The sequence below is a fragment of the Verrucomicrobiia bacterium genome (assembly GCA_035489575.1).
GTDB lineage: Bacteria > Patescibacteriota > Saccharimonadia > Saccharimonadales > JAGQNK01 > DATHJY01.
Map to the genome: position 1 here is coordinate 111,698 of DATHJY010000004.1, position 44,610 is coordinate 156,307.

The window sequence follows — 44,610 nt, forward strand, 5'->3', positions numbered from 1 at the left end:
CCTACTCCTGAATATGCGGTCCAAGATTGAAGCGACCTTCGACTACCTCAAGGAGCACATGCACCTGGTTAGCTCGTTCCCGAGGAGCGTGAACGGCTACGCCGTTCACTACCTACGGACGCTGCTCGGTTACCAGATGGGGAGGGTTTCGTGATTCACGGATAACCAGATTGACAAACGTTGTAATTTTTGTTATAATTACAACATGAAAGTTAGTACAAAAACAAGGGTAACTAGCCGCCAACATACCCCTGGTATAACAGGGTAAAACGGTATACACTAGGTAGCGCATATGGCTAAAAAAAGACAGACCAGAAAGAAAAAAATCGAACCAGAGGTAGCAGAGAAGTCTCCCTTTTTGCCGTTGGCCGGGGCTATCTTGTTATTCATCGCTGCTTTCTTCTTGCTGCTGGGTGGCTTTGGTAGTGGTGGTCCACTGCCTATTGGCATGTTCCACGGAGCCTACTGGGCACTGGGGTGGGGAGCCTACCTGACACCACTCGCACTTATATTCTTTGGACTTTGGAAGTTCACCAGCGAAGGCCACCGTATTCCAGTGCAGAAGCTTATCGGCATGGTGACGCTACTGATCTTTCTGGCCGCTTGGTTGCACGTAGCCTTTGTTACTAAGCATGCCGCCGAGGCATTTGTTGGTGGCCACGGCGGGGCCGCCGGACTTGGGCTGGGTGGTCTGGTACTGAACGCACTAGACAAGGTGCCAGCCTCTATCCTGTTCTTGGTGTTGGCAACTCTTATGTTTTTCCTGACCTTTGGCATCTCGCCCAAGGTGCTGATGAACTTGCTCAACATCTTTAAGCGTCCAGAATCTGATGACACTGACCTGGCTGAGCTGAAGGCTCGGGCCGCCGACAATGGCTTTAAACTGAACGAAGGGGTGCCGGTAGAACACCACAACGCTCGCGACCGAGCGCGCATGAGTAGCCTTAAGAATACTGCCGCCAAACTGTCCCCGCCCGAAGACCACGCTGCTCTGACGGCCGCCAGCGATCCAAACTGGCAGTTTCCACCTATGAGCTTGCTAAATCAAAAGCAGGACAAGGCCGACGCCGGCGACGTAGAAGGCAACGCCGAGGCTATCAAAGAAACCTTTGCCAACTTCAATATAGATGTCGAGATGGAAGGTGCCAATATTGGCCCGCGGGTAACCCAGTTCACTCTCAAGCCGCCTAATGGCGTCAAGCTGACCAAGATGACCGCCCTAGAGAACAACCTAGCTCTGGACTTGGCAGCACATTCTATCCGCATGGAAGCACCTATCCCCGGCAAACGTGCTGTGGGTGTAGAAGTGCCCAATGTTAAATCTGCCACTGTACGAATCAGCAGCCTGTTGCAATCCAACGAATGGAGCTCGGTGGATAGCCCCTTGGGCTTTGTGATCGGTAAGGATATCGCCGGTCAGCCTGTAGTGGGCAATTTGGGTAAGATGCCCCACTTATTGGTTGCTGGTCAGACGGGTTCCGGTAAGTCGGTCATGATCAACGCCATTCTGACGAGCTTGCTGTACCGCAACAGTCCCTCGGACCTCAAACTGATTCTGGTGGACCCCAAACAGGTAGAACTGAAGCCTTATGATGACATCCCACACTTGCTGACACCGGTCATAACTGAACCAGAAAAGTGCATCAGCGCCCTCAAGTGGACGGTGGCCGAGATGGAACGCCGCTACAAAGCCCTCAGCGATGTACACCGTCGCAATATCGTAGAATACAACGCACTCAAAAAAGAAGAGGGCATGCCTTACATTGTGGTGGTTATAGACGAATTAGCCGACCTTATGATGATGGCCGCCCGTGATGTCGAGGCTCTAGTAGTGCGTATTGCCCAGAAGGCTCGGGCCGTGGGCATCCACCTGGTGCTGGCCACGCAGCGTCCGTCTGTCGATGTTATCACCGGACTTATCAAGGCTAATGTACCAGCTCGTATCGCCTTTACCACAGCCAGCCAGGTAGATTCACGCACTATCATAGACCAAATGGGTGCCGAGAAGCTGCTGGGCATGGGTGACATGCTACTGCTGACTGCCGACATGCCCAAACCCAAGCGCGTTCAGGGTGCTCTGATAGACGACAACGAAACTCTGAAAGTTACTGACTTTATTCGCCAGCAGCGTCCACCACAGTACGACGAAGAGATCATCAGCCAACCCGTCCAGCTGAACGGCAAAGGTGGTATCGTGGCTGATCCGAGTGCTGGTGACGACACCAACGATCCCCTGTATAAAGACGCCGTCCAGGCTGTTATAGACGGTCGCAAAGCTAGTACCAGTCTGTTGCAGCGTCGCCTGCGCATAGGCTACGGCAAGGCTGCACGATTTATCGAAACCATGGAAGAGCAGGGTATTATCAGCTCCGCAGATGGCAATCGTCCCCGCGAAGTGCTGGTGACTTCACTAGACGAAGTCTTTGGCGGTGGTGCAGCGGCACCCATTCAGGCACTTGCTACAGATGCCGTCCTAGACGAAAACTTCCCCGAAGAGGCGTAAAGCCCTCCACCCCATCCCCAATCTGCGCGTGTTCGACCCTATCACACCGAATAGTTTATGGCTAGGCAGCGATAGTGGGAATGAGGTTGAGGGCTCGGGGTCCTACAAACTTGCCCAGGGGTTGTGCTAGTTCTTCGGGTCGGCCCTCCAGGCCTGTTAATCTAAAGCCAGGTGGCAGTTTTTCGTGGCGGGCCAGCTGGCGCTCCCAGCCTTCAAAGTTCTTAGCAAACTCTTCCTGGATATATTCTTCGCCGATAACGTCTATACCCTCATGATCTTCGGGGATTTCTACAGCACATCCAGAAATATTCTGGCGGCGTTTGTGGGCTAGGCGTTCGTGCGCCGAAGCTTTGCGGGCTGCAACGAACAAGCCGTTGGCTACGCGCCACGATTCTACTCGTAGTGCCATAATTTCTGGGCCAGGAAGTTCCGGCGGGCGACTGACCTTGTGCAGCCAGTTATGAAAAATCCGTGGTACCAGGGCTATATTAATAGGCAGATTACGAAAAGCTGCTGGGTCACCAATGCCCAAAGGGGATTCCCAGCGAGCATACTCGGCTCCGGGCCAGTACAGGTGATGGCGATCATGAGGGGTACCACTCCACTCGTAAGTAGGGTCGATGGTTTCCTTTACTGCTTGTATAAGTTCAGGAACAATCACAAACCCACGATCGTCTACCGGGGTATCTAGTTTGTACTTGAGGGGGTCTATCTGCCATGCGTCTCTGGGTGGCAGCCACAGCGAGTCCTGTATGCCATCCATAGCTTCAATCTCGTATTCATTCCCGCGTGGCTTCATCTAGTAAGGTAATTTAACCATATGCACATAAAGTAAGAAACCCCGGCCACCGACCGGGCTCTTTACGATACCGGTGGTTGACCAACAGGGGTAATTAGGGTAGAATACACGTATTATTAGCTCAGCTTACATCCTTGAGAGTGTAGGCTTTAACCAAAGGAGACGTCTTATGGCACAGTATGAAATTGCTGTACTGTATCACCCCGACCTCGAAGTAGACCTGAGTAAGGCCGAGGAAAAGGTGAACAAGATTATCGCCGACAACGGTGGCAAGGTGACTGCTACTGATAACTGGGGCAAGCGCAAGCTGGCCTACGCTATCAATAAGCAGGAACACGCTATCTACGTGTTTTACACCGTAGAAATGCCGGGCGAAGGTGTCAAAAAGGTAGAAAGTATCCTCAACATTACTGATGAGGTTATCCGCTATCTGATCACCAAGCCTGATCTGAAGGCCATTGCCAAGGCAGAAGCCGCCAAGGCCGAAAAGGCCAAGAAGGCAGCCGAGCGCGGTGACCGCGGCGATGACGACGAGTCAGACAAAACGGAAGAAGAATAGACTTGACGACCACTTGTGGTCGGCATAGGGTATGAGTAGTTAACAACACTTGCAGAATCTACGCACTTGAGCTGATGACTTTCGGTGCGGCCGCGAGGAACGCAAGCGAGGCGTACAAGATTGTACGGTGAGCGCGTACCGGAGGGGCCAAGCCGAAAAGCAGCCAAGAAGCCCTTTAGGGCTGGTGCGTGATTCTGAAGACATAGTTCTTATAAGGAGGGAAATATGGCACGTTCATTCAACCAAGTTATCTTGATGGGAAACCTAACCCGTGACCCAGAACTTCGGCAAACGCCGAACGGTACTAGCGTTACCAGCTTTAGCCTGGCACTCAACCGTAGCTACAAAGGCTCGGACGGCAATTGGCAAGAAGCTACCGACTACATAGACGTAGTGGCCTGGGGACCTTTAGGCGAACGCGTTTCGCAGTACCTGACCAAAGGTCGCCCATGCCTGGTCAACGGACGCATGCAGTCGCGCAGCTGGGACGACAAAGAAACTGGTGCCAAGCGCAGCAAGGTAGAAGTCGTTGCTCAGGATGTAACCTTCCTAGGTGGTCCTGGTGGCGGAGATGGCGGTGGCGGTGGTAATCCCGGTGGTGCAGCAAGCAACGCATCTGGCCCAGCCCGACCCAGCCAGCCACCCAAAAAAGATGACGTTGTCATAGAGGACATTGGCGACGAGCCAATAAACCTCGACGACATCCCATTTTAAGGAAAAGCATATGTCTCATAACTCTCAGGTCCAACTAGTCTGGCACATCGTCTATGACTTGTTACGTGGCCCAGGCAGCGCAAAGACATACAGCTCATACCTCAGCCTAGAGCCCCGCTTTGAAGAGGATTTGCTGGGCGACATTGCAGCTCTGCAAGAAGTTACCCCAGAGGACCGGGCTCAAACGGTGGAAGCCGTCCGGGCAAAGGTTTTTGTGGCACATGCTACAGGACTCTTTGGGGATACGGATTTAGAAAGAATCAATACCGAGCTTGATAAGCTCATCGAAGGAGAATAATTATGGCTAAGATTTTTAAGCACCGGACAGACGTAGCTTATTTTGACTACAAAGACTTCAAGACTTTGCAGCGCTACGTGAATCAGTTTGGTCAGATCGAGTCTCGCAAAAAGACTGGTCTGAAAGAGCACGAACAGCGTCGCCTAAGCGTCGCCATTAAGCGTGCCCGCCACATTGCTTTGCTGCCATTTGTAGCAAGCAGCTAAACGGGTATAGTAAATACTATGGATCAACGCTACAAAGAGCTACACAAAGAAGTGCAAAAGCTGCGCAGTAAAGTGCAGGGCCTGCTTGACGCGCCTGCCCACCGCCTGGCCCAAACACTCAAGACCGAAGTTCAGCGCCTCGAAGATGAAGTAGAAATGAGCAGGGCGCCCCGTGCACTCGAAGACCGCGTTAAGCTCATTCAGCGTCACCTGGCAGTGGCATCAGAAGGTGGCGACAATCTCATCATGAATGTTGAGCATGCCGATGACCTGCATAACATCTTTGAAGATCTGCGCGGGAAACTTCGCCGAATAGCATAAAGATAAGGAGGGCTTATGGAGGATATATATCGCCGTAACTTAAATGAGCAGCTTCGCCATATGCGCGAACATGCACATGACTCCTTTGAAAACCCCAATGATCCCAGGGCGCGTGCTATCTTTAACGAACTGCATAAAGCAGAAGAGCTGAACCAAGAAGGGCGTGGTCTGCGCGATGTACATAACTCGCTGGAAGCCGCCCAGCGACTTATGCGTGAGACTCACAATTTGCCACAGAATCAGTGGGTGATGAACCCCGCGCATCTGAATGACTTCGATCACAGGATTGAGCATCTGCGTGTTGATATACGCAGCCAAGACCATTACCAGTAGAAACATACCGAAGGAGAACACCAGTTATGGCTTTAGGAGTAACAGACCTCAAAAAAGGGCAAGTGTTTCAGCTGGACGGCACGCCGTACCGGGTGGTTGAGTATGCCCAAAAGGTGATGGGACGCGGCGGGTCTATTGTGAACGTAAAGATCAAAAGTCTTATCGATGGCAAAGTGCTGGACAAGACCTTCAAGGGCAACGAAGGCATAGAGGCGGCCGATATCACCAATAAGAATGTGCAGTATTTGTACAACGACGGTAGCAACTTTTTCTTCATGGACGAAGCCACATACGAACAGTTTGAACTGCCGGCAGCCGATATGGAGGGCCAAGGCGGCTTTATGAAAGAAGGCGACAAGGTGCAGGCTCAGCTGTTCGACGGCCGGGTCATAAACATCGAGCTGCCCAAGAACGTACCACTCAAGGTGACGTATGCTGAGGACGTGGTCAAGGGCGACACTACCAGCAGTGTGCTCAAGGAGGCTACGGTAGAGACGGGTATTACCGTAAAAGTGCCGGCGTTTGTAAAAGTGGGCGATCTTATCAGTGTAGACACTAGCACAGGAGCCTATCGTGAGAGAGTTAAAGACTAATCCACAATCAATTGCCTACGGCATTCCGTCCTTCCAAAAAGGCCAGGTTTTCGACAGCGAATGGCCACTCCATATCACCTTGGTGCCTCGGTTTCATGATGCCCGGCCCCGAAGGTTGTTACGTGAGTTAGATGGTCTGGCTCAGCGTACTCGTTCTATCGAAGTCAAAGTGGGCGAACATGCCTTGCTTGGGCCAGAGGGGAACGTTCCAGTCGAGCTGGTCGAGACGGGCAAGGATTTGCGCACTTTCCATACAAATCTGATGGCTTGTGTGGTAAGAGCTAGTGGCGTGCTCGATGACGTCAGCTACGTGGGCTACAAATATAATGCCCATATTTCCAACCGCCAAGATCTGGAGGTGGACGATCTGTACATTATCGACGGCTTTGCACTCATGGCCGAAACCACTCCAGAACGCTACGAAGTGCAGGAAGTATTCAAGCTACATGACTAAGTCTCGCCTTGACCATGCGCTGGTGGCCCGAGGTTTGGTACCAACGCGCAGTCAGGCAGAGAGCTACATACGTCTGGGCAAAGTGGTAGTAAATAAAAAGATTATCACCAAGCCCGGCACCATGGTGTATGACGAAGATGTCATGAGGCTCACTACCAAAGAGCAGTATGTCAGCCGGGCGGGCCTAAAACTGTCCAGTGTTAGCAAGGCGTTGGGTCTGGATTTTCGGGACAAGGTCGTGCTGGACGTGGGCAGCAGTACTGGCGGCTTCACGGACTATGCATTGCAGCATGGCGCCCGGAAGGTGATTGCGATCGAGGTGGGCACCGACCAGCTGCACCACACCCTGCGCGGTGATGATCGGATTGAGCTGCATGAAAAGACCGATATCCGTGATGTGCGCGAACTATCTGACGCGCCAGACGTAGTGGTTATAGATGTCTCGTTTATATCGTTGCGCGATATACTGCCCACGGTTGCAGCCCTGGGCACCAATAAAACAGAGGTGATTGCTATGGTAAAGCCGCAGTTTGAAGCCACCGAAAGCAGTCTGAAGCACAAGGGTGTGATCAAGAATGATGCAATGCGTCGCAAGATCCTGCAAGACTTTGAGACATGGGCAAAAAGCGTGTTTGTTATTACCAACAAAGCCGATTCGGAAGTAGCTGGCGAGAAGGGGAACAAAGAGCGATTCTACCTGCTCAAGAAGTCCCGCTGATAGATAGTTGCCGATTGTGTGTCGGTCGCTTGACAGCGGCCGGCCCTTTTTATTACCGTAGAGTGACATCTAAAGAGAAGGGGTGAGACGAGTATGCACGAGCAAGAGGGGGTCTTGACGGCAATAGTAGGGAGTTATCCAAAACCGGAATACGTGTACGCCAACTCCGGCCGGGAGTTGCTGGACAGATTTGGGGGCGGCGCGTTCGCCGAGCGGAGGCAGGAAGTTGGTGATAAAGCGTTCGACGCGCTTTTGGACGAAGCGGCAGTCCAAGCGATTTCAGACCAAAACCAGGCAGGCATAGATATTATCACTGACGGTGAGGAACGGCGTGATCACTATGTGATGCACGTTGTCGATCGGATGGGGGGCGTTGACGCCGAAAATCGCGCAAATACCTCGATACGCGGTGGCACGGCACATCGTCAGGCGCCGCGGGTGGTTGGGAGGCTGGCCCACCCGAGTGATCTGGTGGTGGACGAGTTCTTGTTCACTCAAGAAAGAGCCAAGGGCACGGCCAAGATTGGGCTACCCGGTCCCTCTACTGTTGCCGATTGTGTGGCAGACGAATTCTATGGCGACAAAGAGCAGCTAGCCTACGACTATGCTGCCGCTATCCGACACGAAGTCAAGGCTCTCATAGACGTTGGCTGCACTGCGATTCAGTTCGACGACCCAGTGCTACTACGGTACCCAAACGAAGCCAAGGCGTGGGGGTTAGACGCCCTCGAGCAGTGTTTTGCTGGGTACGAACACATGGCGTCGTTCATTGTCCATATATGTTGCGGCTATCCGGACAGGCCGCTGGAAGCCCAAGGCGTTGCCTACAAGGCCGATTCTGGGTACTACCGCGACGTTTTGTCCTGGCTATCGGCCTCTACGCTGCATGCCGTATCTATAGAGGGCGCCCAAAGTAATTTGGACGCATCAGTTCTTGACGCTATTGGCCAAAAAACGGTCATGCTTGGGGTGCTAGACGTCGGAGACAATACCGTCGAGAGCGTAGACAATCTGGTGGCTCGCGGCCGCGAAGCGTTGGAATACTTGCCAAAAGAGCAACTTATCCTGGCGCCGGATTGCGGCATGGTACAAATCACTCAAGAGGCTGCCAAGGCCAAGTTGACCAACCTAGCTCTTGCGGCCAGGCAGTTGAACGAGGACTAATTCCGATATATTTCATACTCTAATATTGACAAATAATAAAGCTTATGCTAAATTATCTATAGCAAGAGTAGATTGCTAAAACAAAAATAAAAAACATTTTATCAGGGATGGGGAACCTGTCCCTGATTTTAATGTACCCAAAAAATGGCACACACAAACACCCTCCAGCAGCAACCTCTCCTAACCAGACAGCGTCTGGCTACTATCCGGCTCTGGACACTACGCGCTCTGCGTACCATGGCGCTGGGTGTGATCCTGGCGACGGTCAGCAGCGTTGTGCTACAGCTGGCCTACCCCCGTTTTATGACTTTGCCCCAGACTCGTATTGGGGGCGAGGCAGTGGGTTTCAGGAATCGTCAGCAGCTATTTATAACGCTGGCCCACAAAGAGCAGGGAAACCTAAAAATTCAGAGCGGCGACCTAACGCTTCAGCAAAAGCCCGCTGACGTAGGGCTTGGCTTTGATATCAACAAGGATATTCAGACTGCTACTCAGTACAGTTGGAAACAGCGGCTGGTACCGTTTTCTTTCTTTACCCAAGTACGCGATATTCCTCACTACAGTCTTAGGGTGGACGAGGCCAAGGCGCGTGCCTATGCACTCAGCCTAGCTGCCCATGACAGGGCACCCATAAATGCTGCCGTGAAGCTAGAGGGTACAAAGGTAACAATAGAGAAGGGGCAGGCCGGCTACAGCTTTGTCGAGAAAGACATGATGGCCGCCATCCATGCCACAAAGCTGGATCGCGTCATGACGACGACTATTATTCCTCGGGTGGTCGAGCCGGAAATTCCAGAGTCTGTAGCAGTCGAGGCAGCCGGTATTTTGCAGCAACGTTTGTCTAAGCCACTGACTGTCAAGGCTGCCGACAAGGAAGCTATCTTTGATGTGGCTACTATCGCCACCTGGACCAAGCTGACACCAGATCCTGCCAACAAGAAGTTGGTAGTCAGCTATGACCGCGAAAAAGTAAAAGCCGCACTGGCACCATTGGCTGCCAAAGTATATGTAGCCTCGGCCCCTCAGACGGCTACTTTGGTCGACGGAGCCATTGCTTCGCACAGTGGCGGTCAAGATGGTCGAGCCCTGAGCACAGATGCTACGGCCGATGCCATGGTAAAAGCCCTCAGCGAAAACAAGGAGAGCATTGAAGGTTCCGTACAGCCAGTGGTATTTGTGCAACGCGCTACCCGTACCTATACCCGCAGCAGCCGTGGTGTGCAGGCGCTTTTGGACTATTGGTCCCAGAGCAATGGCGGTCAGTGGGGCGTGGTGGTGCGCAATTTTGGGGGCGACATTTCGGCCAGCCACAATGGTAATAAACAGTTTACAAGCGCCAGCGTATACAAAATTTATATCGCCTACGTGGTGTATACCAAGGTAAATGGCGGCCAGATGAGCATGGACAGTGCGACTGGCAACGGTCAGTCGGTGGCTAGTTGTATGGAGCTCATGATCGTTCGCTCGGACAATGGCTGCGCAACTGCACTGGGCGACATGATTGGGTGGGGTGCCAGCAACGGCATGTTGTATGCCAAAGGCTTTAATTCGACCACTATTGCCTACGGCGGGCAAGTTACCACGCCTAACGATGTCGCCAACTATTTGTTTGCGCTAGAATCTGGCGGTCTGCTCAGTGGTGCGCACCGAAGCGATATGTTGTCTAAGATGGGGCGGGGTATTTACCGCTACGCCATTCCGGCTGGCTCGCCTGGCATGCATGTTGCCAATAAGCTGGGAGCACTCGGCGCCTATAACCATGATGTTGCGATTGTGTACCATCCCAAAGGTGCCTATGTATTGTCGGTATTTACGACTGGGTCTAGCCATGCAAAGATCCGTGAACTCGCCGCCCAAATAAACGCTCTGCTCAATCAATAATTTTGTGTAATAGACAACAGAGAATATTCCCCTCTCAAATATGCTAAACTTCAAGAAATGTACTTCAAGAGTAGAGCAGAGGCCGGGCGTATGCTGGCCGCCAAACTAACCGCGTATAGCAACTCCAATACGGTGGTGATCGCACTGACACCTGGTGCAGTTATCGTTGGCGCCCAGATAGCTATGGAGATACACGCCACGCTCATGATGCTCTTGACCGAGAACATCACCCTACCGGGCGAGAACGACCCGCTGGCGGCGATATCATCTGATAATACCTTTACCTACAACAACAAGTTTTCTACCGGCGAGATAGAGGAAATGCATGACGAGTACCTGGGCTTTATCGAGAGCCAGCGGCTGGAACATTTGCACCACCTGCATGCTTTGTTGGGCCATGGTGGTGAGATCCATCGTGAACTGCTACGGCATAAAGTAGTTATCTTGGTGTCCGATGGTCTGAGCAGTGGCTTTTCGTTGGATATTGCATCTGATTACCTAAAGGCCATACACATCAAGAAATTGATCGTTGTAACCCCCATAGCCAGCGTGGCTGCGGTGGACAAAATGCACCTGGTTGGTGACGAGTTGATCTGCCTAAGCGTTATAGAGAACTACATGGAGACCAACCACTACTATGACGACAACACCATTCCCGACACCCAAGGGCTGGTGAAGATCCTCATGACCACCCCGGTCAACTGGGTACAGCGAACAGATCCGCCCAAACCGCCTACGAAGACTTCTTGATTCCTATAGGACCTAGGTGAGTTACATGGAATCTCTCGTGCTTCAGGCCGAATCCCAGTGCTCGGTCCAGGCTAATATGAGCGTTCCAGGCTAGCATGGCGAGGGTAAGTTCTGTAAATCCACCGAACAATCCAATGATCAGTAGGACACGGGGAACGATATAGCTATGTCCCAGGTTATACGCCAGCCCGCCGATGTGATTGTTGACTAGGTAGCCCAGCATAAACAGGTCAATGCTCACAAATATAGCCGCAAAAAGCCACCAGTTGCCACCCAGCGTGCGAAAGGCATATGTGGTGATAATGAGCACCAAAAAACATTCCGCGCGGAGCACCAGACTACTTCTCTTTGTCGCCCAAGGTTTTTTGGCTAGTGCTTGGTCCATCATTACTATCTTACACGTCATAGAGCAGATCTTGGGGTATATTGTTGGTTGCACTATATTGCAATTAATACAATATTATGTTATATTAATACAGTGCAAGATGAAACAGAAACAACTGCAAAAACACCGCAGCATGAAATTTTTGCTTCTCCCGATAGAGACCTGACACTATATCTTACGGTTAGCGAAGAGCTAGGTTCGGTGGCCCTGAAGAATGAAGCCGCAGAGCACGCGCTAGACATTTGGCGGGCCAACACTAACGAAATCTTAGAATTTCCTTCTGTAGAAGAAGGTTTGGATATGGACGGCATTCGTGCTGCCCGTGAGCGCATGGGTGTTACCGAGAGACCACTGCGATTTCTTTCGCCAGAAGATTACCAGAGCGTTCTTACTCTCCTTGAGGATTCGGAGGATCATAGTAGTGGACGATATCTTTATAATCAAGACGTACTTCTTGTGAAGCGCGACCCATCGCTAGAGGCGCTTAACGGCCCTGGGTATACCGAGAGTCTGGCTGTTCATGAAATGGCCCATAGTGGGATGTCCATTAGTTTGACTGCGAATGTCGACATTAAGCGCGGCATCGTTGACGGCATCGAGCAGCAATACGTCACTGGTGGTATCGAGCAGCATCCGACTCGTGCCGGCTTTATCGTTAAGGGCCCTGAGACACAAGAGGGGAAAGAGAGAAAAATACATGGGAGTGCCCTGGAAGAAGGGTATGCAGAGTTAGAGCGAGGCATCTTTAACATAAGCATAGGCAGGCCCAACGGTTTCGGGGTTGCCGGACAAGAAGATGGTTATGACCCTTACGCCAAATACTCAGTGCTATCCAAAACGGAAAAAGGGGAAGTGCAGTCTAGTGACACACCTGGCGCCTCCGTCGCGGTGATATTAGAGGTATTGATAGAAAAAGATCCAGAAATACTGGATGCGCTTAGGCGTCGTAACTTAGGCGGTCGTGATTCGGTTGACGGCCATAGAGAGTTTATACAGAGGGTCAATCATCTTGTGCCTGGACTATATAAAAAGCTGAGACAGCTTAACCATCATGATAAATATTTCAGCACACGAGCAAGGGAATTGTATGATGACACGTTGGTTGATCTGGACCTCGACCTCGATCCAAAGTACAAAAATAGACCTATACGTTAAACCGAAACTCCACAACATCATCAGGTTGCATGATATAGGTTTTGCCCTCGGTACGGACCTTGCCCGCGGCCTTGGCGGCAGCTTCCGAGCCAGCAGCTAGTAGGTCGTGATAGTCGACAATCTGGGCGGCGATAAACCCACGCTCGAAATCGCCGTGAATAACACCGGCGGCTTGCGGGGCGGTAGCGCCTTTGCGTACGGTCCAGGCCCGTACCTCTTGCTCGCCTGCGGTCAGGTAGCTTTGCAGACCCAGTGTGTCATAGGCGGTATGGGTCAGCTGTACCAGACCGGACTGGTGTACGCCGTAACTCTCTAGCAGTTCGCTGCGGTCTGTGTCGTCCAGGCCCTTTAGCTCAGATTCTAATTTGGCACATACAAAGACTGCCTGCGCGGGCTTTACCATATCAGACAGCTGCTGCTTCTTGGATTCATCTGCCAGCGCTTCTTCGTCGACGTTGAACAAGTAAATAATCGGCTTGGCTGTCAGAAGCTGCAGGTCTGCAATGTGCTCCATGTCCAGGCCGTCTAGGGCAGACAGGGGCGTCCCTTCATTAAGCGTGTCGTGAACCATCTGCAGCGTTTCGGCCAGGGGCCGTAGCTTGGGGTTGGCCCGGGCTTCTTTGTCTACGCGGGGCAGGCGCTTCTGGACGGTTTGCAGGTCTGCTAGCACCAGTTCGGTGTTGATGACGTCTATGTCTTTCTGGGGGTCATGCTGGTCGTCCACATGTTGCACGTTGGGGTCGCTAAAGGCCCGCACCACATGACAAATAGCATTGCAGCTCCGGATATTGGCCAGGAACTGGTTGCCCAGGCCCTCGCCCTGAGAGGCGCCAGCCACCAGACCGGCTATGTCAACAAAGGTAACCGTTGCGGGCACTATTTTTTTGCTGTTATACAGGTCGGCTAATTTCTGCAGCCTGTTGTCTGGCAAGGGGACAATGCCAGTGTTGGGTTCTATGGTGGCAAAAGGATAATTGGCTGCCAAAATGTCGTTGTCAGTCAGGGCGTTGAACAGCGTAGACTTGCCAACATTTGGCAGACCCACAATTCCAATTTGAAGTGAACTCATATGTAGCTATTCTAACAGAGGTAGCGCTAGTTGACAAATAAGCATAAGTGTGATAATATGAAATTGTTAATCCAAAACAAAAAATGGCAGAACCTGTACCGCATTCATTAACTCCTCCCGAAGCCCTAACTCTTAGGGTAGATAGTCTTGATACTCAACAGGGTATTGGGGGTGGTGACTTGGATAATGAAGCTAACCGCACAGCAGAATCTATCCTCGGTGCACATATGCCAGCGTATGACCACTATGTAGGTGCTGCTCGTGATTTTGTAGCAGATAAGCTAGGGATGACAGACGTGTCTTCCGTGGATCGTACGGCAGTGTTACCTGCCGAAACTGCCGAAGCCTGGGGTGTTGGAAGCAGTGGCGGGCACTATTTACCAGAACTTGAAGTGGCATATGTTTTTGAACAATCAAGCGGAAGGCCCAAAACTGACAAACTGATTTTAGCATCTAGTCTTGTGCACGAACTTGCTCACTCGGCTACGGTTACGCCAGAAAATGCTAGAAGCGAAAATCCTTTTTATCACGAAGCCCTTGCGGGAATGGCTGAATACTTTGCCCTGCAAAATCTGGCAGAAGCGGGAGAGTTTGATCCAGCACCTGATACAACCGTTACCAGGACAGTCGGCGGGGAAGACATTACAATAGTTGTTCCAGGAAGTTTCCGTAGAGTTGATGCTTCGGAAGTGAAGGATGGACAGGCAGATAGTACACAAGCACTCATCGCAGCAATGGTTGTGGGTATGGGATTAAAAATAAACGGACAGTCAGCCAAAGAACTTCTAGGTTTAGCCAGAAGGGGTGATAACGCAGCGTACGATGCAATGCGGAATGCTATGGCAAGTATTGACCCAACACTCGTAGAAGACATATTACAGACATCAGGTTCAACGGATGAAATTATCAAGGTTGCTCATAAAGCCCAAAAAATTGTTGAAATGATTTAGAATAGCCGCGCTTGTTTTGTAGTTTGGGCATACGGAGTTTTAGCTCAAAAGGCAATTGGGTTAAAGCTTTAGTATGCCTATAGATAAACTCATACAATGTCTATTCTAACAGAGGTAGCGCTAAAGAACAAAAAAGACATTCCACTGCAAAATCCCATTCAGCGGGGTGAAACCTCTATACCTATACCCTAAACTTCACTTCAGTTATTGATATGTATGTATACATAATATACAATGTATACATGTCTAAAATTCAGTATACTATTAGGAATATCCCGCCTGCAGTCGATACTGTTATCCGGAAACGATCCCAGCAAAGCGGAAAGTCGTTTAACCAGACTGTGGTAGATTTATTGTCTTTGCAGACATTTGGGACTACAGAGATACCCCTCGACAACAATTTTGATTGGCTCTACAACAAAAATACTCTTGATGAGTCATTCGATGAAGCAATTGAAGATCTATCTCAAGTAGATGAGAAGCTCTGGCAATGACAGGTGCTCAGTTCGTGCTTGATACCAGTGCATATTCTGGCTTTAACCGTGGTGACAAGCGACTCAAGACTTGGCTCCATGCCGACAATCAAATAGTCGTGCCCTTAGTGGTGATAGGTGAGTTGCGTGCTGGGTTTTCTCTGGGGACTAAACGCAAGGAGAACGAAGAACTACTACAAAAACTCCTGGATAGTCCAAATGTCATTACAGCCACAATAACTGACAAAACAACTATATTATTCGCGGAAATATATCGCCGGCTTCGACAAGCCGGGACGCCAATCGGCACTAACGATATGTGGATAGCGGCGCTCGCATTGGAGCATGACAGTCTGCTCTTGACGCTCGACTCGGATTTTTATCGAGTCCCAGATCTTTTGGTAGCAAAGCTTTAACTTATTGTATACACTGTTTGAGCCCAGAAGGCAGTTGGGTTAAAACTTTAGCATGCCTATAGATAAACTCATACGATGTCTATTCTAATAGAGATATATACAGCAATGGGACGTAAGGGGCGACTTAGGCTTGTTTATCGTAAATCACGATCCGAGTTCCGGATTGTCCGAATAGATCGTAGAAACGAGAAAACTTATAAAGACCTGTAACCCTCTACGAATTGCTTGGAGTAGCCGCGGCTGCTGCCTGGCTTGGGTAGTTTAATCAATTCGAAAAACTAAAGAGTAAATGCTCTACATAGTAAGGTAAAGTTTGGGTAGTTAAGGAAAAACATGCGTATAAATGTCAGCGTGATCGTAACCCACAATAAACAAGTCCTGCTGATGCAGCGCAGCCTAACGGACGATTATTTTGCTGGCGCGTGGGGCATCCCTGGTGGCTATATGGAACCGGACGAGATGTACCTGGAAGAAACAGCTATCCGCGAGACCATGGAAGAAATGGGCGTAAGGATTAAGCCCACGGGTGTAATTGCAAATAACAGGAACAACGACACCGATACCTTCTACCTCGTTGTGTCCGCCGAGCTAGAAAATCCTGACGACTATCCCAAGAACATCAAGCTATCCGAAGAGGCCAATGATTTCAAATGGGTTGGCAAGGATGAGATTGATAATCTGGAATTTACACCCTACACCATCGATCGTGTACGCAAGGCGTTAGCGGAGGCGTAGCGGGACAACGGGTTAATATCCTGACCCCGTCTAAAAAGCTTACAAGCCTCTCACTCCCGAAGATCGAGGTCCTTATTATATTGTTTGATGCCGGTAGCTTGGTCGGCTTTTGGCTGCGTGGTTACTCTCTGTCGGTGGTCTACTGTATGACGGCTTGCATAGCGGCCTGATGGCTTGCGTATTCATTGCCGGTTTTGGTCCACAGTTCTATGAGCAGGGCAGGTATGCCGCGCTTGTCGTGTAGCCAGTCTTCAAGGGCACCGGTGGTGTCGTATTCAAACAGTTCGCCCGTGGCACTGCTGGCGGCGTATCCGACATTGGACTTCTGGTCGTACAGATGTGCCAAAGAATCACTGTTGACCGAGCCATTGGGCATAACCACACCAGCTACGGCGTGATAGGTGAGCACCAGGCTGGCACCAGTGACATAACTAGCTAGGGCAGCAGACTCTGGCTCTGACAGCGGAGCTGAGCCACCGCCAGACGGGTTGAAGGACTTGTCTGGCATGGCCACGCCGGACTTCCAGTTGTTGGCAGGGAAGTTGCGGTTGAGGTCTACGTTATGGGCATTGGTGCGACGGTTGACTGCATAGCCGTCGGGGTTGAGTGTAGGAACGATAACGATTGTTCGGCCACCGGGGATAGCGCCACTGGCCTCCAGGTAATCTACCCAGCGACTGAGGATGATACTAGAGCTTTTCTCGTCCCCATGCGTACCGCCTACAAACACCACCTTGCTGGGGCCGCTGCCAAAACTGTAGGCAGTTATGCCACGGCCCTGGACCGAGGTGCCAATACTAAAGACCGACTGGCAGATGGTGCGTGACTTGAACTGCCAGGCTGATCCGCCAGAGATACCGTAGGAGTTTTGCAGGCCATCTACTACTTTGATAGTTAGCGCAGCGCAGCGTGGCAGCGGCGTGTCGGGGGTGATGACTGCGGTGTTGCCACGTACTTGTACGCCTGCTGCAACCGCGGTGCCGCCGGCTTCCAGCCGAATAAAGTTGTTCGTTGCTTGGGTTGCGGATAGGGCAGAGTCAAAAGTGAGGGTTATGCTGCCACTGGTTGAAACTTTATAGCTTCCGATATTGGTGCCCAAAACCTTCGGGCCACCGGATGTCTTAAAGTCTTGGGTGAATGGTGCAGTGAGCGATCCGCCGTCTTCGGCCTTGATGGTGTCAATTGATACTGTGAACTGCGCGCTGCGAGCCAAAGGTTGCCCAAAGCGAACGGTTAGTGTGGTGCCGCTAACTGACGCTGTGGTAGGTATCTCTTGTCTTTGGCCAGCCACCTGATATAGATGGACACCTTGCACCGATACAGCAGGGCGATTCAGGGTCAGCACCAGCTCGATTGGTGCGTGATACACAATATATGTATGAGGAATGCTTGATCCAACGACAATGACACTCTGCACCGTAGACAAGGTACGTGTGAACAGGGTGCCCGCTGCTTGACCCTTGTATTGTCGCTCCAGGGTGAAGTCGTATTTGGCTGACTGACTCAAGCCCATCTGAGTGACATCACACTTGAGTGAGGTGTCTTGCTTGTTGCAGGCTACCTTGCGGTCGCCGGCCTGCAATTGGTAATCAAAGATACGGTCATACTCTGTAAGCTGCAGATCCAGCGGTTCCTGCACAGGAATGGGTTTTTCCAGTGCCGCCTGATTCATGACAGCTGGAAAAGTGTTGGTGGTTACGCGTATTTGTTTTTTGAACGCCGCAGCATGCAGCGTGACGGTGTTGGTATGGTTTTCCTGGGGAGCAGCTAGGGGGCTAAAGCAAGTACTATGGGAATAGAGGGGATACCCAGCAACCGACAGACTAGGCTGGGCAGCTGCAGAATAATGCGCGTTCTTTGTCTGTGAAACGAGCCGAGGAAATAGTACGGGTTGTGCCAGGCAGGTGTCAGTGGCATACGAGAAGACGACACTGCGAGGCCACAGAAAGGCAGCGGCATAGAATAAGGTTGCCGCAGTTACGCACAACCCCGTCACCAGGGCTAGATTATTGAAGGTGACCCACCTCTTTGCAACAGCCACTAGCTTGCCCATGCCCCGAGCGATACGGCTTTTTGTCGATCCCGTACGAGTCAGCAATAACAGGGGTGTTTTGGTAACGTTCGTGTGCATTTTTGTATTCTTTTTGTCTATATAAACATTAGCATAATTATGCACTGAAGTCAATATAATGATATTGCAAACACATCCTGCTAGGGCAGTATCGCCAAGTTACTCTCTTGGAGTGGGTTCTTTTATGTTTTGCCAGAGAGTTTGTTATACTTGCAGGTAAAGGATAAGCATTTGCGGGAAGGGTTTCGCTCGATATCAGCGATGTGGGGACGCAAAAAGAATAAAACTAGTGATGTAACTGCAAGTACGTCGCCTACGCAGGCGACTGCTAAGCTGGACCATACCATTGTGTCGTCTGGTAAATCAAAGCGCTCTTTTTCTTGGAGCAAGTTGTCTAAGAAGCGCAAGATTATTTTGCTGGCAGTGGTAGTACTGGCTGCGGCGTTGCTGGTAACGGCTGTGATTGTATTGGTGGAAATCCTACGCAAAGATCCGGTCGAGCCTCTGCCCACGACCGAGCAAGCTACAACTGAAATGCTAGCCGACTTTTATAAGCGACGAGACGAACAGGCGCAGCAAGCCTCACCCGAGGTTCAGATAGGCGGCCAGTTCAAAACCTACGAAGATAAAATTACCAACAACCAAGCCGGCAACGATGACAATGAGCGGTTCACTACCTATAGCCAAGCAGCCTTCTTGGGCGCCCGCCTGAACAAGTCACAGGCTGCCGAGTATGCCAAGAAGGCCTTAGGGTACAGCAACACTATGGATAAGGCATCTAAAGAAGCCAGTGCCGGACTTATCAAAAGCTTAGAGGCGGTAGCCAAGGGAGATTACCATGCCTTTACGCAGTAAAAAATCGTTAGCACTGATCTTTGTATTTGCGTTTGTAGTGAGCGCAGTGTGGGGCGTGGCAAAACCACCAAAAGCAGCTGCTCAACGGTCTAATACCTCCCATGTCTGTCGACGGTTTGCTGATGTCGTAAGCCAAGGAAGGCTGCCGAGTGGGTATACCTATGTCACCTTCGAATATGGTGTATTGGGCAACGACTATGGTCGCCGCTTCATGAACAGCAGTGGTACAACGGTGGCAGATGCAAACGGTGCTTGGTTCAACGATAGTGGTTCTGGCTGCACGGCTTCGGGTCTATCGGCGCTGTATTGGGATGGCAATACGGTGTCTTATAACGGTGGGTTTTATCAGGCAGTTTTTGATGCGGCTCATACTCAGCCGTCTGCAGTGCACGATATATACCTGGGCTTTCCCGGCGGTGCCGCTGGCAATGCCACGGGCTATAATTATTGTGGAGTAGCCAATATTGGGTGGCAGGATGCACCTTATGGGTTTCGAAACACCTTTGGCATATCAAACTGTCCGCTTGCGCCGTTTGCGAGCCTCAATGATTCGCTGAGAGTCATACTTGGTAATCGCACTGCTATCTGTATGGGCATGGCCTTTAATGTAGGGCGGAGTACGGGTGCCAACGATGCGGTGTGTGACCGCGGAACCAGTCCTCCGGACCCTCGCTATAATATGTTTGACGCGGCCAAGGTGTATGAGGGTGGGGGTGACTTTGCGGGCCACCTGAACGGTGGAAGCGCCGCGGCCCGTAACAATATCCACGCTTTTTATAGAGGTGCTGTTGCAGCACAAACACCTATATCGGCCCTGGATGCTGATTTGCGGGATGGCAGCTTCCAGCTGATCGTATTCTCTGGCAATACTCGTGATCCTATTCCTCCGTTTTTCCCCTGGAACACCGCGTGCCAGAGCCTCGCGCCTATAGCTGGTTTTTGCGCACCACCGGGCTTCCCAGATGACCCATACCTGAACCACAAAGCGTCGGTGTACGTCACCTATATCCTGGGGCCGCCAATAGTCAATCAGTTCAGCCTGACACCTATCGCAGACACCACCCTGAACCCAAATGACGAAGCGCCCACTTCTGTCACCTTTGCTTCAGGAATGACGGTAGCCAACAGCCCAGCGGGTTCACGTGTGAACGCTTCTATTAACCGCTCGTTCTTTATCCGTCGCGGCGCAACAACTATTCCGCTGCCACCCCCTCCGGGCGGCCCAGGATTTGTTACGACTAGCTTCGACTATCCTGCAGAGACACGGGCGTTGGTTGGCATGCAACTGGGTGACCAACTATGTGTGCGGATTGTGGTCAGCCCGGCGGAAGGTACGATGGCAGCAGATGGCACGGTTCAGACGGTAACGTTGGCTTCACGCGAGAGGGAAGAGTGCCAACAGATAGTCGCCAAGCCGTACTTTAGAGTCTATGGTGGTGATATCATCGCCGGTGCCGGCTATACTGGCGGGGCATCTTGTGGTAACCAAAATGCAGGTATTATCAGCTGGAACCGGCCAGGTGGTGCAGGACCATACATTGGTTCTGGCGGTCAACTTGGTGTCATGGCCATGGATATTATCTACGAATTTGCGTCTGGTCAGGTACGCACCAACTCTAGTGCGGCAGCCTCGCCCAAGTCTTCTACCTTCGCCAATGTTAACCCGTCCTTTAGTAGTTACGGGGCAGGTACCTATGGTGGCGGTCTGTTTAGCGCCCCAGGCACCGCACCGTGTGCTCCGGATTGGTACGCAAATGCCACAGGGCCAGATCCTGGACCAACCCTGATTATTAACCCGGCGCCCAATGTTATTCAGACGCTCTATAGTAATCATGATCTCACTATACCTACGACCAACTTGGGGGCCGGCAGCAGGATTACCGTCTACGTGAATGGCAATGCCTTTATAGAAGGTACGGGTGTGAGGTATCAGGGAACAGGTGATTACGCCAATATCTATGACATTCCGTCGTTCAGGCTTATCGTCCGTGGAAACATCTATATTCTCCCCAGTGTCTCGCAGCTAGATGGTGACTACATTGCACAACCAAGCAATGCCAACACGGGCCGTATCTATACATGCGGTGGTCGGCCATGGATTGCCCGAGCCGGTCTGTCGCAGTACGTACCTGATGATGCGGCCATAAACACCACCTGCCGTACTCGACTGACGGTGTACGGTACGATGACCGCCGAAGTGCTGAAGCTACTGCGTACAGCTGGCACACAGGCAACGTCTGTACCGAATGAGAACTTCTCTGCAGGAGGCAATCCTGGCGAAGTCTTTATCAACAGCGCCGAAAGCTGGTTGAGTGGTGGGTTAGACACGGGTCAGGGTGCGGCCGACGGCTATGCGCCATTACCACCGGTCCTTTAGCCAAATAACAGTTTGTGTGCGCCAAAAAGCTTATGCTATACTGAGGTCAATATGAGCATACTGAGTGGGGTATCCGACTTCTTTGGACTAGACATCGGAACCACTGCTATCCGTCTGGTAGATCTACGGGGCAGTGGTCCGGTAAAGGCTCTTTCGCGTTACGCCTATGCACCGGTAGACGCCAAGATAGCCGTAAGTGATTCAAAGGCTGACCAACAAAAGCTAGCCGCAGCAATTGCAGACCTGGTGTCGCAGGCACATGTCCTCAGTCGCAACGTTGCGGTGGGTATTCCGTCTCAACGAGTCTTTACGACGGTGGTAGACATTGATCGCCTGGCTCCCGGAGAGCTCGCCAAGACCATCCAATATCAGGCTGACTCACTGGTCCCAACACCTCTGGCACAGTCCAAGCTAGACTGGGCAGTTATCGGTGATTCACCCAAGGACAACACCAAGGTAGAAGTACTGCTAACAAGTGTGAGCAACGACTTCGTAGAAGGTCGCCTGGACATGCTGGAATCTATCGGTCTGAATGTTATTGCGTTCGAGCCTGACAACCTGGCTCTTACCCGTGCCATGTTGGCACCAGATTCAACCTTGCCACAGATGGTTCTAGATATCGGCAACAAGAGCACAGACTTGGTTATCGCCATGAACGGTGCACCGCGACTAACTCGATCAATTCCAACAGGCTCCGAATCTATTGTCCGGGCTGCCATGCAAAATCTGAACATTGACGAAAAGCAGGCAGAGCAGTTTGTGTTCAAGTTTGGCCTGAGCAAAGACAAACTGGAAGGCCAGATACATCAGGCAATCAGCGGCACCGTCGACCTGCTTATCACAGAAATAGAGAAGTCTATCAAGTTCTTCCAGACTCGCTATGTAGATTCTCGTATTGATCGCATCATTGTTACGGGCGGCGCCTCGGCTTTGCCGGAGTTTCCGCTGTATGTTGCCAATAAGTTTGGCATAAGTGTAGAGATAGGCAATGCATGGCGTAACGTCAGCTTTGCAGCTGATAAACAGAATGAACTCCTGGCAGTATCTAACCACTTTGGCGTAGCAGCTGGGCTTGCGGAGAGGACCGAATAATATGATTCAGTTCAATCTTCTCCCGGATGTCAAACTAGAGTACATCAAGGCTCGCCGGAGCAAGCGGTTGGTTATGTTGGGCTCTCTCGTGGTAAGTGGCATTGCCGTAGCCATCATGGTGATACTGTTCTTTGGCGTTAACGTACTGCAAAGGCAGCATCTTTCACACCTGCAAGGCGACATTGATCGCGACAGCAAAAAGCTAGAAGACACCGAGAACCTCGACAAGATTCTGACGGTCCAAAACCAGCTCCATGTCTTGAACGAACTGCACACCAAGAAGCCCGTTGCAACGCGCATGTCTACCTATATCCCACAGCTGACTCCAAAAGATATCACCATCTCGTCACTAGACGTTGATTTTACGGCTAACACCATAGCCATAGACGGGAGCGGTACCAGCCTGAGTGAGATCAATAAGTTCGTTGACACCCTCAAGTTCGCCAAATACACCGCGGGCGATCAGACCGGTAAGCCATTCTCGAGTGTTGTGTTGGCTGGCTTTGGGCTAAACGCAGAGCAAGCGACTCCTGGCGGTGCCAGGGCAACCTACCAGATTACGCTGAGCTTTGACACGATTATTTTCGACAGTGCCAACGAAGTTACACTGCAAGTTCCTGCTGGGGTCAGTACACGATCGGTTACCGAAAAACCTGATTCTATTTTCCAGCAGCAAGGAGGAACCCAGTAATGGCCAGGTCGCAAGTTTCTGCAAAACGACTCATGATCAATAAGGCTAATTCTACTATTGTGATTGTGGTGGCCGTGGCGGCCTTTCTCACAGCCTTCTCACTGGTAGCCAGCCGGGCACTGCTAGGAAAGCGATCTTACCAGAACCGGGTAATCGCTGCCCAAGAAAAAGCGCGTGATCAGCTCCAGAAAAATATTAAAGAGGTAGAATCGCTCAATACGTCCTACATAGCATTTGTTGGTCAAGACCCCAACATCATCGGCGGTAGCCGTACGGGCACTGGTGACCGGGACGGTGACAACGCCAAGATTGTCCTAGACGCACTGCCGAGCAAGTACGACTTCCCAGCGCTCACCTCAAGTATCGAGAAAATAATGAGCGGCAAAATACAGACCATCACTGGAGTTGATGACGAGGCTAACCAGAACACCGACGATGCCCAGCCGAGCACTTCCAGCGGTGTAAGTCAGACTCAGAAAAAAGACACCCCTGGCAGCGCGGCAGCCGTAGACATGCCATTCGAGATGAGCGTCAAGGGCTCATATGTCAGCATGCAAGACGTGCTCAATACCTTGCAGCAATCCATCCGGCCAATCAATATCAACACTCTCACGTACACCGCTGGTGACTCAGGGAACGTTCAGCTGACTATTACTGCCAAATCTTTCTACCAACCCGAAAAGGTTCTGAAGATAACGACGGAGGAAGTAAAGTGAAACAAAAAGACATAGCCCTTATCATTGTCATTGTATTTGTCAGTGCAGTCTTGTCGTTCTTTTTGTCGAATGCGCTTATCGGTACGCCTCAGAACAAGAAACAAAAGGCAGCTGTTGTAGAGGTTATTACTTCTGACTTTCAGGAACCAGACAAAAAATTCTTCAACGAAAAATCAGTCAACCCAACACAGACAATCACCATTGGCGATAGCTCCAACCAGCAACCCTTTAGGGGCAACTAGAATCAGCGGTCCACTATGAGTGTCTTGTCGGCAACCACCCAAAAGCAGGTTGAACAAAGGCTAGTTGATGACGGGCTCATGACTGACGCCCAAATGCACGACCTAAAAGCCAAGGCCAAGACAGAAGATAAGCCACTGTTTGGCATGCTGGTGGCCGATGGCCATATTAGCAACGAGCAATTAACCAAGACCATTGCTCAAGTTACCAAGGTTCCGTACGTCAACCTGACCAATGTACAGATAGACCCCGAGATATTGTCCTTACTATCCCGAGAGATTGCCGACCGCTACATGGCGGTGCCATTGGGTGAGATGCAGCATCGTCTAGTTGTAGCTATGCTAGATGCCGACAACGTGCAGGCAGTTGACTTCTTGGCCAATAAAATTGGCCGACCGCTCAAAGTCTATGCCGCGTCAGAGGAGGGCGTCCGTAATGTTATCAAGCAGTACGAGGGTGCCAGCATCGGCAAAGAGATGGCCCAGGCGCTTGAGGAGGGTGGCCTGCAGCAGACTGCAGAAACTCAGACCCGGGTCACCGAGAAGCCCAAAGAAGACAAGAAGAAAATTGCCACTATTGTACAGGATTCGCCTATTAGTAAGGCGCTGTCCACCATTCTGGACTATGCTGCCAAAAATCGGGCTAGCGATATCCACATAGAGCCACTCGAGAAAGAGTTACGCATCCGTTGCCGCATAGATGGCGTCTTACGCGAGATCATGAAACTACCCAAGAGCACCGAACCGCCCCTGGTGTCACGTATCAAGATTTTGTCCAACCTCAAGATTGATGAGCACCGTATTCCACAAGACGGTCAATTCACCGTGCATACCAGCGGCAAGGACATTGACTTGCGTATCGCTATCTCGCCGGTGGTGTGGGGTGAACAGGTTGTGATTCGCTTGCTGGATAAATCAAGTACGAGCTTGCACTTGGAAGAGATGGGATATAAAGGTCGCGCTCTCAGATTGATCCGTGAAGGTCTGAAGTCGACTAATGGCATGGTCCTGACCTCTGGACCTACCGGTTCAGGCAAGTCCACCTCTATGTATGCCTTGCTACAAGAGATCAAGGACGACAGTATCAACATTGTCACTCTTGAAGATCCTGTAGAGTACAAAATGGCAGGGGTTAACCAGATACAGGTCAATGCCGATGTGGGGCTGACGTTTGCCTCGGGCCTGCGGTCTATTCTGCGCCAGGATCCCAACGTGGTGTTGGTGGGGGAGATCCGTGACAAAGAGACCGCCCAGCTAGCCGTGCAGGCCGCCCTGACCGGACACTTGGTCTTTAGCACGCTTCACACCAATAGTGCTGCTGGCATTTTGCCACGCTTGCTAGACATGGGTATAGAACCGTTCCTCATCGCTTCTACAGTGCGTACAGTCATTGGCCAGCGACTCGTCCGGCGTATCCCCGATAAGGGCAAAGAGTCCTACCAAAGCGATGCCGCCGAAACAGATGCCATCCATAAGACCATAGGCCACCTGTTGCCCGAGAAAGCGTCAGATGTAAAGGCTGTCAGCGACGATATTGGCTATGATAGCTTGCCACTGAAAGGCCAAAGCGCTTATACTTTGTACAAGGGCGTAGACGGTCCTTCCTCACCAGGGGGTTATAGCGGTAGGATGGGCCTGTATGAAGTATTCAACATAACTGAAGAAATTCAGGAACTGATACTCAAACAGGCACCCAGTTCAGAAATCCAAGCTATGGCAATCAAACAAGGCATGATCAACATGCGCGAGGATGGCTACTTAAAAGCTTTGGCCGGATATACAACGTTAACAGAGGTAAATCGTGTTGCTGCATCAGGTAATGCATAAACCAAAGAGGTGGGAAACTAGGTATGGCACAGCCAAGAATTGAAGTACTTCTAGAGGAAGTTATAAAGAAGAAGGCGTCTGACCTTCACTTGCAGGTTGGTCTGCCACCAATGCTGCGTGTTGATGGCGCTCTACTTCCGGTAACTTCAGCGGATATACTGACCGAAGAATCAGTCGAAGCGCTTGTTTTTGCTATTCTGGACGAAGACCAAAAACAGATCTTGCTCAAGGACAAAGAGTTCGACTTTAGTTTCGCCTTTGGTGATCTAGGCCGTTTCCGTGTAAACGCTTTCCACGAGCGCGGCAACCTGGCTAGCGCCTTGCGTCTTATTCCAAACGAAATCTTGACCACCGAACAACTGGGTCTGCCACCTATCGTTAATAAATTTGCGGATTACCCCCGGGGCTTGGTGCTAGTAACTGGCCCAACTGGCTCTGGTAAATCCACAACCCTGGCAGCTCTGATACATAAGATCAATATGGAACGTGCTGCACACATTGTGACCATCGAAGATCCTATCGAGTTTACTCATGCCTCTAAGAAGTCGGTCATTGTACAGCGCGAAGTCCACTATGACACCTACTCATTCTCGGCTGCTCTGCGCAGTAGTCTCCGCCAAGACCCAGATGTCGTGCTCATCGGTGAGATGCGTGACCTAGAGACCATTGCCGCCGCTATTACCATCGCCGAGACTGGCCACTTGGTGTTTGCAACTCTGCACACCAACAGTGCCAGCCAGAGTATCGACCGCATGATAGACGTTTTCCCGCCACACCAGCAGCCACAGATCCGTGCACAGCTATCTAATATCCTCATGGCCATTGTGGCGCAGCGGCTCATGCCGGCCATTGGCGGGGGTCGCGTTGCAGCAGCCGAGATTTTGGTGGCGACTCCAGCCGTGCGCAATATTATCCGCGAAGGCAAGAGTCACCAGCTAGAGGCTGTCATCCAGACCGGTGCCGAGTTCGGTATGCAGTCCATGGACAAGACACTGGTTAGCATGATTCACAACGGTACGGTTACCTACGACGAAGCACGTATGATCGCAGTAGATATAGACGAATTAGACAGGTTGATGAGGAGCTAACAGGTATAACACACTATGCTGTCATATAAATACACTGCCCGCGATGCCGCGACAGGCAAAAAAGTCTCGGCCGAGGTACAGGCCAGCAGCGAGCAAGCTGCCGCCAAACTGCTACGCGACCAAGGACTATCTCCGATAGAGATCAAGCCGATGGTAGGGGGGCTTGGTAATCCGCTATCCAAGTTCAAGAATCGCATACGGGCCAAAGACAAAATTTTGTTCTCGCGCCAGATGTCGACACTCCTAAATGCCGGCTTGCCGCTCCTGCAATCACTACGCACTGTGGCAAATCAGACCCAGAACAAAGCCTTCAAGATTGTCATCATGGAGGTTATCAGCGATATCGAGGCCGGGTCAGCACTGTCCGTGGCACTGGGCAAATACCCCAACGTTTTTAACAAGATCTATATCAGCCTGGTAGCCGCAGGCGAGGTGTCTGGTACGCTCGACAAATCCCTGGAGCGCTTGGCCACCCAGCAAGAAAAAGACGCCGAGCTCATCAGCAAGGTGCGTGGTGCCATGGTCTATCCGATCATCGTGTTGGTGGTTATGGGCGCGGTGGTAACCTTCATGCTGGTCACGGTGATGCCTCAGGTAAAAGAGCTCTACGCCGGCCTTGGCAGCGGGGCGCAGCTGCCATTGGTAACGCGTGCCATGCTGCTAATATCCGACATGATGACCAAGTATTGGTATATCCTCGTTATTGTCGCGATCATTGGCGGATTCTTCTTTAGCCGATGGGCTCGAACGCTTGGGGGCAAGCGAGTAGTAGACCGCGTTAAAATGCACGGGCCACTACTGGGGCCGCTCTTCATGAAGATGTATATGGCTCGTTTTGCGCGTACCGGCGCCACCTTGGTCTCTAGCGGCGTACCGCTCATTCAGGTGCTCGAAATTACCTCTGACAGCATCAATAACTTCCATATAGAGGCCTCGCTTCATCGGGCCATAGAGAAAGTAAAAGGCGGCAAAGCCTTGTCAGAAACGTTGACCAACGACCCGAATTTCCTGACTCTGGTGCCAGACATGCTTCGTATTGGTGAGCAGTCCGGTGCTATAGAGCAAATGCTAGCCAAAACGGCCGACTACTATGAAAAAGAAGTAGACAACCAGGTAAAGACCATTTCTACTATTATCGAGCCCATCATGATGGTTCTGCTGGGCGTCATTGCCTTCATTATTGTTGCTGCCGTGCTGTTACCAATTTATAGCCTGGCAGGCAAAGGCATTAGTGTTTAGGGTCAATTTTAACAGGGGTGGCAGTTTTCCACGGCCCCTGCTAAATGGTCGACAAAATGCTTGTGTTTTTTTACCCAACAGTTTATTATCCGTTCATGAGCAACAATAAATAGTGTACCTAGGGGGGCAAATACGCTATGTATCAAAAATTTAGTAAACAAAAAGAGGGTTTCACCATCATCGAAGTCTTGATCGTGCTGGCTATTGCTGGCTTGATCATGCTGATTGTCTTCCTCGCAGTTCCAGCTTTGCAGCGTAATTCACGCAACAATGCACGCAACAACGATGCTTCACGCCTCGCTTCGTCTATCACTGAGTGTCTGTCTAACCACAATGGTAACAAGGCTGTATGTAACAACTCAGTGACGGGCAACATTCAGCCCGGCACCCTGAGCCAATTGACCTATTCCGGTACGTTTAGTGATGGTGTGGCACTTGGAGCTGGTACAACATCTACAGTGGCAATCGGTTTCCAGCGTACTTGTAATACGTCTGGCGATGACGACATAGCTGGCGGTGTACGCGAGTTTGCTGTTATGTTCCAGATTGAAAACGCGGTTAACCGTTGTATAGCCTCCTAGGATAGCAGTGAGTCTAGTCGAACAGTCCTACTAACGTGGGACTGTTTTTGCTACAGGCTTCTTGTATAGTAATAACCATGACTTTTTTGATCCTGCTGCTACTAGGATTGTGTTTTGGTAGTTTTGTAAACGCGCTAGTGTGGCGCTTGCATCAACAAGAAACGCGTACCTCTCTTAGTAAAAAACAAAGAAAAGATCTCTCCATACTACAGGGGAGGTCCATGTGCGTGCATTGCCATCACACCTTGGCCTGGTACGATCTGTTGCCGGTGGTAAGCTGGCTCAGTCTGCGCGGTCGCTGTCGCTACTGCCAAAAGGCCGTCAGTTGGCAGTACCCGGTCGTAGAGCTCCTGACGGCCGCGACATTCATCGGTTCTTATATGGCCTGGCCTTACGGTTGGGACGGTGCTGGTATCACGCCGTTTGGACTGTGGCTGGTATTTCTGGTGGGCTTTATGGCCCTGGCCGTCTATGACTTACGCTGGATGGAGCTACCCAACAGACTGGTGTACCCGCTTATCGTCCTGGCGGTGGTGCAGGTGCTGGTAAAGGCGGCGGCCTACCAAGACCTGCAGAGTGCTGTTGCCGGAGCCTTCTGGGGCTTCCTGGTCATTGGGGGGCTATTCTATGCCTTGTTCCAGATATCCGGGGGCAAGTGGATCGGTGGCGGTGATGTCAAACTAGCTTTCATGATAGGTCCGCTGGTGGGCGGCCCAGTAGCAAGCCTGCTGGTTATCTTCCTAGCCTCTTGCCTGGGCAGTCTGGTATCTTTGCCGCTCATTGCTCGCAAGTCGCTCAAGGCCACTAGCCGCATACCATTTGGTCCATTTTTGCTAGCGGCAACTGTCGTTGTCTATACCTACGGCGACAGAATAGCCGACTGGTACACGAGTATGTTCCTATAGAAATGTAACCTTTAGGCTATGTCTTTTGCTATAGTTTTAGGTATGGCTGCTAAGCAAAAGAATTCCACGCTTACCAAAGAAGTATATATGGCTTATTTGACCGGGGTTGTGGTTGTTATTTTCGCGTTGCAGATGCTTTGTATACCCTTAATTTATTTTTTCTGGAGATCGGACGGCGGAGTGCCAATGAGTGGTCTCATTACTGTGCCGGCTACTGTCATTCTCTATATCGTCTTAGGGGCTGTTAACGTACCGCTACTTATCTGGCATGGTATTAAGAATGATAAGAATGCAGATGAGTTTACGAGAAGGATTGGGTGGGCTTTGCTTATTCTGAGCCCAGCAATTACTTTTATCGCTGCTCTGGTTGCGTATTTGATTTGGGGGACTGACTAGAAAGGGTAGGCTCACACATTTCTTATCCAAAGAAGTGGAGTGAGCACTTGTCAGTTTTTACAGCGTTGCCTTACCGCAATCCACCCCTCAGGGTGGGATGAACTCCGGTAAAGCAGATGAGTGGGGCTGTTCGGGCGATTAAATCGACCAAACCTCTCATCTGACGCCGGGATTTCCGACGGTTACTAACTAGCTATCCCTATCTGATGCACCTTGCATCTTCGTAGCCGTCATATCGCAACAACCCTAACTGACGAGCTCCTTCGATCCTTTCATCGGAATAGTGACCAGGGGCAATTCTCCAGCCTACATAGTCGAGGCCAGGAGGCGGGTTCTGCCAGCAGTCCAACATCCATGGATCTGTTATGAGGGTCAGGGTATAGGCGTAGGTTGCGCCGTCTGATGCAGAGTATTGCGGTGCGCCCCTGGTCCGGTGGAGCCACAGATTGCCGTGGTCGTCATAGGCCGCGCCAATTGTCCAGGAGCAGTCATCGTCGTACACTACACCCCCTGTGTCCTGGTACTCCTCCAGCGCTTGCGCTGGAACCGTAAAGACCTTCGCACCTCGACCCGCAAAACAGTTTGCGCTTGGTACGTGGTTGGGGTCTCCGTCGTGCCACCAGATCCGTGTTCGATACTTCTCGCCATTCGGCCCGTAGCTTATGACCCACGAATTTTCGTAGTCATAGGGTGACCACCCTGATCCTAATGATCCGTCCAGGATGTCACCGGCTCGCGGAACGCTCAGGTTGCATCCGGGTTGGCCTGGCAGGTCAGGGTAGGGCGCTGCGTTGGTTGCGGCGTCGAAGACCTGGCTGGGGTTCTTCCACGAGATCAGCTTGTACTGCCCGTTGGGCTGCTGACACCTGGCAAAGTCGGCCGTCACCTTCCACAGCTTGCCGGTGCTGTCCAGCGCGTACCACTGGTCGTCGACCTTGGTCAACGACATCTTGGGGTAGTCCGCCCTGATACGATCGTTCAGTAGCTGCTGAACGACGGGCAACTGGTACAGCTCTTGGGCAGTAGCGGCGTGGCCTGCAGCACTTGGGTGGAACCACTCGTGGCGATACACCGAAGAACCCGGCGAACGGATCCAAGGCTCAGCGCTACCGCTGATGCCGTGACCGTCGTAGATCCCATCGTTGTTCTGGGTGTGCAACGGCAAGAAGCCAAAGCGGCCAGAGCTGGAAATGTTGAGATTGTCGATCAGCTCCTGCTGTTCGGCATTGAGCAGATTCAGACCAGCCTCCAGACGTTGACCAGGATAGATGGCTCCGCCGCATCCCGGACAGGGAATAGACGCTTCGTCTTCCTCTGAGAACAACGGATAGCCCACCAGCACGATCTTGGTGCCGGGGAACTCGTTCTTGAGCTTGTTCAGTGCCGCCAGCATGCGAGCCTGGATGACGCTGTACTGTCCGGGCGAGTCCATCATGGCCTCGGCAGCGTCAAAATCCGCGTCACAACTTGGTCCGAAGGGAACCAAGTAGCAGTGCACGAGCATGGAGGCAAACCCCAGGTCATTGCCCCCAATGCTGAGGGTGATCAGATCCACCTCGGCCCGCTGTTCGGGTGTAAAACCATCTATCTGAGGCGGGTTCCCATTGGTACCGGTGATGTTCTCGGTGATGTCACCGGTGCACGCTGCGTTAACATACGCACCACTGCTCCCAAGCAACCGGTACAGCACCTCGCTGTAATTGTTGTGGTTGCGGTAGCAGCCCCGGTCCGGGTCGGGATCACTGGGGCTGGTGGTCGGTCGCTGACGGACCAGTGAGATGTTGCGGGGGTCGTCCGGGCTTTTGTCACTGTTGTAGTAACCATCAGAGCCATCGCTCGTCGCGTTGTTCCCGGCTGTGTAGCTGTCACCAACTGCCAGAATGTCGATATAGGCACTGGGGCCGTTCTCGTCGTGGCTCGGGAGTTCTCGACAGCTGACGGTTGCAAATAGCACGGTTGCCGCAAGAGCAACCAATCTTACCCGTGTGCGGGTCAACGTTCCTCCTAAAGGAAGTTGTAGGAAAGAGAACTAGCAAATTGTTAACGTGCAATGCGAGAATTGTGGACTATGGCCATTTCCTCTGGTACTTGATACTACTCAAACATTGTCGATAGGCAACTATATCATCTTTACGCTCTTTTTACTAACGGTATTATGCAAAAAAAGTGACTCCAAACACCTGTCAGTTTTAGTGCTTATGCTATATACTTGGTGACATGAAGATGGGTGGCAGGGGACACCATGCACTAAGTTTTGGCCATGGCTATACCGTTGTAGAAGTCATGATATTTTTAGCCATTACATCGGCCTTGTTCGTCATGGTTGTCATTAGCTTCCAGGGCCAACAGGGCAAGACACAGTTTACTACCTCGGCCCGGGACATGGAGTCACGCGTTCAGGATATTATCAACGATGTTGCTACTGGTTTTCCGGGTAGCGATGGCAGTTTCCGTTGCACGCTTGGGGGTGGCAAGCCGCAGATCACGGCGATTGCCCCTAATATTGATACCATCGGTACCAATACTGCCTGTATATATATTGGTAAGGTATTGCAGCCCTCGATAGCCGGTGATCCTGATAACTACGCAGTCTATCCTATAGTTGGCTTGCGGCAGATAGCGGGTAGTAGCAAACTAGCTACTAGCTTTGCAGAATCGCAGCCTATCGCTATCGCTCCTCCGAGTAGTCCAGATGTGGATCTGACAGATAAAGATCGTTTACCGGTTGGGGTTACGATTGCTCGCATGACTTATGATCGTGGTGGAACTAAGCAGGATATTGATGGCATCGGATTTTTCAGCACACTTGGGTCGTACACTGGGGGTGCTATCGATACCATAAGACCAGGCGCATTAAGCGTATACATGGTGCCGCTAAATGGCGACAGCGCACCTTCCAATATTTCTGAAAATGATCTGGTTCAGCACATAGACGATACGCTCAACTATAGCGATAATGATCTAATTAAATTTTTCATTGAAGCACTAAAGGGCAGCGTTGTAATTTGTATGAATAGCGACAGCAGTAACCAGCATGCAGTGTTAAAGATTGGTGGCGATGGCCAACAGCTGACAACAGATTTGGAGATATTTAATGATAAGTGTTAAACGGCTTGGATCACGCGGCGATACAATCGTAGAGGTGTTATTGGCAATTGCGGTTGCCACTGCGGTACTGGGCGGTGCCTATGCTTCTTCTAAGAACTCTCTGGCTGGTACGCGCCGCAGCCAAGAGCGCGGTGAGGCTCTGAAATTGCTAGGTGGGCAGCTGGAAAGACTCAAGGAAGGGGCCAAAGACACCTCTGGTATCAATATTTTTACCGGCACTAATCCTTTCTGTATTGTGACCGTGGCTACCCCAACTGTCAGGCAAGACTTAGTGGCCAGCACTAATCCCGCCTGTCGGCAGGGTGTTGGTGGGCGCTATGCCTTATCACTAAATCGCACGGCGCCTAATACCTTTATGGCCACAGCTGTGTGGGACCGGGTTGGTGGCGGCGGTTCAGATCAAATACAAATGGTGTATAGGGTATACGATGAGTAAACAGTTACGCCAAAAAGGCTTTACCATTGTAGAGCTCATGATAGCCACTAGTGTGTTCTCGGTTATTTTGCTGATCATGACCTATGGCATTCTTCAGATCAGCCGGACGTATTACAAAGGTATTGGCTTGGCTCGTACTCAGGAAGTAGCCCGGACCATTAGTGACGAGATTGGGCAGTCTATCCAGTTTGGCGGGGACAGCGTGGTTATGGCTCAAGCCCTGGACACAACTCAGGGACGTTGCATAGGTGGCCGAGAGTTTAGCTACTTGCCGTATCGCCAGGTGGCTCAGTCGCCCATTGCGCCGCAGGCCCGACATGCTATGGTCGTTCGCGATAACGTTGCTTGTGGTGCCACCGCACAGCCGCTAGCTAACGCCGATGCCACGGGACGCGAGCTAGTGCCAGACCGCATGCGGCTGACAGCCCTGTCGATAACTCGCGTGGGCACCTCGGACCTCTATGATGTCCAGGTTGGCGTGGGGTATGGTGATACCTCGGTATTTACGGACCGAAATGGTGATGGCCAAATAAACGGGTCAGATGCACCCATTGAATGTCGAAACGATAGAGGTTCTCAGTTTTGCGCCACATCAGAACTTAACACAGTCGTACAAAAGAGGGTAAAATAACCATGAGTATGATTCGCCCCAAAAGCCTGCACCATAACCAATCTGGTCTCGTTGCCTTTATGGTAGTAATGATCATTATGATCTTGCTCAGTCTTATTGTTCTAGCCTTCGCCAAAATGGTCCGCAGGGAGCAGCAGCAAGCAGCCGATCGTCAGTTGAGTACCCAGGCTTTCTATGCAGCCGAAAGTGGTGTCAACGATGCTCGCGAGGCGCTCGGAAATGCGGCTGCCACCAATCCGGCGCTACTTACCAACGACTATTCTACAAATTGTGACGCATTCATTACGGATGCCGGGCTGACAAATACCATTGATCCCGGTATTTCTTACAGCTGTGTGCTGGTGGATACCACGCTGCCTGTCTTGAACTATCCGGGTGTTCCTCTTGATAGGTCAGTTACGCTGCCCATACAGCCCTCTGCCGGTAACTCAATCGAGACTCTCGACATCACCTTCGAGGACCAGACTATTGGCAAGGCCGCGGCCCAGCTCACGGGTTGCAATTCTACGGCCCCAGTTTCTCAGCTGCCCGGGCGGCTAGACCCTAACTGTCAGATAGGTATGCTGCGCTTAGAGTATGTACAGTTTGCGGGCCCATCGGTTCCTGCGGTGGTTGGACGTGCTCAGTTGACCAACACTAATCGTGCAGTAGCATTTGTGCGACCGGTTCAGAGCGGCGGTGCTCTTGCGCTGCCGTTTGCCAGTGCAACAGCGAACAACCAGGGTATTGTCCATACAGCAGACTGTTCGATTGTTGCCACTCGTGACTTCAGGTGTACGGTCCGTCTCACAGGATTGGATTCTACCCAGGGCTATTTGCGCCTTCGATCAATCTACAAGTCTACCAAGGTAAGGGTCCGAGCCTTCTCTGCCAGTGGCACCGCGCTTGACCTGGTTGGGGCGCAGGCCGAGGTTGATGTGACTGGGCGTTCTGTTGACGTGCTGCGGCGGGTCAAGGTTTCTGTCCCCATAAGCCCAGCAGGCGACCGTGATCCAGAGTTTGCCGTGCAGTCAGCACGAACCGTGTGCAAGCGCATCACGCTCTCTCCGCCGACAGTTGGAGTGGTGTGGTTCCCTGGGTTCAACGGCTATGCCGAGTGCGATCCTCAGCAGTAACTATTTAGTCCGATTTCTTATGGTGAAATTTTTCGTGTACGGCACGCAGGTGTGGGTCGGTCACGTGGGTATAAATCTGAGTGGTGGCAATATTGCTGTGGCCCAGCATAGCCTGAACAGAGCGTAAGTCCGCTCCATTCATGAGCAGATCCGTAGCAAACGAATGACGAAGCGTGTGGGGACTGACGTGCTTGGTGATGCCAGCCAGCAGGGCATACCGGGCCACCATGCGTTGAATGCTTCGTGCGGTCAGCCTATGAAAATTGCCCGTCAGGTCAACTTTTTTACTCCCGCTATATCGAACAAAAAGTGGCCTCGTGTTGTCATCACGCTTATCGATATATTTTTGTATCCAATCGGCTGCCTCTGGGCTAATAAAGATGGGACGGTCTTTCTGACCCTTACCACGTACCATAAATTCGCGTCGCTTCAGATTAATATGATCTCTGTCCAATCCCACTAGTTCAGATACGCGCAAGCCGGATGAAAAAAGTAGCTCAAGGATGGCTCGATCGCGGAGGCCTGGGGGGGTAGCAGTGTCTGGTTGAGCAAAAAGACGCTCAACTTCCTCGGGCGTTAAAAAGGTCACTTGCTTGCGCTGGGTACGGGACAGCTCGATTTTGTCTGCTGGAAGAGCCGGGATATTGCGCTTGGCACAAAACTTCAAGAAACTGCGCAGTGCAATCAGGTGATAGTTTTGTGTGGACTTTTGTAGCTCGTCGCTCGTATTGGTTCCCAGCCGATTCAGCCACAGGCGCCATTTGCGAATCAGCTCTTGGTCGATATCTTTGATAGTCAGGTCGCCTGCGTAATCAACCAACCGGGTGAGGTAGTGGTCGTAATTGGCGATGGTTTTTTGCGAACGATTTTGTTCGATCTCTAGGTATTCCAAAAAATCAGTTTTAGCTTTAGCAAATTGCATGACTGTATTGTACGACATTACAGAGAAGAGTTCTTTTGTTATACTTGTACAAATTAATAAGAAGGAAATACATACGTGGAAAAAACGCTGGTTATCTTTAAACCCGACGCAGTAATGCGCGGCCTAGTCGGTGAGATTCTGTCGCGGTTTGAAAAGGTAGGGCTCAAGATAGTCGGGGCCAAAATGTTGCAGCCAGATTACGAACACTACTTTAGGCATTACGAGGGAATCGGAACACTCAAAACTCGCAAGGGAGAAACCATATTTGAGAGCACGCTTGCCTCAATGTTGGAAGGGCCAGTGGTAGCCATGGTTCTCGAGGGTGTAGATGCCGTGGAGCTTGTTCGCAAAATGGTTGGGGGCACCGAGCCCAAGAGTGCGCAGCCAGGAACAATCCGGGGCGACTATGCACACGTTTCTTACGGCCAAGCATCCACAGTTGGTAAGGGGGTCGCTAACATCATTCACGCTTCGGCCGATACCAAAGAAGCCACTGCCGAGATCAATCACTGGTTTGCAGACATCGAACTCTACGATTACGAAAGCGTGCACCAGCGGTTTACACAGCCAGCTCCTAAGAAGTAGGATGTTCTGTCGGTTTCGGGAGGGTTGCTAGCAGAACTAGCCCTCTTCGGAGGGATTCGCCTCGGGCCGAGCGCAAAATGCGCTGGCCTATTCGACCCCAAACATGCCATCAGGCGTCTTTGGGGCTACGGGTCCGGGGTGAGAAATGCCCGATGGCATTTCGCAAGGCCGGAAGCCCGGATGGCGAAGCCACCGAGCTGAGGCGGGCCCGCGAAATTCGCCAAAGGCGAATATTTGTGGGAGCCGTCAAGGGCTGTCCCGTTCGAATCCCTCGCCGCGGTCCCAATTTAAAAACCCAACTAAAAGTTGGGTTTTTAAATTGGTGACCCGGGAGGGATTCGAACCCCCGACGCCCGCCTTAGGACGGCGGCGCTCTATCCAGCTGAGCTACCGGGCCACATGCTGTCTGTATCTTATCAGATGTCTCGAACGGTACAAGCTAAGCAATTGGTAGTTTTCTAACAGTCGCTTCACGCAAAGAAGTATAGAAATATACCATGGCCGAACTTACTATTGCTACCGCCAACCTCGCTATGCCACCGGATATTGTTGTATTTGGCGGTGTGGCCGAACACCAGGATTTTTTAAAGGCCACCGGTTATAAGTATGGGGACGAACTGGCTGACTCGGTTGATTATCAGGGGGGCGGCTTCGAGTGGCTGGACGTGCGGAGTTCTCGTAGCCTTATAGAAAACGTTGGTGCAGCTCTGGCCGCCGACCAGGATATTGGCTCGCTACACCAATCTTGGCGCTCAACCAGTGTAGGCGAGATAGTAGGTCGGTTACGCACCCCATGGGAAGGCTGGGGTAACATGCCAACTCGGGCACAAGAGGTTGCTCAGGCCCTTGGGAGGGCGCTTATCGTTCCTCATATAGACGGCTCTCTTCAGAGGCTTGAATCTGTGCAGAAGGGCGCCGGGAGGCTCTTACCACTTGTGGCTTACCCCAATCAGCAGCAGCCCCCCGAAAAGCGACGGTTCGATATCCCGTATCAGGAGTGGACGTCTCGATTTGCAGAGCTAAGACACCAGCCTACGGTCGAGACTCTAACTGCTTGGGGGGTCGTGTCGCGTAACGCAGACATGATGATCGATGATATGTTGGTGCGCCAGCAAGAGTTTGGGTTCGGAGGCGCCGTGTGGGATACAAAGCATGGGTTCGAAGCCCGACATGGTATGCGATTTAACGATCCCGAGGGGATGATTCAGGTGCTTGGCAGTCGTGCGGTCTTGAACGAGGTGCATCTCAATCTTACCAACGACCCAAGATCTCTCCAGGCCGCCCTAGAGGGAGGGCTGCACAAAACTCATCACGGACATGCCCTAGAGGCGGCATTCGAATCCATGCCATCCGACCAAGAGCTTCTGATTGTCACCGAGCTAACCCCCGGGGACTTCGAAGCTATCGGCAGCCCAGATGTTATAGAGGGTCACAGGCAGGTTATTCGATCAATACTCGCACTCGCTGCGTAGCCGGACGTGCATTCTGTTAAAATGGACTTATGTCCGATGAAAATACAGAGCCAAAAGAAAAACACTTCGAGGACCAGTTAGACGACGAAGAAGTACAGCTCGTTTTTCGCAAGCACCCCATTGTTATGCGCAAGGGACTGGTGTTTGGCATGCTTGGCCCTCTCTTGGGGGTTATACCTGCTGCAGCTTTTCCGGCGCTTGGATTTGGCTGGTTCTTTGGTGGGCTCGTAGGCGGCTTTGTCCTAGGGGGACTCATATTTCTGCCTGCATGGATCAACTGGCATTACAGTGTGTTTATCGTGACAGATCAACGCCTCATCCAGATCACTCAGCGGGGTTTGTTCCATCGCAGTATTGTCGATTTAGGGCTCAGTAAAATACAGAGCCTTAACTATGAGGTAGCAGGGCTCCAGGCGACGCTACTTGGTTATGGTACAATACTCGTGCAAACGTATATGGGTGACTTGGTGGTGCATGATATTCATCACCCCGCAAAGATATACAAACAACTGCTGACCATCCTGAAAGATCACGGCGTTACGCCGGACCAGATGGCACAGCAAGAAGAGGAAGCACCAGACATTGAAGCGGAAGAAGCTTAAGAAACTACTTTCAAAGCGCCCGCGGCGCACATCAGAGCCAGAGGTACGTGAGAGCGTTCCGCGTATTACCAATGAGACAGTTGCTGCGCACCGCGAAGAGGTACTGGGCAGCGCCCGTAAGTATATCTATCCACTGCAACATTCCAAGCACCGTATAGTGCTTATCTCTACAGTGCTCTTTATCGTTACCATCGTATTTTTCTTTACCTATTGCACATTGGCACTCTACAAATTTCAGACTAGCTCTACCTTCTTATACCGAGTGTCACAGGTTATGCCATTTCCTATCGCCCGCACGGGTGGTCGGTTTGTAGCATACGAAAATTATTTGTTTGAGCTGCGGCACTACACTCACTACTACGAGAATCAGCTAGATACCGACTTCTCTGACCCCAAGAATACGCCACAGCTGAATGACTTCAAGCGACGGGCATTAGATAAAGTCATCAGCGATGCCTATGTTAAACAGCTCGCCAAGCAGCACAACGTAAGTGTCAGTAGTCAAGAAGTGAACGATCAGATTACCCTAGTGCGCAATCAGAATCGTCTGGGTGGTAACGACAAAGTGTTCGAAGATGTACTGCGTGATTACTGGGGGTGGTCTGTCGACGACTTCAAGCGAAGTCTGCGCCAAGAGCTCCTTGCCCAAAAGGTTGCCTCAACACTCGATACAGACACACATACCCGAGCAGAGATGGCTCTGGCAGAGGTCAAGGCAGGTGGCGATTTTGCCGCACTAGCAAAGAAGTACTCAGACGACCCCAAGACCAAGGACACCGGTGGGGAATTTGGCTATCCTGTCGATCGCACCGATCGCAACCTGAGCGCCCAGACAACAGACGCGCTTTTCAAGCTTGCGCCTGGCCAGGCCTCAGAGCTTATCAATACCGGATACAGTCTAGAGATTCTTAAGAATATCGAAGCTCAGGGTGACAAAATCCGCGGTGCGCATATGTTATTCAACTTTAAAGATATCAACACCTACGTGAACGACCTCAAAGAGAAGAAGCCTTCCACTCAGTACATCAGTCTGCCAGCAGCACCCAGCCCAACGGGGCCATAGGTGTATGTCCGAATACGACAAGCTCCGTCGCAGCTATCTCCCGTCTCGGGTGAAGGTACTGCTTATTGCCGAATCTCCACCGCCGGCTGCGCATACAGCAAGTAGCCGGCACTTTTATAGAACAGATCAGGTACGGCGTGATGATAGGGTTTTTGTGAACACTATCAAAGCCCTGTACCCAGAAACGGCAGACATGACCGAATCCCAGATAGAACCGGCAAAAGAGCAGTGGCTCCGCCGTTTCCAGGACAACGGGTGGTACATGATAGAAGCTTTGGAAGAGTCACAGCCTCACGAGGTGACCAAGCAACAGCGACAGGACAAGATTGCCCAAGCACTGCCTGAGCTCATAAAACGTGTGCAGCAATTAGCCGACAAGAACACCAAGATCATCCTCATAAAATCCAATGTATTCGACGTTGCCGCCGAACCCTTGCGCCAAGCAGGGTTCAATGTGCTGAACACAGAGCTATTGGATTATCCGGGGCGCTTCAATCAACGGGCATACCGCGAAAAACTTGCTCGGCTTGCCAAGCAAGCATAACTCTTTATTGGTCAGCAGCGTTGCCGCCCAGAACAACCTTACTCAAGACCTTGCCGGTGTCATCAATCTCATACATGTGAACTTCGCCCGTCTTGATCTCTACTTCGTGGGACTTATCGTCGCTCACTTCTTCAAGATGCTTCATCAGTGCTCGCAAAGAGTTGCCGTGCGCAGCTACGATAACGTTCTTGCCGTTCTTGAGGTCGTTCAGGGCGTGCTGTTCATAGAAGGGCAGTACGCGGTCAGACACATCTTTCAGGGTCTCGCCTCCGGGCACCGGGTGGTCCCAGCTGCGGCGCCACTTCATGAACTGCTCTTCGCCGTGCTCTTCTTTGACTTGCCACTTGTTTTTGCCCGTCAGGTCACCATAGTCACGCTCGTTGATCTCGGTATGCTCACTGCGTTCGATATGTGATAGGCCTAGGCCGTCCAGTACTTCATCTAGGGTATGTTTGGCGCGTTGCAACGGAGAGGAGTAGGCACGGTGGATATCTATGCTCTCTAGCAGTTTGCCAGCTTCTCGTGCTTCTTCGCGCCCTTTATCGGTCAGGGCCACGTCAGTGAGTCCGGTCCATTGACCCAAAAGATTCCACTCTGATTGTCCGTGACGGACAAGTACCAAGTATGCCATGACTAACCCCTGAGTCCTTCTGGTCCCGCGTACTTCGCGTTTGTACCCAGCATTTCTTCGATGCGTAGCAGCTCGTTGTATTTGGCTATGCGGTCAGTGCGTGACAGCGAACCGGTCTTTATCTGGCCAGTGCCCAGCCCAACGGCCAGGTGGGCTATGGTGGTGTCTTCGGTCTCGCCCGAACGATGAGATATAACAGCTCGCCAGCCAGCTTCATGGGCCATTGCCACAGCGTCTATGGTTTCGCTCAGCGTTCCAATTTGATTGAGCTTGATCAAGATAGCATTGGCGGCTTTTTCCTGAATACCACGCTGTAAGAAGGTGACATTGGTTACCAGCAAGTCGTCGCCGACAATCTGCACCTTGTCACCAACCAGGCTCGTCAGTTTGGTCCAGGACAGCCAATCTTGCTCATCCAGCCCGTCTTCGATAGATGTAATGGGGTAGGCTTGGGCGAGCTCTCCGAGCCAGGCAACCATCTCGTCTGATGTCAGAGATCGGTCCTCGGTGGCAAGCTGATAGGCCTCGTTTTCGTACAGCTCAGAAGCAGCCACATCCAGGGCCAGTACAATATCCTCACCCAGCTCATAGCCAGCCTGTTGTACCGCTTGACTTATCAGCTCCAGGGCTTCTTTATTGCCATCTTTGACGTGCGGGGCATAGCCGCCCTCGTCACCGACAGTCGTGCCATAGCCTTTCTGTTTGAGCACCTTACCCAATTCATGAAAGACTTCTGTACCCATGCGCAGTGCATCACTAAAGCTAGGCGCACCTACCGGCATAATCATAAATTCCTGAATGTCAGTAGAATTAGCGGCATGTTTGCCACCGTTAATGATGTTCATCATGGGGACGGGCAGGCTGTACTCAGTTTTGTACGGTGCAAGGCTCCCCAAATATTCATACAAGGGTTTGTTTTGGGCAAGTGCTGCGGCCTTAGCTGCTGCGAGCGAGACGGCCAGCAGGGCGTTGGCTCCTAGCTTGCCTTTATTGGGGGTGCCGTCTAGTTCGATAAGCTTTGTATCAATGCCGCGTTGATCTGTTACATCATGTCCCTTCAGGGCCTGGGCAATGGTACCATTTACGTGCTCAACGGCCTTGCTGACACCTTTGCCACCATATTTGCTGGTGTCATCGTCACGTAATTCAACAGCTTCGTTACTGCCGGTAGAGGCGCCAGAAGGTACAGCGGCTCTTCCCATGACACCATTTGTCAAAGTTACGTCTGCTTCGACAGTCGGGTTGCCCCTCGAGTCAATAATTTGCCGACCACGAATCTGCTGTATGTCCATTGTTTCTCCTTACACTGACTATCATCCACCATAGTAGCGCATTTACAGATAGACACAACGGTTATTGTTACCGCACGGTGCTATCGGAAGCAGAAAGGCGCTTTCAGTAGGCGACTAGCTTAATCAGGCTGCCTAGCGACCATTAGGCGGGTACAAAATCGCCGTCGACATCTTTTTGGGCAATGCCGTAGCGCTCGGTCTTTCCGGCGTTGGGGCCACTTCTGATGGTGCGCTCCATCAAGTAGCCGCCCTTTCTTATGGCTTGCTTTTCGCCCCAGGCGGCCATGAATATCACATCTCGGTCGAGCTTCACCAGTTTGCGCGGGTCATGCCTGGGCTTAAAGGTGTTGTCTGTGCCTTCTTCATGCTCCCAAATGTCGCCAAACTGATCAGCACGCACCACGTACTCTTCTTTTGTGCCAACGCTGGTGCATACCCAGTCTCCACCATTGGCCGTATCCCGGGTTGCTCCGGACTTAACAATAACTAATTCGGTGGTCCCGGCTGGGACCTGGCGGGCGGTGATGGGCTTGGTTCTCACAAAATGACCAGCACTACCAAATAGCTCATTGACTTCGTCAGATTCCAAGTCGATCTTTGCGCAGTTAACGATATCGACTTGTTCTGGGCCATCCCATAAGACGACCAACTCGTGCGTATCTGCCTCATGCTTCATGGCCTCTAGGATAGAGATATTGAACTCGCCATTATTATTCCACTGCGAGCCGAATAGTGATCGTCTCTGTTCTTGCATAGCGGCGAATTTTGCTCGCTGGGCATCGGTTGTGGCCTGGGCTAGTTTTTCACCTATTTCCACATCAAGGGCTTGGTTGATAAGCGCTCGAACCACCAAAATATTTACCCGGCCCTCGGGTGGGACTTGGTCGAGATAACCAAGCATCTGTTCGGTGGCTAGCATACCAGCGGCCCCAACATATATTTGTCCGTAGCCTTCGTACGCTGCTAACTGTCCAGATTGGGTGAACCGATTATGGTCGCCTTTATACGTATCTGGAGGAAAAACAAAGGTTTCAAATGGCTGACCGGTACGATTTGTCAGATTGGCGCCAGGGAAGGCAGGTCCGTACCAGTCAGTTCTTTGTGCGGCCAAGAAGCTGGCTCTGCCATCGAACCGACGCCTGAGCTCGCTGGCTATCTGGCCTATGTCCGGTTTTTCAGGATTAGGTGGGTCTCCGTCATACATGATGGCCACCGGTCGGTTCTGCATTTGCTCTTCAATGCGGGGGACCAATATATCAAGGGCGTTTGACGCTGCTTCAGGGTCAATGCCGTTGGTTGAGCCAGCGCCGCGCAGGGCAAAAATAGCACTTTGGCGGGCTATCTCTTGAGCGATCCGGGCATCCCAGGCCGTTGCGACATCGCTCACCGCCCGTCCAATACCAGTCGGGTCCTGTTCTAGATTCGCCGCAAACTCACCATTAGACATAAATACTTCCTGCGCCCAGACTTTAATTAAAAAACTATAACATTTTTATTGTAAAAAGCAATACACTTAGCCGTGAATCACGAAACCCTCCCCATCTGGTAACCGAGCAGCGTCCGTAGGTAGTGAACGGCGTAGCCGTTCACGCTCCTCGGGAACGAGCTAACCAGGTGCATGTGCTCCTTGAGGTAGTCGAAGGTCGCTTCAATCTT

General features: G+C 51.6%; 49 protein-coding genes and 1 tRNA gene (1 of these 50 running past the window's edge). 40 read left to right on the plus strand and 10 right to left on the minus strand.

The window, feature by feature from the left end; translation table 11 throughout:
* Both VK694_02140 and VK694_02145 read left to right on the plus strand, forming a co-directional pair.
* Positions 1–154 carry the final stretch of an IS982 family transposase gene (locus tag VK694_02140; GenBank protein HTE57516.1) on the plus strand. Its footprint begins 671 nt before the window's first position, so the window shows 154 of its 825 coding nt (coding positions 672–825); its start codon lies beyond the left edge, outside the window; its stop codon occupies positions 152–154.
* 138 nt (positions 155–292) lie between these two features.
* Complete coding sequence (locus VK694_02145; GenBank protein ID HTE57517.1) at positions 293–2,503, plus strand: DNA translocase FtsK 4TM domain-containing protein; 2,211 nt, start codon at positions 293–295, stop codon at positions 2,501–2,503.
* Positions 2,504–2,564: 61 nt separating this feature from the next.
* Here VK694_02145 and VK694_02150 read toward each other — a convergent pair whose 3' ends face one another.
* On the minus strand, positions 2,565–3,302 hold the full coding sequence (locus tag VK694_02150) for a hypothetical protein (GenBank protein HTE57518.1): 738 nt from the start codon (positions 3,300–3,302) through the stop codon (positions 2,565–2,567).
* A 169-nt stretch (positions 3,303–3,471) separates the two neighbouring features.
* Between VK694_02150 and rpsF the strand changes: the two genes are divergently transcribed.
* The 12 genes from rpsF (at position 3,472) to VK694_02210 (ending at position 11,293) form a co-directional block, all read left to right on the plus strand.
* Entirely contained in the window at positions 3,472–3,861 is a 390-nt protein-coding gene (gene rpsF, locus VK694_02155; protein ID HTE57519.1) for a 30S ribosomal protein S6, read from the plus strand.
* A gap of 225 nt (positions 3,862–4,086) precedes the next feature.
* A complete protein-coding gene (locus VK694_02160; GenBank protein ID HTE57520.1) occupies positions 4,087–4,575 on the plus strand; it encodes a single-stranded DNA-binding protein in 489 nt (162 codons plus the stop codon).
* 10 nt (positions 4,576–4,585) lie between these two features.
* Positions 4,586–4,873: a hypothetical protein gene (locus VK694_02165; GenBank protein ID HTE57521.1), complete on the plus strand. Its 288-nt coding sequence runs from the start codon at positions 4,586–4,588 to the stop codon at positions 4,871–4,873.
* A 2-nt stretch (positions 4,874–4,875) separates the two neighbouring features.
* On the plus strand, positions 4,876–5,079 hold the full coding sequence (gene rpsR / locus VK694_02170; GenBank protein ID HTE57522.1) for a 30S ribosomal protein S18: 204 nt from the start codon (positions 4,876–4,878) through the stop codon (positions 5,077–5,079).
* An 18-nt stretch (positions 5,080–5,097) separates the two neighbouring features.
* Positions 5,098–5,400 (plus strand): hypothetical protein, encoded by a 303-nt coding sequence (locus VK694_02175; protein ID HTE57523.1) that lies wholly within the window; start codon positions 5,098–5,100, stop codon positions 5,398–5,400.
* Between the two features lie 60 nt (positions 5,401–5,460).
* The gene (locus VK694_02180; protein HTE57524.1) at positions 5,461–5,733 is read left to right on the plus strand and encodes a hypothetical protein; all 273 of its coding nucleotides are present in this window, start codon (positions 5,461–5,463) and stop codon (positions 5,731–5,733) included.
* Positions 5,734–5,759: 26 nt separating this feature from the next.
* Positions 5,760–6,326, plus strand: a complete 567-nt coding sequence (gene efp / locus VK694_02185; protein HTE57525.1) for an elongation factor P — start codon at positions 5,760–5,762, stop codon at positions 6,324–6,326.
* On the plus strand, positions 6,307–6,780 hold the full coding sequence (locus VK694_02190) for a 2'-5' RNA ligase family protein (protein ID HTE57526.1): 474 nt from the start codon (positions 6,307–6,309) through the stop codon (positions 6,778–6,780). The genes efp and VK694_02190 overlap by 20 nt, the downstream gene beginning before the upstream one ends.
* The gene (locus VK694_02195; protein ID HTE57527.1) at positions 6,773–7,498 is read left to right on the plus strand and encodes a TlyA family RNA methyltransferase; all 726 of its coding nucleotides are present in this window, start codon (positions 6,773–6,775) and stop codon (positions 7,496–7,498) included. Before VK694_02190 ends, VK694_02195 begins: the two co-directional genes overlap by 8 nt.
* Before the next feature lie 93 nt (positions 7,499–7,591).
* Positions 7,592–8,662 carry a hypothetical protein gene (locus VK694_02200; protein HTE57528.1) on the plus strand — a complete coding sequence of 357 codons (1,071 nt, stop codon included), beginning with the start codon at positions 7,592–7,594 and terminating at the stop codon, positions 8,660–8,662.
* Between the two features lie 144 nt (positions 8,663–8,806).
* Entirely contained in the window at positions 8,807–10,543 is a 1,737-nt protein-coding gene (locus VK694_02205) for a serine hydrolase (protein HTE57529.1), read from the plus strand.
* 57 nt (positions 10,544–10,600) lie between these two features.
* Entirely contained in the window at positions 10,601–11,293 is a 693-nt protein-coding gene (locus VK694_02210) for a hypothetical protein (protein ID HTE57530.1), read from the plus strand.
* On the opposite strand, the gene VK694_02215 is transcribed toward VK694_02210, so the two are convergent.
* Entirely contained in the window at positions 11,277–11,678 is a 402-nt protein-coding gene (locus tag VK694_02215; GenBank protein ID HTE57531.1) for a DUF4260 domain-containing protein, read from the minus strand. The two genes, VK694_02210 and VK694_02215, sit on opposite strands and share 17 nt — an antisense overlap.
* 93 nt (positions 11,679–11,771) lie before the next feature.
* Between VK694_02215 and VK694_02220 the strand changes: the two genes are divergently transcribed.
* Complete coding sequence (locus VK694_02220; protein HTE57532.1) at positions 11,772–12,833, plus strand: hypothetical protein; 1,062 nt, start codon at positions 11,772–11,774, stop codon at positions 12,831–12,833.
* Here VK694_02220 and ychF read toward each other — a convergent pair.
* On the minus strand, positions 12,823–13,902 hold the full coding sequence (gene ychF, locus VK694_02225; protein HTE57533.1) for a redox-regulated ATPase YchF: 1,080 nt from the start codon (positions 13,900–13,902) through the stop codon (positions 12,823–12,825). The genes VK694_02220 and ychF overlap by 11 nt on opposite strands.
* A gap of 83 nt (positions 13,903–13,985) precedes the next feature.
* On the opposite strand from ychF, the gene VK694_02230 reads away from it, so the two are divergent.
* The 4 genes from VK694_02230 to VK694_02245 all read left to right on the plus strand — a co-directional run bounded on the left by VK694_02230 (position 13,986) and on the right by VK694_02245 (position 16,476).
* On the plus strand, positions 13,986–14,852 hold the full coding sequence (locus VK694_02230) for a hypothetical protein (GenBank protein HTE57534.1): 867 nt from the start codon (positions 13,986–13,988) through the stop codon (positions 14,850–14,852).
* Positions 14,853–15,094: 242 nt separating this feature from the next.
* A complete protein-coding gene (locus VK694_02235) occupies positions 15,095–15,346 on the plus strand; it encodes a hypothetical protein (GenBank protein HTE57535.1) in 252 nt (83 codons plus the stop codon).
* On the plus strand, positions 15,343–15,741 hold the full coding sequence (locus VK694_02240; protein ID HTE57536.1) for a type II toxin-antitoxin system VapC family toxin: 399 nt from the start codon (positions 15,343–15,345) through the stop codon (positions 15,739–15,741). The genes VK694_02235 and VK694_02240 overlap by 4 nt, the downstream gene beginning before the upstream one ends.
* 333 nt (positions 15,742–16,074) lie before the next feature.
* Positions 16,075–16,476, plus strand: coding sequence for an NUDIX domain-containing protein (locus VK694_02245; protein ID HTE57537.1), 402 nt, complete (start codon positions 16,075–16,077; stop codon positions 16,474–16,476).
* Positions 16,477–16,615: 139 nt separating this feature from the next.
* On the opposite strand, the gene VK694_02250 is transcribed toward VK694_02245, so the two are convergent.
* On the minus strand, positions 16,616–18,607 hold the full coding sequence (locus VK694_02250; protein ID HTE57538.1) for a DUF2817 domain-containing protein: 1,992 nt from the start codon (positions 18,605–18,607) through the stop codon (positions 16,616–16,618).
* 201 nt (positions 18,608–18,808) lie between these two features.
* Between VK694_02250 and VK694_02255 the strand changes: the two genes are divergently transcribed.
* From VK694_02255 to VK694_02310, 12 genes are all read left to right on the plus strand, one after another.
* On the plus strand, positions 18,809–19,402 hold the full coding sequence (locus tag VK694_02255) for a hypothetical protein (GenBank protein ID HTE57539.1): 594 nt from the start codon (positions 18,809–18,811) through the stop codon (positions 19,400–19,402).
* Positions 19,386–21,779 carry a hypothetical protein gene (locus VK694_02260; GenBank protein ID HTE57540.1) on the plus strand — a complete coding sequence of 798 codons (2,394 nt, stop codon included), beginning with the start codon at positions 19,386–19,388 and terminating at the stop codon, positions 21,777–21,779. Before VK694_02255 ends, VK694_02260 begins: the two co-directional genes overlap by 17 nt.
* Before the next feature lie 51 nt (positions 21,780–21,830).
* Positions 21,831–22,871, plus strand: a complete 1,041-nt coding sequence (gene pilM, locus VK694_02265; GenBank protein HTE57541.1) for a type IV pilus assembly protein PilM — start codon at positions 21,831–21,833, stop codon at positions 22,869–22,871.
* A gap of 1 nt (position 22,872) precedes the next feature.
* Positions 22,873–23,562, plus strand: a complete 690-nt coding sequence (locus VK694_02270) for a hypothetical protein (GenBank protein ID HTE57542.1) — start codon at positions 22,873–22,875, stop codon at positions 23,560–23,562.
* Positions 23,562–24,278 (plus strand): hypothetical protein, encoded by a 717-nt coding sequence (locus VK694_02275; GenBank protein HTE57543.1) that lies wholly within the window; start codon positions 23,562–23,564, stop codon positions 24,276–24,278. Before VK694_02270 ends, VK694_02275 begins: the two co-directional genes overlap by 1 nt.
* The gene (locus VK694_02280) at positions 24,275–24,520 is read left to right on the plus strand and encodes a hypothetical protein (GenBank protein ID HTE57544.1); all 246 of its coding nucleotides are present in this window, start codon (positions 24,275–24,277) and stop codon (positions 24,518–24,520) included. Before VK694_02275 ends, VK694_02280 begins: the two co-directional genes overlap by 4 nt.
* A gap of 15 nt (positions 24,521–24,535) precedes the next feature.
* Entirely contained in the window at positions 24,536–26,344 is a 1,809-nt protein-coding gene (locus VK694_02285; protein ID HTE57545.1) for an ATPase, T2SS/T4P/T4SS family, read from the plus strand.
* A 23-nt stretch (positions 26,345–26,367) separates the two neighbouring features.
* A complete protein-coding gene (locus VK694_02290) occupies positions 26,368–27,432 on the plus strand; it encodes a type IV pilus twitching motility protein PilT (GenBank protein ID HTE57546.1) in 1,065 nt (354 codons plus the stop codon).
* 15 nt (positions 27,433–27,447) lie between these two features.
* A complete protein-coding gene (locus VK694_02295) occupies positions 27,448–28,671 on the plus strand; it encodes a type II secretion system F family protein (protein HTE57547.1) in 1,224 nt (407 codons plus the stop codon).
* A gap of 137 nt (positions 28,672–28,808) precedes the next feature.
* A complete protein-coding gene (locus VK694_02300; protein ID HTE57548.1) occupies positions 28,809–29,252 on the plus strand; it encodes a prepilin-type N-terminal cleavage/methylation domain-containing protein in 444 nt (147 codons plus the stop codon).
* A 77-nt stretch (positions 29,253–29,329) separates the two neighbouring features.
* Positions 29,330–30,157, plus strand: coding sequence for an A24 family peptidase (locus VK694_02305; GenBank protein ID HTE57549.1), 828 nt, complete (start codon positions 29,330–29,332; stop codon positions 30,155–30,157).
* A 42-nt stretch (positions 30,158–30,199) separates the two neighbouring features.
* A complete protein-coding gene (locus VK694_02310; protein HTE57550.1) occupies positions 30,200–30,553 on the plus strand; it encodes a hypothetical protein in 354 nt (117 codons plus the stop codon).
* 199 nt (positions 30,554–30,752) lie between these two features.
* Here VK694_02310 and VK694_02315 read toward each other — a convergent pair whose 3' ends face one another.
* Positions 30,753–32,549, minus strand: coding sequence for an SGNH/GDSL hydrolase family protein (locus VK694_02315; protein HTE57551.1), 1,797 nt, complete (start codon positions 32,547–32,549; stop codon positions 30,753–30,755).
* A gap of 221 nt (positions 32,550–32,770) precedes the next feature.
* Here VK694_02315 and VK694_02320 point away from each other — a divergent pair, with 221 nt between their 5' ends.
* From VK694_02320 to VK694_02335, 4 genes are read left to right on the plus strand one after another with little or no spacing between them, the layout of a single operon-like run.
* The gene (locus tag VK694_02320; protein HTE57552.1) at positions 32,771–33,661 is read left to right on the plus strand and encodes a hypothetical protein; all 891 of its coding nucleotides are present in this window, start codon (positions 32,771–32,773) and stop codon (positions 33,659–33,661) included.
* Positions 33,648–34,097 carry a hypothetical protein gene (locus tag VK694_02325; protein HTE57553.1) on the plus strand — a complete coding sequence of 150 codons (450 nt, stop codon included), beginning with the start codon at positions 33,648–33,650 and terminating at the stop codon, positions 34,095–34,097. Before VK694_02320 ends, VK694_02325 begins: the two co-directional genes overlap by 14 nt.
* Entirely contained in the window at positions 34,090–34,728 is a 639-nt protein-coding gene (locus VK694_02330) for a prepilin-type N-terminal cleavage/methylation domain-containing protein (protein ID HTE57554.1), read from the plus strand. Before VK694_02325 ends, VK694_02330 begins: the two co-directional genes overlap by 8 nt.
* Positions 34,729–34,736: 8 nt before the next feature.
* Entirely contained in the window at positions 34,737–35,843 is a 1,107-nt protein-coding gene (locus VK694_02335; GenBank protein HTE57555.1) for a PilX N-terminal domain-containing pilus assembly protein, read from the plus strand.
* A gap of 4 nt (positions 35,844–35,847) precedes the next feature.
* Here VK694_02335 and xerA read toward each other — a convergent pair whose 3' ends face one another.
* A complete protein-coding gene (gene xerA, locus VK694_02340) occupies positions 35,848–36,765 on the minus strand; it encodes a site-specific tyrosine recombinase/integron integrase (protein ID HTE57556.1) in 918 nt (305 codons plus the stop codon).
* Between the two features lie 75 nt (positions 36,766–36,840).
* On the opposite strand from xerA, the gene VK694_02345 reads away from it, so the two are divergent.
* The gene (locus VK694_02345; GenBank protein ID HTE57557.1) at positions 36,841–37,350 is read left to right on the plus strand and encodes a nucleoside-diphosphate kinase; all 510 of its coding nucleotides are present in this window, start codon (positions 36,841–36,843) and stop codon (positions 37,348–37,350) included.
* A gap of 320 nt (positions 37,351–37,670) precedes the next feature.
* Here the strand turns inward: VK694_02345 and VK694_02350 are convergent.
* Positions 37,671–37,747 (minus strand) — tRNA-Arg (locus tag VK694_02350).
* Between the two features lie 100 nt (positions 37,748–37,847).
* Here VK694_02350 and VK694_02355 point away from each other — a divergent pair.
* From VK694_02355 to VK694_02370, 4 genes are read left to right on the plus strand one after another with little or no spacing between them, the layout of a single operon-like run.
* Positions 37,848–38,822 (plus strand): hypothetical protein, encoded by a 975-nt coding sequence (locus VK694_02355; protein HTE57558.1) that lies wholly within the window; start codon positions 37,848–37,850, stop codon positions 38,820–38,822.
* A 29-nt stretch (positions 38,823–38,851) separates the two neighbouring features.
* On the plus strand, positions 38,852–39,424 hold the full coding sequence (locus tag VK694_02360; protein ID HTE57559.1) for a PH domain-containing protein: 573 nt from the start codon (positions 38,852–38,854) through the stop codon (positions 39,422–39,424).
* Positions 39,405–40,487 carry a SurA N-terminal domain-containing protein gene (locus tag VK694_02365; protein HTE57560.1) on the plus strand — a complete coding sequence of 361 codons (1,083 nt, stop codon included), beginning with the start codon at positions 39,405–39,407 and terminating at the stop codon, positions 40,485–40,487. Before VK694_02360 ends, VK694_02365 begins: the two co-directional genes overlap by 20 nt.
* Positions 40,488–40,491: 4 nt before the next feature.
* Positions 40,492–41,031: a hypothetical protein gene (locus VK694_02370; protein ID HTE57561.1), complete on the plus strand. Its 540-nt coding sequence runs from the start codon at positions 40,492–40,494 to the stop codon at positions 41,029–41,031.
* A gap of 4 nt (positions 41,032–41,035) precedes the next feature.
* Here VK694_02370 and VK694_02375 read toward each other — a convergent pair whose 3' ends face one another.
* From VK694_02375 to VK694_02385, 3 genes are all read right to left on the minus strand, one after another.
* Positions 41,036–41,662, minus strand: a complete 627-nt coding sequence (locus tag VK694_02375) for a 2,3-diphosphoglycerate-dependent phosphoglycerate mutase (GenBank protein ID HTE57562.1) — start codon at positions 41,660–41,662, stop codon at positions 41,036–41,038.
* Positions 41,663–41,664: 2 nt separating this feature from the next.
* Positions 41,665–42,954, minus strand: coding sequence for a phosphopyruvate hydratase (eno, locus tag VK694_02380; GenBank protein HTE57563.1), 1,290 nt, complete (start codon positions 42,952–42,954; stop codon positions 41,665–41,667).
* Between the two features lie 142 nt (positions 42,955–43,096).
* Positions 43,097–44,401 (minus strand): hypothetical protein, encoded by a 1,305-nt coding sequence (locus VK694_02385; GenBank protein ID HTE57564.1) that lies wholly within the window; start codon positions 44,399–44,401, stop codon positions 43,097–43,099.
* Positions 44,402–44,610: the final 209 nt, after the last annotated feature.

What these genes read in the sequence shown, in the direction of transcription:
- VK694_02145 (HTE57517.1), top strand. Translation starts at nt 293, where the DNA reads ATGGCTAAAAAAAGACAGACCAGAAAGAAAAAAATCGAACCAGAGGTA.
- VK694_02150 (HTE57518.1), bottom strand. Translation starts at nt 3,302, where the DNA reads ATGAAGCCACGCGGGAATGAATACGAGATTGAAGCTATGGATGGCATA.
- rpsF (HTE57519.1), top strand. Translation starts at nt 3,472, where the DNA reads ATGGCACAGTATGAAATTGCTGTACTGTATCACCCCGACCTCGAAGTA.
- VK694_02160 (HTE57520.1), top strand. Translation starts at nt 4,087, where the DNA reads ATGGCACGTTCATTCAACCAAGTTATCTTGATGGGAAACCTAACCCGT.
- VK694_02165 (HTE57521.1), top strand. Translation starts at nt 4,586, where the DNA reads ATGTCTCATAACTCTCAGGTCCAACTAGTCTGGCACATCGTCTATGAC.
- rpsR (HTE57522.1), top strand. Translation starts at nt 4,876, where the DNA reads ATGGCTAAGATTTTTAAGCACCGGACAGACGTAGCTTATTTTGACTAC.
- VK694_02175 (HTE57523.1), top strand. Translation starts at nt 5,098, where the DNA reads ATGGATCAACGCTACAAAGAGCTACACAAAGAAGTGCAAAAGCTGCGC.
- VK694_02180 (HTE57524.1), top strand. Translation starts at nt 5,461, where the DNA reads ATGCGCGAACATGCACATGACTCCTTTGAAAACCCCAATGATCCCAGG.
- efp (HTE57525.1), top strand. Translation starts at nt 5,760, where the DNA reads ATGGCTTTAGGAGTAACAGACCTCAAAAAAGGGCAAGTGTTTCAGCTG.
- VK694_02195 (HTE57527.1), top strand. Translation starts at nt 6,773, where the DNA reads ATGACTAAGTCTCGCCTTGACCATGCGCTGGTGGCCCGAGGTTTGGTA.
- VK694_02200 (HTE57528.1), top strand. Translation starts at nt 7,592, where the DNA reads ATGCACGAGCAAGAGGGGGTCTTGACGGCAATAGTAGGGAGTTATCCA.
- VK694_02205 (HTE57529.1), top strand. Translation starts at nt 8,807, where the DNA reads ATGGCACACACAAACACCCTCCAGCAGCAACCTCTCCTAACCAGACAG.
- VK694_02210 (HTE57530.1), top strand. Translation starts at nt 10,601, where the DNA reads ATGTACTTCAAGAGTAGAGCAGAGGCCGGGCGTATGCTGGCCGCCAAA.
- VK694_02215 (HTE57531.1), bottom strand. Translation starts at nt 11,678, where the DNA reads ATGGACCAAGCACTAGCCAAAAAACCTTGGGCGACAAAGAGAAGTAGT.
- ychF (HTE57533.1), bottom strand. Translation starts at nt 13,902, where the DNA reads ATGAGTTCACTTCAAATTGGAATTGTGGGTCTGCCAAATGTTGGCAAG.
- VK694_02230 (HTE57534.1), top strand. Translation starts at nt 13,986, where the DNA reads ATGGCAGAACCTGTACCGCATTCATTAACTCCTCCCGAAGCCCTAACT.
- VK694_02235 (HTE57535.1), top strand. Translation starts at nt 15,095, where the DNA reads ATGTCTAAAATTCAGTATACTATTAGGAATATCCCGCCTGCAGTCGAT.
- VK694_02240 (HTE57536.1), top strand. Translation starts at nt 15,343, where the DNA reads ATGACAGGTGCTCAGTTCGTGCTTGATACCAGTGCATATTCTGGCTTT.
- VK694_02245 (HTE57537.1), top strand. Translation starts at nt 16,075, where the DNA reads ATGCGTATAAATGTCAGCGTGATCGTAACCCACAATAAACAAGTCCTG.
- VK694_02250 (HTE57538.1), bottom strand. Translation starts at nt 18,607, where the DNA reads ATGCACACGAACGTTACCAAAACACCCCTGTTATTGCTGACTCGTACG.
- VK694_02255 (HTE57539.1), top strand. Translation starts at nt 18,809, where the DNA reads ATGTGGGGACGCAAAAAGAATAAAACTAGTGATGTAACTGCAAGTACG.
- VK694_02260 (HTE57540.1), top strand. Translation starts at nt 19,386, where the DNA reads ATGCCTTTACGCAGTAAAAAATCGTTAGCACTGATCTTTGTATTTGCG.
- pilM (HTE57541.1), top strand. Translation starts at nt 21,831, where the DNA reads ATGAGCATACTGAGTGGGGTATCCGACTTCTTTGGACTAGACATCGGA.
- VK694_02270 (HTE57542.1), top strand. Translation starts at nt 22,873, where the DNA reads ATGATTCAGTTCAATCTTCTCCCGGATGTCAAACTAGAGTACATCAAG.
- VK694_02275 (HTE57543.1), top strand. Translation starts at nt 23,562, where the DNA reads ATGGCCAGGTCGCAAGTTTCTGCAAAACGACTCATGATCAATAAGGCT.
- VK694_02285 (HTE57545.1), top strand. Translation starts at nt 24,536, where the DNA reads ATGAGTGTCTTGTCGGCAACCACCCAAAAGCAGGTTGAACAAAGGCTA.
- VK694_02290 (HTE57546.1), top strand. Translation starts at nt 26,368, where the DNA reads ATGGCACAGCCAAGAATTGAAGTACTTCTAGAGGAAGTTATAAAGAAG.
- VK694_02295 (HTE57547.1), top strand. Translation starts at nt 27,448, where the DNA reads ATGCTGTCATATAAATACACTGCCCGCGATGCCGCGACAGGCAAAAAA.
- VK694_02300 (HTE57548.1), top strand. Translation starts at nt 28,809, where the DNA reads ATGTATCAAAAATTTAGTAAACAAAAAGAGGGTTTCACCATCATCGAA.
- VK694_02305 (HTE57549.1), top strand. Translation starts at nt 29,330, where the DNA reads ATGACTTTTTTGATCCTGCTGCTACTAGGATTGTGTTTTGGTAGTTTT.
- VK694_02310 (HTE57550.1), top strand. Translation starts at nt 30,200, where the DNA reads ATGGCTGCTAAGCAAAAGAATTCCACGCTTACCAAAGAAGTATATATG.
- VK694_02320 (HTE57552.1), top strand. Translation starts at nt 32,771, where the DNA reads ATGAAGATGGGTGGCAGGGGACACCATGCACTAAGTTTTGGCCATGGC.
- VK694_02325 (HTE57553.1), top strand. Translation starts at nt 33,648, where the DNA reads ATGATAAGTGTTAAACGGCTTGGATCACGCGGCGATACAATCGTAGAG.
- VK694_02330 (HTE57554.1), top strand. Translation starts at nt 34,090, where the DNA reads ATGAGTAAACAGTTACGCCAAAAAGGCTTTACCATTGTAGAGCTCATG.
- VK694_02335 (HTE57555.1), top strand. Translation starts at nt 34,737, where the DNA reads ATGATTCGCCCCAAAAGCCTGCACCATAACCAATCTGGTCTCGTTGCC.
- xerA (HTE57556.1), bottom strand. Translation starts at nt 36,765, where the DNA reads ATGCAATTTGCTAAAGCTAAAACTGATTTTTTGGAATACCTAGAGATC.
- VK694_02355 (HTE57558.1), top strand. Translation starts at nt 37,848, where the DNA reads ATGGCCGAACTTACTATTGCTACCGCCAACCTCGCTATGCCACCGGAT.
- VK694_02360 (HTE57559.1), top strand. Translation starts at nt 38,852, where the DNA reads ATGTCCGATGAAAATACAGAGCCAAAAGAAAAACACTTCGAGGACCAG.
- VK694_02370 (HTE57561.1), top strand. Translation starts at nt 40,492, where the DNA reads ATGTCCGAATACGACAAGCTCCGTCGCAGCTATCTCCCGTCTCGGGTG.
- VK694_02375 (HTE57562.1), bottom strand. Translation starts at nt 41,662, where the DNA reads ATGGCATACTTGGTACTTGTCCGTCACGGACAATCAGAGTGGAATCTT.
- eno (HTE57563.1), bottom strand. Translation starts at nt 42,954, where the DNA reads ATGGACATACAGCAGATTCGTGGTCGGCAAATTATTGACTCGAGGGGC.
- VK694_02385 (HTE57564.1), bottom strand. Translation starts at nt 44,401, where the DNA reads ATGTCTAATGGTGAGTTTGCGGCGAATCTAGAACAGGACCCGACTGGT.